Here is a 57,671-nt window from a genome sequence, read left to right as displayed (position 1 = left end):
TGATGAATAAAAGATAATCACTACCAGCAGGCTTGTCGCCTGCTGGTTTTTTGTTTCTATTTTATTCCTGAGTTCTCTATTTAGGATTTCCAACTAGACTTTGCTACACTAGTATAGGAAATTAATTTTATATAAAGAGGAGCTATCCATATGCAAAACTTAACAGGAAAAAATGCGTTAATTACAGGAGCAGGACGAGGGATCGGCCGTTCTACAGCTATTGCTTTTGCAGCAGAAGGTATAAACGTTGGACTTGTAGGTCGCACTGCTGAAAACTTGGAGAAAGTTGTTGCGGAACTCGAGCAATACGGTGTGAAAACTGTTTTTGCAGTAGCTGATGTTGCCGATCAAGATTCGGTCAATGCAGCAGTTGAACACGTTTTGGCTGAACTTGGCTCGATTGATATTTTGATCAATAATGCAGGTATTGGGAAATTCGGTAACTTCCTTGATCTATCACCTGAAGAATTTAAAGCCATTATCGACACCAACTTGATGGGTGTGTATTATGTAACACGTGCTGTCTTGCCGCAAATGATCGAGCGTCAATCAGGTGACATTATTAATATTTCATCAACAGCTGGACAAAAAGGTGCTCCGGTAACAAGTGCTTACAGCGCGTCGAAGTTTGGTGTCATGGGATTAACAGAATCGTTAATGCTCGAAGTAAGAAAACACAATATCCGTGTCAGTGCACTAACACCGAGTACAGTTGCAACTGACCTAGCGATTGGTGAAAACTTAACCGATGGCAATCCTGATAAAGTGATGCAGCCAGAAGATTTGGCTGAAATGATGGTTGCTCAGTTAAAACTACACCCACGCGTATTATTAAAATCGGCTGGACTTTGGTCGACTAATCCTTAAACTCAACCTAGTATAAAGAGCTCCGTTCACAAAATTGTGAACGGAGCTCTTTTAAATGACAGCTAAAATTATCCCTTTACTAACGTTAAGTGTGAAAATAGTATACCGTTCATGCGGATTGATCAACAGAGCCTTTTGACTACGTAACTTAGCGAAGCCAAAAAGAAAATAACCTCCTGCTATTTTACATGAGCACTGAAAAACAACCTTTCTCAGAGCTGTTCAATTATCCACTTTTACTGTCTTCATCGACCAAAAAACAACTGGAATCATTGCCAGTGCAAGAAATCCTCCTCCTAAAGACATGACGGCATAACTTGACTGCGCCATGACCAGTCCCGAAAGCCCGCCGCCTGTTGCTCCTGCTAGCGCAACTAATACATCTACAGTACCTTGTGTTTTTGCGCGTGTCGATGGATGGGTTGAGTCAACAATGAGTGTAGTGCCACTGATCAACCCAAAGTTCCAGCCGAGACCCAGCAAAGCCAGTGCGACAATCAGCACCCATAAAGAATCACTTGGCGCTAAGGCCGCAACGATTCCCGCAGCCATGAACGTCACTCCTGAAGCTACTGTCATGATAATTCGACCCAATTTATCGACAAGGACACCGGTGACAAGCGATGGCAAATACATGGCAGCTATATGAATGCTAATGACTAACCCGATGTCTCCAAGATTATGTCCATAATGACCCATATGAATGGGCGTCATTGTCATGATTGCAAACATAATCAACTGTGTCAGCACCATGACAGTCGCTCCTAGTACGACTCCTTTTTTATTAATGGCAGAACCTACCGACTCCGTGTCTACTATACTCGCTTTAAAATTTAGCTGGTGCTCCGTTATCGCTTTTGATACTAGCAAAGGATCCGGTCTTAAGAAAATGACTAATACGATACCAGCTAAACTAAATGCCACAGCAGCTAAAATAAAAGGACCTGCTAAAGCTGGAACGTTAATGGATTCAGCAAATCTGCCCATTACACCAATTAGATTGGGCCCGGCAAATGCACCGAAAGTCGTTGAAACCAAAGCAATACTAATTGCAGTTCCTCGTTGCTTCACAGTTGCCAAATCTGTGCCTGCATAACGTGATTGCAAATTTGTAGCCGTTCCTGCTCCATAAATTAACAACGACGCAAACAGCAGAAAGACATTATCCGATAAAGCAGCCATAACAACACCAATTGCACCGATTGCACCCGCAAGGAAGCCTGTTGCCAAACCGGTCCGTCGACTAAAACGCTGCGAAAGCCTTCCAATAATAAGAGCTGCTGCCGCTGACCCCAGTGTAAACAGGGCTACTGGAAGACCTGCAAATCGGTCTGTACCGAGCATGTCCTGTGCTAGAAGCGCACCAACTGTCACACCAGCCGCTAGTCCAGCTCCTCCAAAAACCTGCGCCATTACAACAACCCACAGTGTTCGTCGATACAACCCTCTAACCTTTTCTGGTGAATTGATATAGTCTTGAAGCATTGCCTGGTGATTTTCGTATTGCTTCATACTATTCCCTCGTTTCAAAACAAGTATATTCTTTTGACTTTTTAAAGAATGATAGAACTGCACGCAAGAAATAATTCGAATCTTTTTTCAGTATAACGCTTTTTTATCTACCAGCCATGGTCTTTTGAAATAAAGAGCTTTTCCGCAATTTAATGTTCCTGTTATTTTCAAAGTCCTTTAAATTAGGGGACTTTTGGCTATAAATCTACACGTAGTTTTTTCTAAAAAAACTAGTTTTCCTTTATACTAAAAGCATGACTGACCTAAGGGGGCCAAGACAATGACTAAAATACATAAACAAAAGTTTTGGCGATTTGCTGCTTTACCTTGGCTGTTATTAACAATAGCTGCTCTCCTCGCTACCGGTGGATGGCTACTAAAAGCGGACTCTCAAGACGCAACAAACGTAAAAAACGCATTGCAGGAAATCAGTATTGACCAAACGGGAGCAACTAGTAATATGAATAAGAAACGCATTTCTAATCTATCAGTTTCCCACAGTTCAACAGGCTGGAATGTCGAGATTTCCATAAATGCTGATAAAGAACTTACCGTCATTTCAACCAAACAGAAAATGTTAACACAAACCATCGCGATACTTGACTCTCTACCCGAAATCGACCAACTCGAAGATATGTCCTTTTCATGGTTGTATCCTATTGTAAACGAACAAAACGAGGTAGATTATCAAAGTGTCTTGTCTTTCCGACTAGATAAAAAAACACGTGAACAACTGATTTGGGACAACGTCACACCTTCTATTCTTCCTGATCTTGTTATCGATTATGAGGAACGACTCCTACTTGAATAGATGATTGCCGATAGATGAAAGGAGTCAGCTAGTCGCCGACTCCTTTTGTTCATCTTTACATTAGTAAAGGTGCTTTTTCGATTGATGTACGCTAAGCTTAGCAACGATTTCTAGTGTCACGAGTCTGTTCACTGTATTTATTGGCAAGCGATAAATCCTGCCAATAAATCGTCTAGCTCAGAAAAGTTGATAGTCCGGAAATCAATACATACCCGGTCTTCTTGAATTCGCGACACGATGGCTGGTTTTACTTTTCTCAGACAAAGCGACAATTGCGCTGCACTTAACCGTTTATGTGTTATAGCCGCAATATACGTCGGAATTTCTACTCCTGGCATAGTGCCTCCGCCTATTTGAGATGTACTTTCTTGAAGTTCACTGTGATAGTTACTAGACTTTGACTGTAAATTACGGATAAATAATTGCGCTTGAACTTTAATGTCTTCTGCTGGGCGAATGATATCACGGATGGTGGGAAGTTCAGCAATTTTCTCTGACCTCGCTAAATAGCTTTTTAAGGTTTCTTCCATTGCGGCAAGAGTCATTTTATCGACTCTTAAGACACGCGCCAATTGGTGCTTTTTCAATCGCTCGACCAACTCTTTTTTACCGGCAATCAATCCTGCTTGTGGTCCACCTAATAATTTATCGCCACTAAAAGACACAAGATCTACGCCACTTTCAATTACTTCCCGAACAAGCGGTTCATCTCCAATACCATGTTGTTTAAAATCATAAAGCGCACCGCTCCCCAAATCTTCATAAAAGATAACATGTTGATGTTTGCCAGTAAGTTCAACGAGCTTAGCAGTCTCTACTGTTTCTGTAAATCCAATCATTTTGAAATTACTCGTGTGGACTTTCATCATCATAGCGGTTTCTTCTGTTATGGCCTGTTCATAATCAACTAAATGGGTTTTATTGGTAGTTCCCACTTCAACTAGTCGAGCCCCGCTTTCTTCCATAATGGAAGACACACGGAACGAACCTCCGATCTCGACCAATTGTCCCCGGGAAACAATCACTTCCTGTTTTTTTGCTAGCGCACTTAAAATGAGAAATACCGCTGCAGCATTATTGTTCACCACCATCGCAGCTTCCGCGCCTGTAGCTTGGACTACCAAATCTTCGATAATCTGATGGCGCGATCCTCGCTTTCCTGCTACTAATTGATATTCCAAATTCGAGTAATTCTCTGCTGTTCTTACTACGTGAGCAATGGCCGCATCGCTCAGTCGTGACCGTCCTAAATTCGTATGCAGCACGGTCCCGGTTCCGTTAATTACTCTTTCTAATCGGTCTTCTTGCCATATTTGTATGTGAAGTTCCGCAGACTTGAAAATCTGTCCAGTGAAATCTGGAGTTGCTTTTTCGATTAGAGTCTCTTCTGCTAATAAGCTTTTTCGCAAACTGCCCACTTCTTGTTGTAGAAATTCAGTCAACTGCGTTTCGTGGAGATCAAATTTCTTTTTTAGCGTTTCAAATCGTGGATCTTTCTGTAATTCATGAACCGCTGGAAGTAGTCGCAAATACTGTTTCATCGTTTATCCTCCGTCCAATAACGCTGATCTTCTGATCGTTTCGTATAATGAAGTTCATCAAGTAATTCGAGAAACGGGATCATGTACTTTCTCGATAAATCTAGCACTTCTTTGGCCTGCTTTAAATCAAAACAAGTATCTGTTTGATGCCGCAGTTGATTTAATGCGTCATCGAAAGCAGTATGGTGAATCAACGTATCTTCTCTCAAACGATAAACTTGATTACTTCCAATCAAATGGGCAGTGAGTTCAGCAATTTCCATCTTCGGTAAGGGTGTACCTAAAAAATAGTCTTGCCATTTCTTCGCTTGAAAAGCGTCTTGCTCTAGCGAACTAATAACCTGCTCCATTCGGACGCGCCATTTTTGTGGCAGATGTGGGTTAAAAAGAGGTAGAGCTACAAACTGTTCGAATCGCTTTAGTTCATTTTGTTCAACCAATAAATTTAAACTAAATTCCAGTAATGGTTTAGGATAGCTTATGCTCACTGACTGAAGTAGTTCGGCCTTGCTCATACCCATACGCATTGAAAAATCTTCGTGATACTGCTGCAACCTGTCGAACAATTCATCTTTTATCTTGATAAACGTTTTGGTCAAACTATAGCCTTGGCGAGGAATTTCTAACCAACTATCAGATTCTACTCCTTGTTCTAAGATTTCCGCCAATGTGTTTTCGTTTAATGAAGTGTGTTGCATGAGGCTTTTCTCGTCGAGCAATAAGTATTTACTTAAGGCATCTACGACTAAATCTTTCGGTGTTCCTTGCTGGTGGTGACGAAGCATCTCGATTGTCTCCTCACCAAAGCGGTATTTCCCACCATTTGGTTGTATGACCCAGCCGCCACCAATGGTCTCAACGGGACTCGGGCGCCGCAATACAAAACGATCTCCTCGACGCACGACTATTTTTTCTTCTAACCGAATTTGGCATAATACTTCGTTTGGTGTTTGCGTCAGTTCGTTACGGTCAAAAAAGACGATTTTGCCCATCACTTCAGAGGTTCCGACGTGAAGCCTGACAGCCGTCCGCTGTTTAAGTGGTGCGAACTTTCGACCAATCACTTGCAATGCAATATCGATCGTATCTGTTACAAGAAAATGTTCTGAATCGACAAGTACATCTCCACGTTTTACAGCTGTCTGATCCATGCCGCCTAAATTAATAGCCGTTCGCTGCCCTGCACGCGCCTGCTGACGTTCTTCGTGATGCACTTGAATTTGTCTCGCTTTCACAGAAATCCCTTCTGGTAAAAGACGAAGCTGCGAGGATTTCTGGACAACCCCCTCGTATACGGTTCCTCTAACAACAGTGCCTTGACCTTGGACTGAAAACACTTGATCAATTGGTAAACGGAATGAACCATAAGCGTCACGAAAATCGATTGCTTTTAGTTTCGTTAAAATCGTTTGCTTTAATTCGTCTATTCCGGTTCCCGATAAACTATCGAGCGCAACATACGGTGCGTCACGAAAAATGGTTTCTGACAGCCGTTCTTTAACATCATCCATGACCAATTCGAGCATAATTTCATCGACACGATCGATTTTCGAAATCGCCACGATGCAATGTTCCACGCCTAAAAACTGCAGAATTTCCAAATGCTCTTCGGTTTGCGGCATGATGCCCTCATCTGCCGCTACAACCAAAACAACTAAATCAATTCCCGCAACCCCGGCAATCATCTGCCGAACAAACCGTTCATGTCCTGGTACATCGACAATCGAAATAGCAACACCCATTTCTAAATTTAAAGGTGCGTAGCCCAGTTCGATAGAGATCCCACGTTCTTTTTCTTCTTTTAATCGATCTGTTTCTACGTTAGTCAATGCTTTTGTCAAAGTGGTTTTGCCGTGATCAATATGTCCTGCCATGCCGATTGTATAATAACGTTCTTCCATTTTTTTCACACGCCTTCTCTTATCGCTGTTCTCTTTACTTTAGTCTTCAAGAAGGGCTGTTTCAAGCCTGAGCACCGCTTTCACCGATTCTCACTAAGCGCCTTTCTTGCGAAGATCTTTTTTTCGGTATAAACTTGTACAGGTTCACCATTACGAACTTTGGGGTTGGATGGGTGACTGGTGTCCTCCTGGGTCTTCAAAACCCTGAGGGGCCTGCGTGTCAGGCTCGGTGGGTTCGATTCCCATACAATCCCGCCAAATACATAGAAAAGCGACAGCGCCTATGTAGATTCGACGGGCGTAAGGCAGCACAGCAGTGTGGCGCTCTTTGCCACGCAGCTGGGGTGACTTACGACCCTAGAATCTAGGCGCTTGAGCTAGACATAGAAAAGCGACAGCGCCTATGTAGCTCCGACAGGCTTAAGACAGACCGACGAAGTGGCGCTCTTTGCCACACAGTCGGGTTGGCTTAAGACCCGAGGAGCTAGGCGCTTGAGCTAGACATAGAAAAGCGACAGCGCCCTAGACCTAGTATCTACTGCTATTCACCAAAAAGATTGCCTTATAGGCAATCTTTTTTTTACAAACAGAAAGGTAAGTTAGGTGACAAACTTACTAGGCTTTAGGATAATTCAATTTAATAGAAGTGAACAAACCTTCAATTTGTGGAGTAAAGGAGGATAAAAATGAAAATTGTTTTAGCTTCACCAAACTATCCGCAACTTCGCGGAAATACCATAACGGTCCAACGCATCTCAGACAATCTAACAAAATTAGGAATCGACACAGAAATCATTTCAACGACAGACGAAGACGTCATTCGCTGTTTTCCACCTGCCGATATCGTTCACGGTTTCCATGCTTATAATTTTTATCAGTTCTTGCAACAACTAGACACAAAACCTGCGCATTACATTGTGACCATGACTGGTACTGATTTGAATCAAGATTTGTTTAATCCAGATAGACGAACGGACGTCTTAACCTGTTTGCATGAATCAGACGCAATTCATGTGTTCGATAAAAAAGCAGAGGACTTGCTCATAAAGGAAGTTCCTTGGTTGACTGATAAAATTTTTATTATGCCACAAGGCAATCAGCCTTCTTTTGCAGGTACATCTTCTTTTACAAAAGAGCCAGGTAGCTTTTTGTTTTTTTTGCCTGCCGGTATTCGGAAAGTCAAAAATATTCCTGAAGCAATTCTGATGCTCCATGATTTATATCTGCGAAACCCGCAACTTCGATTGTGGCTCATTGGCCCCGTTCTTGAAGAAATGGAAAGCGAACGCGTGATGGCTCTCGTCAAGCAGCACGAAGACTGGATTCGCTATCTCGGGCAAGTACCACACGAAGACATGGGTTCTATTTACCAACAGGCCGATGTTGTCTTAAATACTTCTTTATCAGAAGGACAGCCTGCTACGATTTTAGAAGCCATGGGATATGCCTTACCTGTCCTCGCTTCAGACATTCCAGGCAACAGCAGCATCATTTCCGATGGGGAAACAGGGTTTTTATATAAAACTCGGATCGAATTTCTTGATTATGCTGAAAAGCTCATGAATAATAACAAAATAAGAGAAACTATTGGCCATGCCGCTAAAGCTTATGTGAAACAACATCACTCAAGTGAACGCGAAGCTGAAACGTTCTTGAAAGTTTATCAAAACATCTTAAAGTAATTTTGGTTTTGGTCAGTATTAAACAATAGTAAGTTGAATTGAAGCAATGGTCATTGAGAGTTGGAGTAACCCAGCGGAATATCCACAGGCTAAAATGATTCATTTAACTTATAAATCTGATGAGAAAAAGGAGAGATTAATATGGTTGAAAAAGAAAACGTACGCTTAACTTCTTTATCTACAAAAGGCGGTTGAGGCTGCAAAATTGGTCCTGAGGACCTGGCGCAGGTTCTGCGCCACTTACCGAAAAATGTAGACGATCCAAACTTGCTGGTCGGCTTGGAAACAGCTGATGATGCGGGAGTTTATAAAATTAATGACGAAACTGCATTGGTTCAAACTTTAGATTTCTTTACTCCGATTGTCGATGACGCTTATATGTTTGGTCAGATTGGTGCAGCTAATGCCTTAAGCGACGTTTACGCTATGGGTGGCAAACCCTTAACAGTTATGAATATTGTAGCTTTCCCAATCAATACTTTAGACAAAAGTATTTTAGCTGATATTTTGGCTGGTGCTTCTGACAAAGTGAAGGAATCTGGCGCTGTTTTAGTTGGTGGTCATTCAATTGATGATCAAGAACCTAAATTTGGACTTTCCGTTACAGGAACAATCCACCCCGATCGGATCCGCTCTAACGCTGGTGCGAAACCGGGTGATCGTCTAATTTTGACCAAACCTATTGGCGTCGGTATTTTGACTACTGCCATCAAGCAAGGAACTTTGGATCAAAAATCTTTGGATGAAGTTATGAATGTAATGGCTACGTTAAACAAAACTGCAGCAGAAGTGATGGAAAATTTCACCGTTAATGCCTGCACCGATGTCACTGGATTTGGCCTGCTTGGTCACACAATGGAAATCGCTAAAGGCGGCAATGTTGGCGTGACCGTAACTAACCGAGATGTTCCTGTTCTGGCTCGCGCTAGAGAACTTGCCGAACAAGACGTCATTCCAGGCGGAACTCGTAAAAATCGTAAATGGCTTGCTGATGACATCGATTATGCTGAAAACATTAGTGAAATCGATCAATTGATTCTGTGCGACGCGGTCACTTCAGGAGGCTTGCTGATTTCAGTTCCTGAAGCAGATGCGGATGCATTACAAAATGAGTTAGTAAAAAATAAAGTTCAATCCGCTATCATTGGTCATGTAACAAGTGAACATGCTGGACGTATTCGTGTTATTTAAAGGTCAGGCACAACTTATTTAAGCTTTTTACAAGGACTCTGCTTGAGTCCTTGTTTTACTGTTAACTCAATGCCCAAATTCAAAAAGAGGTGATTTTATTGAAAAAATGGATTGGTACGATTTCTGCACTTTTTCTTGTGTTATTCCTGTCTGCCTGTAGCAATGAGTCAGCTGAAAATGACAGCTCCTCAGATGAACAAGAACCCTTTACAATAGGCGTCATTCCTGCTCAAACAGAAGGTGAAATGGAAGTCGCGATGGAAAAATTACAAGCCCTTCTAAGTAAAGAACTGGATCGCAAAGTTGAGATTGAAGTTTATCCCGATTATAACGGCGTAGTAGAATCGATGAACTACGACCAGATTGATATGGCTTATCTTGGACCATTGACTTATGTAATCGCTGAAGCGAACAGCAATGCAGAAGCCATCATTACCCAACTGGTCGAAGGCGAACCTTTCTATCATTCCTATGTCATCACTCATAAAGACAATCCAGCAACGTCTCTAGATGAACTATTAAAAACTCCTGGTGAAGTTCAATTTGCTTTTGGTGATCCCAATTCTACTTCCGGGTCATTAATTCCTTCTATTGAATTACAAGATCGAGGCGTCTATGAGTCCGAACAAGAAAACCAATTTAAAAATGTTCGTTTTACTGGATCACACGACGCTACTGCCTTAGCCGTTCAAAACAAACAAGTTGATGCAGGTGCTATTGATAGCGCTATTTACAATCAATTAATAGAATCGGGCAAAATCGATGCGGACCAATTAAAAATCGTTTGGGAATCTGAGCCGTTGTTCCAATACCCATGGGCTGTTCTTGAAAGTACAGATGATGGAACGATCGCAAAATTACGGAAAGCATTTTTGGCGATTGAAGATCCTGAGATCCTGGACGCGTTTGGCGCAACCGGTTTTACAGAAGCTACGAATGCCGATTATGAAAGCATTAAACAAGCCGCTATAAAGCAAGGAATCATTGAAGAATAGAGTTGATTAGCTTGTGGTTTAAAAAAAGAAATTTCATTACACTCATAATTGTTCTCGTACTCGTTTATTTCAGCATGCGCATTACAGAATTCGATCTGTCCAAGTTTAAAGATTTTCGCAATATGATCGATTTTCTGTCTCAATGGTGGCCAATGGACTTTTCTAAGCTTCCAGGTATGGTAGAAGATACGTTTGAAACATTGGCAATGGCCTTTCTTGGCAGTGTTTTTGGTTTATTGATTGCTTTGCCAATCAGCTTTATGGCGGCACGCAATACAGCGCCTTCTAAGTCGCTCTTCCATATCACACGTGTGGCACTTAGTTTTGTGCGATCGATTCCGGAAATTGTTTTCGGTCTTATCTTATTAACAACACTTGGCCTCGGACCTTTTCCAGCCGTTATTGCCATCATGTTCCATAACGTGGGGGTTTTCGGGAAACTGGTTTCTGAATTAATTGAAGCAGCAGATCCTGGTCCCCAAGAAGCCATGCGAGCGGTTGGTGCAAAAAGATGGCTGGCGAATCTGTTCAGCATTCTGCCACAAATTTGGCCAAACGTATTGTCGCAGTTTTTTTATCGTTTTGAAGTAGCTATACGGACATCGCTTATCTTGGGCTTTATCGGTGGTGGTGGAATCGGACAACGGTTATTCAATGATTTTAAAACCTTTCAATACGCTTCTGTTTCACTAGACGTATTGATTATCATGATTATGGTCATCGCTATCGATTTTTTGGCCAGTACGGTTCGAAATCGTGTAATTTAAAGGAGTGGCGATATGATTCAAGTGAAAAATCTATCTGTACAGTATCCAGATATGAAAGCAAAAGCATTGACTGATATCAGCTTGTCTCTTAAAAAAGGCGATTTCGTCTGTGTACTAGGGAAAAGTGGTGCTGGAAAATCGACTTTTATTCGTTGTCTGAATGGATTACAAAAACCAACTAGTGGAGAAATTTACTTTGATGATCAAGATATCTCTATCCATAGTGAAGAAAAATTGCGCAAAGTACGACGAGAAACGGGGATGATTTTCCAGCATTTCAGCCTCGTTCCTCGTCTGAGTGTCATTCAAAATGTATTGACCGGCATGTTTGGTTATCGTTCTTCTTTCAAAAATCTGATTGGCTGGTTTTCTGCTGATGAGTTAGCTTTCGCCAAACAAGTTATTGCAGATGTTGGCTTGTCCGATATGACTTATCGAAAAGTTGAACAACTGAGCGGTGGTCAAAAACAACGGGTAGGTATCGCGCGTGCCCTCGCCCAACAGCCAAAAGTTTTGCTTGGAGACGAACCTGTTGCTAGTCTAGATCCTGGCACCTCTAATCACATCTTCACGTTACTGACAGAAATGCATGAACGTTTAGACTTACTGACGATTATCAATGTTCATGACATCGAATTGGCAAAGCGCTACGCTAGTCGCATTCTTGCTTTAAAAGATGGTAAGCTTATTTTTGATGGGCTGCCGGCAGACTTCACGGATTCCCAATATCATGAAACCTATACGTCTAATCCACAAACCGCATTTTTCGATGCAGGAATTTAAATTCAAGGAGATGATTCGGATGATTAAGAGCCCTTGAGCAGTCGATCAATCCAGGGTCGTGTACGACTCTACTCACCCCGAAATTGTTACGAGCACTCGTTTGCAAAGCAAAAAATCTGTGATCTTAACATTTGATGACGGTCCAAGCAAACGACTGCCACAACTACTAGATATTTTAAAACAGCACGATGTGCAAGCGATGTTCTTCTGGCAATCGCATCTGCTTTATCCTGCAAGACCATGGCAACGCTTGTTGGACGATGGGCATGTTCTTGGTACGCATTCAATGAAACACCGGAACTTGATACAACTGTCTTATGAAAAACAGTATCAAGATATCCACAATAGTATATTGCATATCGAAAAAACAACTGGAACACCCGTTGTTTTTTTCCGGCCTCCATACGGTAACTACAATGCCGATACGTTACGAGCAGCAAAAGCACTGGGCTTAACGACGGTCATGTGGCGAATCGCTTCGATGGACTGGGAATTAAAAGAAGATCCCCAACAAATTATTCGATATATCACTGAAAATCTTGAAGATGGTGCTATCATCCTGTTACATGAATTAGAGCAAACTATCACTATTTTACCTCAGTTAATTCATGCGATTAAACAGCAAGGATATAGCTTTTCTTTGGTAGATACTAACGACTAAAAAGCAGCACCGAAAAATCGGTGCTGCTTTTTTAGTCAGTAGTTTCGTGCAAGGTAACGCTTTCGATAAAATGAATATAGCGTCTTAGTTCTTTTGCCTGCTCTCTTGTAATATCTCCAGATGCATACATTTTATAAATTTCCGCTCGTCCCATATCCATGACAATGACGCGCAGTTCTTCTTTTTGCAATTCATATTTTTCATCGTACAACGCTTCAGGTTTTTTTAATCTACTGACCATTTGTCTATAATCTGAAACGACCGCTTCCATAATTTCTTTCGGTTCGTATTTTTTTGCATATGCTTCAATCCCAGAGAGAGCCGCTTGCAAAGCCTGCAGTTGAACTTCTCGTCCTTCCTGAAATTCGACCAGCCGTATTTCCTCTTCTCTCGCATTTTGCCCCCTGAAACGCCTCCATGCCCGAATCAGCTTCCCCTGTAAATAGAGCATCGTCGAACGCGTATTGTTGGCAATGACTTCTTCGCGACGATCTAGTGACTTTTCAAAAGCATCATGTAATTCTGAATCCAACTCCTTTTTACGATAAAGTGATTGGATGTATTTACGTTCAAGTCGCAGCGCCTTTAATCGGAGTTCTCGCATTTTTCGCTGGTACTTTTTATTGGCTTGCGTTGCAGCATCTTCTTCCGTTTGAATCTGACGGAAACGTAATTTATATTCTTCCATCAATTCATAAGCACCTGCTTCGTTTTCTTCCGTAATTTCAGATTTTATTTTTTTAATCGAAGTTAGTAAAATTCGTCTCTGTGCTTCTTCTAAATCTATCTTTAAGGATTGCTCACCATCTGCCAATTGTCCTTTACTGAGCATCGGTAAAACAATCGTTGCAACAATCAACGTAAAAAGAATGGTTCCTGCTGCTAAGAAAAGAATAAGCGACCGGTTTGGAAAAGCCTCTCCATTCTCCATCAGAAAAGGCAGTGACAGAACTCCGACCATAGTTACGGTTCCACGAACTCCTGTTAAACTAACATACAAAGTTAACTTCAAGCTGGGCTTGGCCGCTTCTTTCATTTTGCCAAAATGATATTCATAAATGGAAAACAGGTATGCCCAGACAAAACGAATGCCGAGAATCATCGTACCAATTGCGAACACATAGGAAAATATGAGCAACAAACTGGCGTTAGGATTTTCCAAAACACCGCGCATCGAAATCGGGATATTCAACCCAAGCAGTAAAAAAACTATGCCATTTAATATAAAAAGAATGATTTTCCAAATGTTTTCTGTTGATACTTGTTCTTCTGCAATAAACGTTTCGGTCTGTTCTCTAACGAGAGAATGTACGATTCCTGCGACCACAACCGCTATAACTCCCGATGCGTGGAGAATATCTTCTGTAACGATGAATATTAAAAACGGTGTCATAATTTGTAATAAGGTGTGGAATGTGACGTCGTTAATGCCTTGCTTTCGCAATATTAATCGGATTCCGATAACTGATAACCCTAATAGCAAACCCAACAATCCACCTGCCAGAAATTTATACGAAAAATCCAAAACTGCTTCTGATAGTGAAAAATAGCCGGTAACCACAGCCGCTACGGCATAATTAAATGCGACTAAACCCGATGCGTCATTTATCAATGATTCGCCTCTCACCAGACTCAATACTTTTTGTGGAATCCGAATACGCTGCGCGATGCCATTAACTGCGACTGGATCTGTCGGAGATAGGATTGCAGCTAATGCGAATGCAGCAGCCAGCGGAATCTCATCTATTAGCCAGTGGATAAAATAGCCACCTAACACCGTTGTTAATAGTACGAGAATGATTGCATTTCCTAGAATGGGTCCTTTCATTCGCCATAATTCTTCACGTGGAAAGTGGCTGCCGTCATTAAACAATAAGGGAGCGATAAATAACAGTAAAAACCATTCTGTTTCAATATCGAAAGAGATATCTTGGTAAACAAGCACCAAAATAATTCCTAGAGCCACTTGGATTAGCGCGGTCGGGATAAACGGAATGTAATGGCTCACTACATTCGAAATCAATAGACAAATCAACAAAAGAAAAATAGTAAGCAACAAGTCCATAGCTTTTCTCCATTCTATTCCGGGTATGAGTCATCTATGTATACCCAAAACAGTCTACACTCTACGCTTTTTATTTAAGATGTCTTTTTGAATTCTACTATTATTTAACGCGAGTTTTTTGTAAAGATTCGGGTATACTGCTTTTAACCCAGATTAGGAGGTACTGCGATGTTTTACTTGAGCTTAGCCATCACCATCGCATTTATGATTGTTCATATCTCTACAAATTACATTAAATTTCTTGATCGAAAGCCAAAAGACAGACTTATGTCGTTTGTATCCGGTGGTTCAATTGCTTATGTCTTTCTCCACCTCGTTCCTGAATTGACCCATTACCAAGAAGTCGCTGAAGATGCTCAATTACCGCTGTGGCTTGAGTCACTTGACTACTCCACTTATTTGTTAACGCTCCTGGGTATTGCGTTTTTCTACGGCATCAATCAACTCAATGAGAAATCCAAAGCAAAAAATGAAAGAGAAGAAAACCTCTCTCAACCAAGCAGGTTCGTCTTCGCTCTTGAAATTTTCGGATTTGCATTATATAACGTGCTAATTGGCTATTTGCTTACTGATTTAAGTGGCGAACGAATTTCGGATTATCTTATTTACTTTGTCGTCTTTTCTTTTCATTTTATCGCCAACAATCGTGTACTCCATTTAACACACGAAGACTTGTATACGAATATTGGTCGTTGGGTATTGGCCATTTCCGTATTACTTGGTTGGTTGCTTTATCATGTTACAGAAACTAACGAATTGACTATTGCCTTCTTTTCAGCGTTTCTGACAGGGGGAATCATCTTAAATATTTTAGATGACGAATTGCCGGCAGAGAAAAATAGTAGCTATCCTTCTTTTATCGCAGGGCTTATCTTTATCACTGTGCTGCTCCAAATCATTCTTTGAGTAAGGTGGTGTCAATGTGCGGATTTCCTGTATGGATAGCCTGCTTACTTCACTCATTCTTTCGATTATCTTGACTATTTTGGTGAATTTACTGTTTTTTTAGCTCATCTTCAGTCTATATAAGTTGCTATTCAACTACTATCACCTAAAGAGCCTTTGCTGAACCTGTTTAGTCTTCAAACCTAAAAAGCCATGCCATGCAAAAAAAGCCAGTCAGAATTCATAGATTCTGACTGGCTTTTTTAGTTTAAAATCATTGTTATGCAAACCCTAAAAGTTTCATAATACTTAAAATCAAGATACCTACTACTCCAAAGTCAGAGTCACCAAATGTCGTTCCAGAAAATCCGATATCTCCCAGTAATACTAGTAGGATAGCGGGAATGAAACTGATGATTAAGCCGTTAGCAAATGCACCGAGCATCGCACCGCGTCTACCACCTGTAATATTTCCGAAGACACCAGCTGCTGCTCCAGTGAAGAAGTGAGGAACTAGTCCTGGAACAATGACACTCAACCCAAGAACCGGAAGAACGAACATCGCTAATAATCCTGCAAAAAAGCTGAATAAAAACCCAATAATTACAGCATTTGGAGCAAACGGAAAAATAATTGGCACATCAAGTGCTGGCTTTGTGTTCGGTACTAGCTTGTCGGCAATTCCTTGGAAAGCAGGAACGATTTCAGCAATTAGCATTCTTACTCCTGCAAGGATAATGTAAACACCCGCTGCAAAGGTAATTGCTTGAATGAATGAAAATACTAAGAAATTTGAACCGTTCGAGAGTGTTGTTTCAATAAACTCTTGACCTGCAAATAAAGCAACCACAATAAAGAACAATGTCATTGTCAAAGAAACTGCTACAGAAGTATCTCTTAGAAACCCTAACGATTGAGGAACTTTAATGTCCTCAGTGGTTTTTTCTTTATTACCAAACCATTTCCCAACATTGGCAGAAACGAAATAACCAATTGATCCAAAATGACCTACAGCAAAATCGTCACTTCCTGTAATTTGACGCACATATGGTTGCAAAAGTGCTGGGAAAAGCACCATACATAGACCAAGAATAATTGAACCAACCAAAATTAATGGAGCTCCTGCAAGTCCGCCGACTGATAAAGTCACTGCTAGTAGACATGCCATGAACAAGGTATGATGACCCGTAAGGAATATATATTTAAACGGTGTGATACGTGCCAAGAGAATATTGAAAAGCATTCCGAAAACCATGATCAATGCTGTTGAAGTTCCATACTCACTTTGTGCAGCAGCAACAATCGCTTCATTATTTGGAATGACGCCCTGGACATTAAACGCATAATCAAACATTTTCCCGAATATATCCAGAGAGCCAATCAGCACTGCAGCTCCAGCACCAATAATTACAAAGCCCATTACTGTTTTTAACGTTCCAGAAACTACATCGGCGCTATTTTTCTTCTGAAGTAATAACCCGATAAGTGCAAATAACCCAATCAAAATAGCTGGCGTTCCCAGTATATCGTTCATAATTATTTGTAACACAGCATTTCCTCCTTTGGCGTCAGTTTTATCCTAAATGCGGCTCTAGTTTCGATTTAATTTCTGGAATGCTCATCATGTTTTCCAAATTGACGATAGTTCGACTGCCATTATCTAACTGACTCATAATATCTGCTGCCCCAATAAAGATGTCCGCTTGTTCTGATTTAGCAGAAGTTAGATCTGTGTGACCTACTTCTGCTGTTTTGCCTAATTCTTTTAATGCCTTCTTAACATTCAATTCCATAATAAAACTGCTTCCTAATCCGTTTCCGCACACTACCATGATTTTCATTCTGTTTCCTCCTTGGAATAGTTATGGATGATCTCCAAAAGTTGATTTTTATTTGTTGCTCCCAACATTTGTTGGATATTTTCAGGTTCATTCAATAAATTTGTCAACTGAATTAATGCCCGAAGATGCGAATCGCTGTCAGCTGCTGCTAAAATGATAATTAATCGAACAGGTTTGTCCGGTGAAAAATCCACCGCTTGGTCAAGTTTTAATAGGCTCATTGATAAAGAACGAACCCCCTCTTCCGGTCGAGCATGTGGGATTGCAACTAACGGCGTAATAACGACATAAGGTCCATTTTCCTCGATAGACTCTATCATGGCTGTTACATAGCGATCTTCGATTGTCCCTAATTCTACAAGTGGCCTAGCAGCCACTTCGATTGCCTCTTGCCACGTGGCAATCACTGGTTCTAATTGAAGCGTTTGCTCATTTAATAGTTCGGCTAACACAGGCTTTTCCGCCTCCTTTACTGTATATGTGTGAGTTGCACTTTTTTGTGTCTGTAGCGATACTTGGAGTTCTTTCTCTAGTTGTTTTGCATCATGAATCGTGGCGTATTTAGAAATGATTTTCATCATACCTGCAACATCGGCTTCTGGAACCGCATAGCCGTAAAGTTCTTGCATGACTTGCTTACTCAACCTTTGTTTGTCGCGATCTTCTAAAATAGGCGGCACTATAAACAATGTCTCATTCGTCCTCATATAGACCGATGAAAAAACCAAATCGTAAGGGAGCGGATAGTCAGCTGTATCTCGAACAGATAATACATCCAAGAATAAGATAGTTGGAAACAATTCTCGCAACGTGTAGTTAAGGATGTTGCTGACACCTGTACCGTGTGGACAAACGACAATTGCTTTTTTTCGATCATCTAAACGCGTGCCTTGTCTTTGAAGCCAGCCCCCAAAATAAATTGTAAAATAGGCTACTTCAGCTTCTGGAATGCAAAGACCTAATTTTTCCTCGAGTACTTTCAAGGATTTGATTGTCAAATGATGAAGTTCCGGATAGATTTTGCGTATCCGTTCGCTCATCGGATTGACATGAGGAATCCCATACTTGATTCGGTAAAAAGCTGGTTTAAAATGCACATACAATTGTTCACATAGCTGATCTTTTTCGTGAAGGTGAACAAACGTTAGTCGTTCGAATTCTTCAATGACTTGCTGCAAGATCTCGTAAAAAACTTGATCTTCTTCTAAAGGAGAGCCGTCTTTTATACGGTTCATGCTGATGACATGCAAAGTTGCATATAATTTTTCCGTGTGGCTCCATTCCGAATAAAATGCAGCCGCTCCAACCATCTGTTCGATTAATGCGTATTCCTGTGTATCAATAAATGGCAACCAACTGGAATCTTCTTCTAGCTCTTCACCTTTTCCAATCAATTGATTTGTGGAAAAGAATAGATAAGCCAGTTCGTTTAGGCGATTATCTGTAAAAGTAGTGCCCAGTTGTTGTTCTATTCTTTCCAATTCTGAATGAATGGCATCGATGTGCTCTTCAAATCCTGTCCAAATGCATTCGATAATCAGCTGACTATTTGAACCACTTAATACTTCATGAATCAATTGTTCAATGACAAAGCGCTTGATTCGACTATTGCCAGTAATGATGTACCCCGCTTGTTTAGAATACTGAATTGTCAAATCCATTTGCTTAGCCATCTTTTTAAGACGTTGAAGATCTGTCAAAACCGTATTTCGTGAAACGCCGGCGACCGATTGAAAATGATAAAGAGATAAAGGCTCTAAACTGAGCAAAATTAACAAGTAAAAAATTTGTTGGCGATCTTTCTCTGAAAATACATAACTTCGTTTTGTCAGTTGGATATTGATTTCTTCTTTAATTGCATCTGGTAAAAAATAGCCGGTATCTCGCTTATACTGAACGGGTTTATAATGATTAGATTGAAGCCAATCGTTGACCTTGTTTAAACTATACTGAATTTGTCTGCGTGTCAGTCCCGTTTGGTCTTCAATCGCACTCATCGAAGGAATTGATGAATGTTGTAGGAGCTTTAGTAAAGTTGCACTTCTTTCATCTAAAAACATCCTTTAATCCTCCCTTACTTTAACAATAGTCTATGTATTCACTAAAAAACATCTTTTCTCAGTCCCATTATTGTTCTTACCGTTGCACAGCACTGTGCTGTACTACAGAAAAATTATAACGTAAAAAACCGTCTATGAAATCACAATTGATTTCATAGACGGTTTTTAAATTTCTGCTAGCCCTTTTTTTTCAATACGGCTTCTAAAACCTCTGGATAATTGGTGAATATCCCTGTTACCCCCCAGTCAATCAAGCGTTCCATGTCGGCACGTTCATTGACTGTATAAGGATGAATCAGTAGCCCGTGATGTCGTACTTGCTCTACATAAGAGCGGTCAATTTTCGTATGGCTCATGCCTACTCCAATCGCATATTCTTTAATATGTTCAAGCTCAAGATCCGAAATAACTGCAGGTTTTGAATAAGAAATCAATTGAACTAGTGGAATTTCTGGCTTCAAGTCATGCATAGTTAACAAGCTTTCCTGACTAAAGGATTGCACCAGAACTTTACTTGACTGTGCATTTTGTCCAGTCAACTTATGCTTTTCTAATATCCGCACAAGTTCCTGCTCCATTCCTGGATAAACGCTGGGTGCCTTCGTTTCGATATAATACCGGGAGCCTTTGCCGAACGTTTCTATCACTTCTTCAAGAGTCGATACTTGCAATCCTTCAAACTCAGGTTGAGCTTTTTCAGGGTAAGCTCTGTTAAACCAGGAACCTGCATCTAATTTTTTGATTTCTGCAAGCGTCATGTCTTTAACATAACCAGAACCATCCGTTGTCCGATTTACTTTTTCGTCATGCATCGCAATCAGAACGCCATCTTTTGTCATCTGTAAATCCACTTCTATGTAATCAGCCTGCATCCCTTCACCTAATTTATAGGCAGCCAACGTATGTTCAGGTGCATGTCCAGAGGCTCCGCGGTGTGCAATAGACAAAAATCGATTGGAATTAAATTCAGCTTCTTTCGACTTTCCCTTTGCTCCTATTGAGTTGACTGACACCACTGTACTCATTAGTAATAAGACCAATAAGCTAAACGAAATTTTCTTCAATTGCTTCATCTCCTACTTTTTATTTGGTTTGGCAGTAAGACACTGACATATTTTTTCTGACGCTTCTTAAATACCATTCTCCCTTAACTATACTTAAAAAGCTTCCGAATTGGGCACAATCACATTAACTTAATAGAATTTTCACAACTAGTTTACAGTGGTCGAATTCTTCCTCGATTGATTTGTTCAGCTTTCGTACCTTCATAGCAACAGAACATTACTTGCTTCTCTTTGTATAATTTATTCAACTTGTTTAATTTTTTGAAATTCCTTTTTAATCGCGATTCATTTATACTGGAAAGACATTCGTTTTTTTCAATTTCAGATTTTTAAAATTTTGAACTGATTATTACTTGGAGGAGCGTACCGTATGTCCCGTCAGTCCTACCGAAAGGACAAAAATCAATTGGTTTATACACAACAACACCTAGCTAATGAACGTACCTACCTAGCCTGGATTCGTACGGTTATTTCAATTGTCGGCGTTGGTTTTCTGGCGACGAGTTTGCATTTTACTATGGGTGTCATACGTAATACATTTGTTGATACGTTTACTATTGCACTCGGTATTTTCGCCTGTATTTTTGGCCTCATCGTTATTTTTTCAGCAACACAAAATTATAAGAAAAAACGCCAACAACTCATTGATGAAACCTTTACTCCCTCAAACATGCACATCACTTTAATTTCTTCTATGCTAGCGATCATGATCATCATGGTCATTGTTTACTTTTTTATGATCATGTAACATTCTGCTTCCCGAAATACTTGCAGCAAAGGAGCACACCCGATGGATCCATTTGACATTCTTGAAAATTTACATAAGGTAAAACCTGCTTTCCAGCCTATCATTAGCGCCGTTAAACATACTGTCATCGGCTATGAAGTTTTGGGTCGCTTCCAAGTTGAAGATACTTGGATGAGTTTAGGCAGTTTCTTTCACGACGATGATGTACCTGACGAGTACAAAGTAGAAGTCGATCAGCACCTATTGGCATTAGCAATCACTCAAATGCTTGAAGCTAGAAATGATGGCCTGTTATTTATAAACCGTAATGCCAGACAACTGCTGATTAATAGCGGGGAAGATTTTCTAGAAACTCTTCAAAACTTTGCGGAAAAAGGATTTTCCATGGAGCGAATTGTCCTGGAAATTACGGAATATGATTTTGAAGAAGATTTTGATACGCTCCAGCATTTATTGTTTTACTACAAAACCTATGGCATTCAGATAGCGGTTGACCATGTGGGAGCAAAAAGCTCTAATATTGATCGAATTCGTCAATTGCGTCCTCATATTTTAAAAATCGATACCGGCTTTGTTCGAAATGCCAATCCAGAAGTATTCCAAGATGTTATCCAAACCCTCTCTGTACTTGCACGTCGAATTGGTGCCAAGCTTTCTTATGAAAACATTGAAGACAATTACCAATTGTATTTCGCCTGGAAACATGGTGGTCATTATTACCAAGGATTTTATTTGGCCAATCCTGAAGTTGAACTTCCGATGAACAATAGCATTCAGATGAACGTAGGAGAAAAAATTACTGAGTTTGTTCAACGAGAAAAATCGCTAATAGAAAAACGCTATACCTTTACGCTAGGTTTTGAAGAGAAGGTGAAAAAATCGCTATCCAAATGGCATGGTCCAGCAACAGCAGATCTTTTTATCAAAGCTGTTGCTGAAGCCTTTAAAGAAGAAAGCTTTCGCTTGTACATTTGCAATAGCGATGGCCGACAAGTATCTTCCAACTTCAGAAAATATGGTGACGAATGGGTGCTAGAAAAAGATCAACTTGGTTCACATTGGGCTTTTCGTCCTTATTTCCTTGAAAATACGATGCAAATGAAAAGTTGGCATAAAGGAATTTTGTCGGACGTTTATTCGGATATTGAAACTGGTAAAATGATTCGTACATTTAGTTTTCCTTTATCGCACGAATGCTATTTGTTTATCGACATTAGCAACGACTTTATCTCCGAAATTGATTATCTCTTGTTTCGATAATTCCTGTTAACAAAAACGAATTAGCTTTTAAATTAGCTTAGAGACGCAAAAAAGACTCTCCAGTGACCGGAGAGTCTTTTTTAAATTGGGTTTTTCATGAAGTTATCGTCTTTTCTGAAATTCCCCATGACTTCCATCGTTTCGCTAATGCTCACGAATGCCTGTGGATCAATTTTCTTTATCAATGGTCTAACAAATGCTAATTCGTGACGGCTAATCACACTATAAAGAACTTTTACTTTAGTTGCTGAATATGCACCTTCACCGTCCACTACCGTAATCCCTCGATATAAATTATCGAGCAGCTCTTTTTTTACTGCATCTCCTTGATTGGTCACGACCATTAAGCTCAGTTTAATATGACGCGTGTGAACACGATCAAGTACTAGACCCGAGATATAGATAGAAGCCATTGTGTACATCGCCAATTCCCATGAAAAAATAAAGCCCGATACAAAAACGACGACACTATTAAGTCCAAAAACGAGTGCACCTAATGGAATATCGCGTTTTCTCGACAACAACAAGCCAATCACGTCAAATCCGCCAGTCGAACTATAAAAGCGAATAATGATTCCAATGGCTGCTCCTGCAATTACCCCCCCGAAAACAGTAGAAAGTAGTGCATCCTCTGTCAATTTAACAACAGGAATATACAACATCGAAACCGAAGTCACGACAACAGAAAACAGACTGTTTGCGATAAACGTCTTGCCGAGCTTCATCCAGCCCATAACAAGAATCGGGATGTTCAAAATGATCATCCAAAGCCCCGCGTTCAAAGGGGTTACCAATCCTAGCATCATCGCAATACCCGTTACTCCGCCTGCTAATACTTCATGCGGCAGTAAGAACATATTAAACGCAAATCCAAGAACAATCGAAGAAACAAAAATCAGTAATAATCTCGTCCATTTATTCATAACTAAACTCCAATCCTAAGGTGACCCTTAGTCATTCTATTTTGTTCACTCCACAAAAAAAGGGCGTGCATCTGCACGTCACCTTAAGACTATTTATCGGAATGTATTTTTTTACTTTTCAATAAAAACTACGACAATGCGAATAAATTGTTCTTTTTTATAGTGAACCAATGTTTCATATTATAGTAGCTTTCGGTACAAGAATGCAAGCCTTTGTTCTTTTGTTCACGGACTGTCCGCAAATAGAAAAAAAGAGCCAGAATAAATTCATCCTGACTCCTTATATGGCTATTCCTCTTTTTCCAATTGTCGAATTGCTTTTTTCAGTTTTTCTTTTTCTTCTCCCGTAATTTTCGGGTACTGCGGGTCTATCCGCTGCAATGCTTCGACCATCACTTCCGAAACGATGTAACGCGAATACCACTCATCATCAGCAGGAAGAGCATACCAAGGCGCATATTCTGTTGATGTATTAGTTAGTAAATTTTCAAAAATTCCTTGATAGCCATCCCAATGCTCACGTTCTTTTACGTCATTAAATGAAAACTCCCAGTTTTTTTCTGGATTTTTCATACGTTCAAGCAATCGACGACGCTGTTCATCATAAGACATATTAAAAAAGAATTTTACTACTGGAAAGCCGTTTTCCACCATATAGCGCTCAAAGTCATTGATTTGACGATAGCGGGCATTCCAAATATTTTCGTCAATCAATTCGTCTGGAAGTGGTGTCTCTTCAAGCAAGTTATGAACTCTTGGGGCAATCACTTCTTCATAATAAGAACGATTTAAAATGCCAATCTGTCCTCTTGCTGGCATTCCTTCACGAAAACGCCACAAATAATCATGAGCAAGCTCTGTTTCAGTTGGCTTTTTAAACGAAGTTGTCTTTAGCCCTTGAGCTGTTAAATTCGAAAAAATATAGGTGATCGCTTCATCTTTTCCCGCGGCATCCATCGCTTGAAGGACAACAACAATCCCTTTCTCTTCCTGAGCATGGAGTTTCATATGCAGCTCTTTAAGCTTTTTGATACTTTTAGGAATCAACTCGTCTTTCAGCTGTGTTTCACTGAATTTGTTTTCATCAGTCGTTGGGTAATCGGAAAGCTTTATTTTCTCATCTTTTTTAACTGTGTATTTATCGGTATTCATAGTCATCCTCCCACATGCTTGTTCAGTACTGTAGTAAATCTACTGATCTCTGTTTCTATACCCTTCATCTGAATAAATCTAACAGCAAAAAAAAATCGCAATCCTTTATAGGGATTACGATTTTTAAACTTAGTTAACTTGTTTCACCTTCAACCGAAATTTGCCAATCGATTCCAAATTTATCCGTTAAAGTTCCAAACAGGGGACTCCAGAATGTTTTGTGTAACTCCATAGAAATGGTACCTTCTTCAGCTAGTTTATGGAAAACGGTTCGTGCTTCTTCCATGTCATTAAAAAATAACGTAAGTGCCATATTTGTGCCATGTCGAAATGCTGTCCCCATCTCCGGCACCACATCTGAGATCATTAATAGATCTCCATTTTCCAAATCGACTTGTGCGTTCATTATCATATCTCTTGCCGCTTCGGGCACACCTTCCATGTCTCCTTCATTTGCCTCACCGTATGTCAGGATTCCTGCTATTTTCCCGCCCAATGCATCTGTGTAAAAATGTGTCGCTTCCTGACCTTTACCTTCAAAATATAAATAGGGAAATAGTTTGGTAATCACACTGATTCTACTTCTAAAAGATGTACTTACATATCGATTGAATTTAATTCTTTTGCTCTAAAACTTGATAATAATTCGTGAAGAGTCGCCTTTTGCTAACAGATCAAAACCTTTATTGATGTCATCTAGTGTAATAAAATCGGTAATCAGTTTATCGACAGGTAACCGGTCTTTCTGAAACAAATCCATGTAACGTGGAATATCGCGGCTCGGTACACAGCTGCCCACATAGGACCCTTTGAGTGTTCGTTCTTCCGCAGTTAACGAGACGTACGGAAAAGAAAATTGATTTTCCGGATGAGGTAACCCGGTCGTGACCGTAGTTCCCCCACGCTTCGTGATGCCATAAGCGACATCCATAGCAGGTACCACTCCCGCAGTTTCAAAAGCATAGTCCAAACCGCCACCTGTCACTTTACGAATTTGTTCAACAACGTCCGCATCCTTTGAATTGAAGACATCTGTTGCGCCCAACTCTTTTGCTTGCTTTAGTTTGGTTTCATTGATGTCCACTGCTACTATGCGACTCGCTCCTGCAGCTATTGCTCCGAGTAATGCACTGAGTCCAACACCCCCAAGTCCAACTACGGCAACGGTACTGCCCAGTTTGATACTTGCCGTATTAACGACGGCTCCAACACCGGTAATGACCGCACAGCCAAACAAGGCTGCTTTTTCAAACGGAATTTCTTTATTTACTTTGACGACTGAGTTCCTAGATACTACGGCATATTCCGAAAAAGCGGATACTCCTAAGTGATGATTGATGATTTCCGTTTCTGTGTGAAGTCGATTTCCGCCACCTAATAAGGTTCCTGCCTTATTTGCTGCAGCACCTGGTTCACACAAGGCAGGACGTCCTTCTCGGCATGGACCACAATGTCCACAGCTTGGTACAAACACACAAGCAACGTGATCGCCAAGCTCTAAGTCGATTACATCTTCGCCTATTTCTACAACGACACCCGCTGCTTCGTGACCAAGAGCCATTGGCACAGGACGTGGCCGACTGCCGTTCATTACTGACAAATCAGAATGACATAAACTGGCTGCCTTTATTTGAATCAGTACTTCTCCCTTTTGCGGCGGATCTAATTCTAAGGTTTCAATTTTAATCGGTTGGCTTTTTTCGTAAGGGGTTTCAGCTCCAATTTCTCTTAATACTGCTGACTTTATTTTCATATACTCACCCGTTTCTCTTGTATTTTCAACACTCACAATTCAGTACGAATTAATTTCACTTCGGTCATTTCTTTAATTGCCAAGATAACTTCATCTTTAAGCACAGCCTTAGCATCAACGCTCTTGTCCGAACCATTGATAGGATGATCGCCTGCACCTTCGTTGATATAGACCTTTTTTGATGTCAAGACATTACCTAGGTGTATAACTCGTTTCATATCGCTTGTGAATACGACTGCTCGTGAGCAGCAGTTGGATTCATTAATAGGATTAATTATTTCTTTTTCAGCACTAAACGGAATAATCGTAATGACTGGAGCAAATCGATCGGTACTACGTTGCTTTATATTAATCGATACATCACTAATAATAGTAGGTTCCATGAAAGCCTCTTTACGGTATCCACCTGCTGATAAAGTTGCGCCTTGTTCAAGCATTTCTCTTACCCATGTTGCTACTCTTTCAGCTGCTTGTTCAGTAATCATCGGTCCGACATCAATTGTCTCGTCTAGAGGATTTACTATTTTAAGTGATTTTACTTTTTGAGTAAGCTTTTCAAGAAAAACTAAATAAATTTCTCTTTCTACATAAATTTGCTGAACTGATGTATAGCTTGCGTCTGCGTGTGTAATGCCCCCAATTACTGCAGCGTAAACTGCTGTGTCCAAATTAGCATCTCTAAAAACAATATGCAGTGTCTTGTAATCATGTGAGAGAATGACTTTTTTCCGTATGGTCGTTCCGTCTGTTTTCAAGTTGTAATTGTCAGTAAAGATCGCATATTTAGTTTTAGGGTGGGTTGTTATTATTCTCGCTAGGTTCTCGTCAGTCCCCATAACAATATTCATTACCCCTTTGGGCAATCCGGATTTTTCAAATAGACGGTAGAGCAAAGAAAAAGAAAGTACGGCTTTTTCTGATGGTTGCAAGATGACTGTATTGCCCGCTGCAATCGCTGAAGCAAGTTGTTCGATCAATAAATTAAATGGCAAGTTAATCGACGTAAAGACGCCTACTACCCCAAGAGAAATACGCTTTGTCATACCCATCTGAGTCAATTTTTCACTTGTACGAGTTAGTGGCATTCTTTCCTCGTAGATTGTTTTTGCACCTTCTGAAGCGTAACGTAACACAGCTATAGCGTGTGCCACTTCTAAACGGGTGGTCTTTAACGGCTTGACTGTTTCTAAAGACAAGAAATACGCAAGTTGATCGATTTCGCTTTCTATTCGATTAGCTGTTTTCCTTAGTATTTCTGATCGTTTCTGAGCCGGCATTTTCTTCATGATTTTTGTGTATACACGATGCGAACAAATAACTGCCTGAGTTGCATCTTCTGTTGTCGCACATGAAAAATTTCCGATTACTTTATGAGTATAAGGATCGTTCACGCTAATTTCTCTAAGACCTGCTTTAATGACTTTGTTCCCTTCAATAATCGAACCGAAACGGCACGTCCCAATTTCAAGCATGTTGGATTCTCCTCCTTTCAATTGGACAATCCTCTTTTACTGTAAATGCAACTGTTTGTTTACATGTTGTTACTTAATATAGTATTCTCTTTTCTATTATTGTCAATATTCCGTCAATAAAGATTGAAGTAATAACACACTTACTCTTTTTTTCTTTAGTTAGTCAAAAAAAGAATTTCTTCACGAAATATCCGTGAAAAAATCCTTTTGAGTGGGTATAACTTAATTAGACTGCCTTGAGATTGGCGAAACGTTGTTGTCGGTCATCAAATAGTCATGGCAATTCATTAGAACGTCTTTAAGCGAATCTGAGAGTCGAGGAGCATCGTAAGCACAAACAGAAATGGCTTTAAGCTGTGGTACAAGTTGCTCAATTGCTTGTTCATATTCTTTAATATCGCTAATGATTTCTGTTTCATCACGCCACTCGATATGTCCCCAAGTACGAAAGCTCAAATCTTTTTCGAGAAAAGGATTGATGATTCGAGAAAAATAATCTAAAATCGTTGGCGGATGAAAATTTCCATTCTTCCAATAAAACGTAAAGCTATTAATATAATGTACATTTTCTAATTGTTCTTTAGATAGAAGTTTCTCTAGATGTGTCAATATCTTTGGGTAAAGACGTTCATTTTCAACAAGTAGAATTTGGTCTCCTTGCTCAATACCGTCCATAACAAAGGAAACAGCATTATCAATGTAACGCTCCAGTTCTTCCACATAATAAAAAACGTGATCGCCTTTAGATAATTGAAATTTGTCCTGAACACTTACGATTTCTTTTCCCAAATGTTTTTTCCCCTTTAACGAGCAAGTTAATGAATATTCAAACCGTCTTTTTCACTATATCTAGTATATATAAAAATAGGAGTAAAAGATACTGCACAGCCTTTCCATTCTAAGTCTTTCGTAGGGATAGATGGGCGATAAGAGCTTAGCACTAGCCAAGTTAGCGTTAGTATTGGATATAATAAAGCTAGGTGTTCTCAACTAGAGCAGGGAGGTCAAGTATGTGAAAAAGATCATTCGGCAATTAGGATTGGACGATTTGCATTATTTAAAAGAAATGGAGACCGGTATAGAAGATGATTATATTCTTCGTGTCTACAGCAGAATTTCTAGCGGTTCTAGTCGTTTGTATGGTTTGTTTGTAGACGACCGTCTTGCAAGTATCGGTGGCTATACGATTTTTGCCAAGCAATACATTATGCTTGGCAGAATGCGCAGTGATTTACGCTTCCGCGGAAAAAATTTGTCCACACAATTAATGTCTTATATTATGGAGCAAGCCTTCTCGCTTCCTGCTATCCAATGGATCGGTGCAAATACGCAGCAAGAAAACACATCCGCCAGACGTGTTATGGATAAGCTCGGTCTTGCCGAAGTATCCACACTTTACAGCGCTATTTCCATTGACGCATCTTCACTTGAGACTGGTGGTGCTATTTGGAAAAGCCTAACAACGCTTTCCCAAAAACAGGCGTGGGTCGATCAATTGTATATTCAGACAGGTGCTGTTTTTCCTTATGAATGCTACTATACGTTTCCAGCTTCTGAAGAGTTGTTTGCCGATGCTAAATTAGCACAATGGTCTTTTTTTGAAAACCCTCAGAAAGACCGTGTGCTCATAGCGAAAAAGGATTACAAACGAGATTATTATCTTCACATCGTCTACCCATGGGATGATTTAATGGAACAAGCCGGATTATGGGAAACTGTTTCACTGGCTCAGCGCGAGTTAAGTGAAACAGTAAAAGCAAAAGCTTTGCTGTGGATCGACTTGTCGCCTTCTCAAGTCAGTGCATTACCAACCCATCACATGTTTAACTTGCCTTCTCCATGGCTATTGTATGGTGTTAATCGCTAATTCGTAATTTACCTAAAAAAGTAAGCTCTCTTTTGAATGTTCAAAAGAGAGCTTACTTTTTTAGTTATCAAACACGAGATCTTAAACATTTTCTGTCAATTCGTTTTCATTATCCATTCGCTGCTGTCTTAACTTTAAATTTTTCACTTCTTCTTTTGTCAAAAATTGAACTTTATACCCAACTAGACCCATAATAATGCCGATAACTGGAACTGTATAATTGAGCACCGCATAAGGAGCATAGGCAAATGGATGAACGGCCAAAGTTGCTAGAATAAATACCCCACATGTATTCCATGGAACAAAAGGGGACGTTAAAGTTCCTCCATCTTCGAGCGCACGTGAAAGGTTCTTTGAATGCAATCCTTTATCTTGATAAGCTGTCGCATACATTCTTCCAGGAATTAGAATCGAAATATACTGCTCTGATGCCGTTGCGTTCGTGAAAAAAGCAGAAACGATTGTCGCTGCGATTAAACTACCAGCTGATTTTGCGACCTTCAAAATTTGTGTAACGATTGCTTTTAGCATACCTGTTTGTTCAAGTATCCCGCCAAGAACCATCGCGAAAATGGTTAAGGAGACAGTGAACATCATTGAAGCGATCCCACCGCGGTTAAACAATTCATCAACCATTTCGTTACCAGAAGCAATGGCAAAGCCGTCATGCAGCGTGTTAACTGCATCCCCAACATTGCCTCCTTGTACAAAAATCTGGCACATAAAACCAAGGAATACACCCACGACTAAAGCTGGCAATGCTGGTACTTTTAGTGCGACTAATCCGATAATCGTTGCAGGTACTAATAACAACCAAGGTGAAATCAAAAAGTTACTGTCTAGCGCGGTTAAAATTCCTTGAATATTTTCTTGGTCAATCGCCGATCCAGCAAATTGGCGACCGAGGAAAAAGTAAACGATTAAAGCAATGACTAGTCCAGGAACTGTCGTATACAGCATATGCTTGATATGTTCAAATAAATTTGTATTCGTAATACCAGCTGCAAGATTCGTAGTGTCTGACAGTGGCGACATCTTGTCACCAAAATAAGAACCTGAAATAACAGCTCCGGCTACCATTGCCGCTGGAATTCCCATGCTAAGACCAATTCCCATACCGGCTACACCAATTGTTCCCATTGTCGACCACGAACTACCAATAGCGAGTGCAACAATTCCACAGATCATACAAATGGTCATCAAAAACAATGAAGGCGTAATAATTTGTAAGCCGTAATAAATCATCGTTGCAATAATACCGCCACCAATCCACGAAGCGATTATCATCCCAACAACAATAATAATCAAAATAGCTGGAAGCGCTAAACGAATTCCTTTGTACGCTCCTTCTTCGATTGTTTCCCATTTGTAACCGAGACGCCAAGCAATCAATGCCGCCACAATAGCGCCTATAGCTAGAGGTACATGTGGACTTCCTTCAAAAACAATAATAGTAATTGCCATTACCGAAATCATGACAATCAATGGAATAAGTGCTAATGCAAATGGTATTTTAATCTCTTGTTGCTGTGTTTTCATTGTATGTATCCCCTTACATTTAAAGTATGACTTCATATTACAGCAAAATTTCAAATAATCTATATTTTTTTTTGCGTAATTGGTCTATAAAATCATTTATTTTAACAAAAGATTTCGGTAATCCTATATAGACAGCACAAAAACAGTTATTTTTTTGAAAAATAACTGTTTGCTTATAGAAAACATAGTAGAAAATCGCGTTGGTGATTTATTTATATCTACTAATTGAGTGGGTCCCCCCACCGCTCAATCGATTCTACTGTTGTATTTACATCTCTTTTTTTAAAGCCAAGTAAATTTCCGCTTCAAAAAATTTGCGACGGTGATCAGCTGATTTTCGTTTAGACAATGTACCGTTATCAAAAACACGACCACAGAAATAAAATGGAGCTTCCTCATTGTCTATAATCTGCCATGTGCCATGGAGAGCCTGCTGACTGCCAAAATCCACGAAAAATTTTTGTCCGTTAGGCAACACAGGATACTTACATTCTGCTTTAGCTGATGTATTTCCATTAAATTTATCCACAGTCATCGCTCCTTTATACGAACTAACTTCTTGTTCCTTTATTTCCTAGATACCCACAGCTTATTTACTCAAACTTTTGCCATGTTTTCGCAGGACTTTAAAGTGGTATTTATAAAGAACTGTATCATTTTGCAAAAAAAAATTTTGATTTGCAAAATAGACTAATTTATTTGGAGGTCTGTCATGAAATTTCCCGAGTATTGGATTTACCTGTTACTGTCTATTTCGAAGCTGTTTTTGTTTAGCGTGTATGCAGGGACTAATTTCTCTTTCAGTTTCTTTGTTCTTAATCTTGCTTCGATAGTGGTGTTGTCTAGTTGGACTTTGTTACTAAGTAGCAAAAAAAGACGATGGATTTTATTGCTATTGCTGTTTTTACATAGCACTCTTCTCATTTCAGATCTTTGGTACTATCGTTATTTTGATGATTTGCTATCTGTCGTGCTAATCGCAGACCTTACACAGATGAGTGATGTTGGCGGTGGATTTCTGACTTTAATCGAAATGAAAGATTTCCTCTTTTTTGCTGACTTGCTAATTTTTTCTATTGTTCTCTTTGCTACTCGCAACACACAAGAAAAAGTAACACTGGAGAGAAAAAGGATAGTAGCAGGTGGTGGCTTTGCGCTTGGACTTGCGTTGTTTGTGATTCCTATCGTGATTAGCTACTCTAACGAAGAACAATGGCTTGTAGATGAACCGATTTCGAATATGCGTGAATATTACCAGCTTGGATTTTGGGGCTATCACGGGTTAGATTTTGCCCAAGGTATTGGCTCTTTTTTTAAAGACACGAATGTAACTGCTGAAGAAGAGTCACAGATTCGCCAATTGCATCCCAACCACTCTTCAACTAATCCCGATTTTGAAAAACCAAATGTGATCGTTGTTCAATTAGAGTCTTTTCAAACATCCGTCATTGAACAGCAAGTGAATGGCCAAGAACTAACCCCTCACTTAAATGCGTTAAAAGAAGAAGCATACTTTTTCTCATCGTTTTATCATCAAACGCATGAAGGTCGGACATCGGATGCTGAATTTATTACATTAACGTCTCTATACCCGTTAAAATCCGGTTCAGTTTATACGCAATACGCCGACCACGAATTTGATGGCTTACCCGAACTGCTTAGAAATGCAGGATATGACACAGCAGCTATGCATGCGTTTGAAAAAGATTTCTGGAATCGTGATGATTTTTACAAGAATATCGGTTTTAACCATTTCTTCAGCCAAACAGATTTCCCCGACAATCAGGATATCGGCATGGCTTTGAATGATGAAGACTTTTTCACTTCTTCTATCGATTTCGCTGAACAGTTAAAAGAGCCTTATTTTGCTTTTTTAGTCGCATTATCGAGTCATACACCCTATGAAATACCCGAAGAACTAGAGCAATTAGAGTTATCCGGTTACGAAGATCCCCTGTTAAAAGGCTATTACGAAACAATTCATTATGTTGATGGCGCTGTAGGCGTGATGATCGAAGAACTAAAGAAAAGGGACATGTGGGATGATTCACTCATCGTGTTCTATGGTGATCATGATAGTGGATTGACTCAGGCCACTAGTGAAATGGCACAAAAACTCGATGCCAAAACGAAGGTGGAATTATTTGAACTTGATCGACAAGTTCCACTGTTTATTAAAGCACCAAACATGACCCGTGGAGAAACGTTTACTAATAACGGTGGTCAAATTGATATTGCTCCGACTATCCTTGACTTAGTCGGAATTGAGTCGTCTTATATGCTGGGACAGTCGCTATTAAGCGATACTAGCAATTTGACGCTGTTCCGTGACGGTGCTTTTCGTTATGAAAAATTTTATTTTGAGCCTGATTTGACTGTAGCTGCTGGAAGCGGCACTTGTTATGAAACAGATTCGGGCGAAAAAGTTGAAGTTAAGCAGTGTAGCGAGCAGATTGACTCTGTCACTGAAAAGCTACGGTTATCTGATTTGATTATCCAAAAAAATGCGTTACAAAAAATAGAAGAGAGCAAAAGTGACAAAAAATAGACTGCGTATCAACTAACGGTGATTTCTCATAGAAAACGAAGAGACCAAAATTTCTTTTATTGAATTTTCACTATATGATGGAATTAGATAAACTCGAACTGCTCGTTTACAGAAAAGGATGATGGCTATGAGAATATTACGAAACACCCTATTACTGTTTGTTCTTTTAGTGGCACTAAGTGGATGCACAGGTACTTCACAACAAGATGGAGCAAATGCTGAACAACTGAACGATGGCAATCCAGCGCCTAGTTTTAACTTAGTGGATTTGGAAGGAAATCAGCAAAACCTTGCCGATTACGCCGGTCAAAAGGTATACGTAAAATTTTGGGCATCTTGGTGTTCTATTTGTCTTTCTGGTATGGAGGAATTGAATACATTAGCGGGTGAAGACACCGATTTTAAAGTGCTAACAATCGTATCGCCAGACTCTAATGCTGAGAAAAGCAGCGACTCATTTGCTAAATGGTTTAAAGGATTTCCTGATGCCAAGAATATTACTGTGCTATTAGATGAAGGTGGTACTTTCTTTGACGAATATGGCGTCATTGGTTATCCAACTTCTGTTTATATCGGATCAGATGGCACACTCGTTAAAAGTCAGACTGGTCATTTCAGCAATGAAGAAATTAAAGCAAGCTTTGAATCAATCCAATAAGCAGTAGGTACTGCAATCAAAAAATGAAACAAGCTGCCAACGATTTTTTCGTTGGCAGCTTGTTTTTACAACAAATAAAACCCGATTCCCATGATGAGATAAGCCGCGAGTAGCGTTAAGCCTTCAAACCAGTTCGATTCTCCATCATTCATAACGTTGATTGCCAGAAAGACTGCAGTAATCATTGCGACTAGTTCTGAAACGGTAAAAACCAATGGCATTTGTTGCGGCATGAAAAGAGAAATAAGCACTAAAACAGGTGCCACAAACATGGCAATCTGGAGCGTGGAGCCGATGGCAATTTCTACCGCCACGTCCATTTTGTTCTTCATGGCCATGATGAGCGCAGAAGCGTGCTCAGCCGCATTCCCAACAATTGCGACGATGATCACACCAATAAACAATTCAGACCAGCCAAACTGCTCTCCTACTTCTTCAAATGTATGAACCAAGTTTTCTGAAACGTAAGCAACGATTAACGTGGCAACGAGCAGAATAATCAGTGCCTTCTTTTTCGACCACTCTGGTTCTTCGTGTTCGGAATCTTGTGCTGCGTCTGCATGGTTATAAACACCACGATGTGTAACGAGCTTGAAGAATAATCCTGCCAAGTACAAAACAATCATGATAACGGAAATACCGACACTCAATTGAATGGTCTCGGTTTCGTTCATTGTCATCGAAAAAATTTCTGGAATGACAAACGCTACAACAACTGCAAAAATTAGTAAACCTGAGTTGTGTGTAGCGTCATGAACGTTGAACATTTGTCGCTTAAATTTGATGCCTCCTAGGAAAAAGGACAATCCGCCGACTAACAGTAAATTTCCGAGCACCGAGCCGGTTAAGGAAGCTAATACGACGCCGATCAAACCTGCCTGCAAGGCGAAAATAGAAATGATCAATTCTACGGCGTTTCCAAATGTTGCATTCAGCAAACCACCGATGCGTGGACCGCTGACGATTGCTAGACTTTCTGTTGCTCTTCCCATAAAACTTGATAATGCCACAACACTTATTGAGCAGATAAAAAACATGGCGATGCTTGGCCAGTTCTGGAAAGATCCAAGTACCGTTAAGGGTACTCCTACCGCCACCAAAACTCCGAATATCCGATTCATAACGTCCCTTCTCTCCTTTTTAATAATATTGGATACCCATTCTCCTAAATTTCCTAACACAAAAACGACATCCTTCTGTTATAAATAGGAGGTCGTTTCTGATTACTTTTTCTACTTTATTTATTAAAGAAAGGCAATTTTGTTCGCACGGTTCTATATAGCGGCCCTAATAGTTTGCGAAGTGCATAAACTGGCGGTACCGGACTTCTGCTATGCCATTGAATCCATTCAAGTGCAACCAAACTCAATATCAACCAAATCAATCCAGCAATGTAGCCACCCAGAACATCACTTGGGAAATGTGCACCGAGATAGATTCGACTGCTGCCAATCATAATAATGAGCATACCCAAAATGGCGACAAACAACCACCGAATCCAAGACCGTTGTCGTGTTCGGATGACCAAATATATGACAAAGCCGTAAAAAATCAGCGACCCCATCGAATGACCACTTGGAAAACTATAGCCGATCGCATCAATACCCGGATTAATACTCGGACGTTCCCGGACATATAGATTTTTTAATACGGTCGTTAATAGTGAGCCTCCCCCCACTGCAATAACAAAAAACAACATGCCCCACTTGTCTTTCATTTTAACTCCAAGTACGACCAGTACGACGAGTGACAACACCGTTAAAAACCATACTGAACCCATTTCGGTAAAGATGAACATTACCTGATCCCACGTTTTGCTTGCTCCTGCTTCCATTCCATTAATAATAAAGTTATCAAATTGGGCAACTTCTTTTTCCACGACTTCTTCAGCTAATTCTGCAAATAATACAATAAACAGCACAGCTAGACCCAGTCCACCGATTAACAGCAAAAAAGCCAAGCCTGCTAGTTTTTCATTTTTCTCCATCTTATCGCTCCCGCCTATCGCTAATAGTGTACTTCTACCCTTTTTGAGTAGAATATATGTAACAGCAAAAAGTTCTTTAATCCTATCATTTGTTCCGTGAGCTATGGCGTGGTATTTTTATCGTACGACAAATAACATGACTCAGGAGCTGATTGTTTGAAACAGTTAACCGGAAAGACAGCCATTGTTACAGGAGCCAACAGCGGTATCGGATTAGAAGCTTCAAAAGTCTTTTCCGGTCTTGGCGCACAAATTATTATGGCCGTGCGGGACCTTGAAAAAGGCAAGGCGGCTCGTGAATTGATTCTTGATGTAGATAAAGACGCGCTCGTTACCGTCATGAAACTTGATCTAGCAGATCTTGCAAGCGTTCATGCATTCGTAGAAAGCTTCAAAAACAAGCACGATTCACTTGATTTGTTAATCAACAACGCTGGCGTTATGACACCCCCCTATTCAAAAACCAAAGACGGTTTTGAATTGCAGTTCGGCAGCAATCATCTCGGACATTTTGCATTAACCGGCCTTTTGATGCCGTTACTGAAAAATACGCCGGATTCACGTGTCGTGTCTCTCAGCAGTTTGGCTCATAAAGGGGCGAAAATCGATTTTGATAACCTTGATGGTGCCAAAGGTTATAAAGCGATGAAATTTTATGGCCAAAGCAAACTAGCGAATTTGCTGTTTGCTCAAGAATTAGACAAGCGCTTTAAAGCGTACGATTTGCAAACCGTCAGTATTGCTTGTCATCCAGGAATTTCCGCCACCAATCTTTTTAAATTTGGCAAGCGGGATGCACCGAAACTGATGAAGTCGCTCATGCATAACTTCTTGCAGCCACCTGCTATGGGTGCTTTACCGACCATTTATGCAGCTACCGATTCACGACTGACAGGCGGCGAATATATTGGTCCAGATGGCAAAGGTCAACGTAAAGGCTACCCAACGCTAGACACGCCTCACGCGTCAGCTGGTGACCAGGCAGTTGCTCAAAAACTCTGGGACGTATCAGAAAAGCTGACCGGCGTCCAATTTGATTTCAGCAAAGTCTGATGACACTAGAAGCCACTTTCATTATTAAAATGAAAGTGGCTTTATTCATTACTTCCCGGCTGTTATCCCGGCTGGTTGGTTAGGTGGTTAAGATAGTCCTCGATTACTACGCGGTGACTACCGACCATCCTGTCCGGCAAATCGGCTGGAGCAAAAAACTTAAAGCTTAGTGATTCTTTTTGATCAACAATCAATTCGCCGTGAAATTTATTTGAATAATAACCCGTCGTGACCACATAAAATTCATCGCCATTTTTGGCCACTACAAAATGTTTCGGTCCGGAGTAGACATTGATCAATTTCAACTCGGCAATCGTCAAACCAGTCTCCTCCATAACTTCTCGTTTTGCTGTATCTTCTGTGGATTCGCCGAGTTCCATCAGTCCACCCGGAAGACCCCACAAACCTTCTGGGAATTTCCTTTCTTCTAGCAGCAAACGCCCTTCTTCATCAACAATTACGACGACCGAACCAACAAGAATTAACGGTCTATGCCCCACAACCGCTCGCAATTCTTCTACATACCCCATCTACCTAACCTCATTTCTTCAGTATACGAATCGAAACTTCCATAGATCTCTCTCTATTCTACCGCTCAGCTCAAGGAATAAATAACAAAAACCACATACTTTTTTATTAGCAAAGATTCCAAATCGTTCATAAAACGGCTAAAATAATAAACAGCAACTCCAGTCTTAGAAACAAAGGAAGTGTTACTTTGCTCACAGGGAAAACAGCTATCATCACAGGTGGCAATAGCGGTATCGGCTTTGAAACGGCAAAAGCTCTGCTAGCACTAGAGGCACAGGTTATTCTGGCTGTCCGCAATACGAAAAAAGGAGCTCAAGCGCGCGCTACTTTATTGGCGCTTTATCCTTCTGCTCAAATCGATGTCATGAAGTTGGATTTGGCTAACCTTGAAACGATTCGGAAGTTTGCTGAACAATTCAGCAAAGCCTTCGATAAACTTGATCTGTTAATTAACAATGCGGGTATTATGACACCCCCTCTTTCAAAAACAACAGACGGCTTTGAACTGCAGTTTGGCAGCAATCATCTTGGCCACTTTGCTTTAACGGGTCTGCTTTTGCCTTTACTAACAAACACTTCTGGTTCACGTGTCGTGACTGTTAGCAGCCGAGCACATAGCCGTGGCACAATCGACTTTGATAATCTCGAAGGAACCAAGGGTTATCAGGCAAAAAAATTCTATAACCAAAGCAAGTTAGCTAATTTATATTTTGCGTTAGAGTTAGATAAGCGCTTTAAAGAACATGGCTGTCAGACAATTAGCGTAGCTTGTCATCCAGGTGTTTCTGCCACCAACATTTTAAAGCTTGGCAGTCAAGAAATTCCAACTGCTGTTAAACGTGTTGCTAACCTTTTTCTTCAACCACCTAGTATGGGAGCATTGTCGGCAATTTATGCTGCGACCGAACCCAGTCTTATGGGTGGGGAATACATTGGTCCAGTTGCCCAGTTTCAACGAAGAGGCTATCCTGCGCTAGGAACCCCTCACACCAATGCAACTGATCCTGAAATTTCTTGCAAGCTTTGGGACGTGTCGGAAAAACTGACGACTGTTGTGTATCCCTTTAAATGACTAGATTAAAAGCTGACAGTATGTATGGCCGATTTTTTGTATTTTTTTTGGTGAGACATATTGTTTGTTATCCAAGGAATACTTAAAGAGAGTTTGTGATTTTTATTCTCTATCCCCACTTTTATCATAATGGAGGAATTTATAGCATGAGCAAAAAAAATATAGTTGTCGGCGGTATTGAATTGCAATGGGATTTGGAAACAGGAGAAACATTTTTTGAAGGTGGAGATGTTGTTTTCTTTTGGATTTCTGCCATGGAAACTTTTTTTGACACGATCAAAGACATTTCAGGTATTGAAGCAACACAACTCGTATTAGAAACGACTGGATTTCGTCAAGGCGTTATTGTCGGTGAAGGATTTAAAAACTTAAAGCAAATCGATACGTCCAACATTGTCGAGTGGATTTCCAATACTTATGCCCCTGCTGGTTGGGGAAGAGTGGAAATCGTCAAAATGGACACTGAACACAATACCTTTACATTACATATCCAAAATGATTGGGAATATAAAATGAACTTACTAAAAAACAAAGGCACAGAAGGTATATTTGTCCCTTCTCATTATGCAGGTGTATTGACAGGTCTGTTTGGTATTAACTTCTGGTATAAAACCATTCAGTATCAAAACGATAGCACCCCTTATAGCATCGTCGAATATTTCCCTTCTGAAGTAACCGTTCAGCAAAATATTCGTGAGCTGTCTCGGAAACAAGAAGCCGATCAAATTCAAAAACTTGAAGCACTCGTAGATGAGCATACAAAATCGCTGCAAAATTTAGTCCGAGAGCTTTCTTCTCCGATTATTCCTGTACTTGAAGGCATTATTGTCGTACCGATGATTGGCAGTTACGATGAACAACGGACAGAAGATTTAATCGTTAAAACTTTAAGTGAACTTCCAAAACACAAAGCCCAATACCTATTAGTTGATTTGACTGGTTTAAATCAACATATTACAGAACATACAGCTTCCTTAATCGATAAACTTGGGGCTTCTGCAAGACTTTTAGGAACGGAAGTCATTTTAGTCGGCATTTCACCTGAACTGGCAATCATTATTGCTCAGTCACAAAATAGCTTGAAAACCTTCGAATCCCTACAAAGCCTTCAGCACGGCATTTATTATGCGTTAGGCCGCAGCGGTCGAAAAATCGTTTGACATGTTTAGTTACAAAAAAAACAGCGCGACCCGGATAAATTCCAGGGCGTGCTGTTTTTTTGCGAAGCGCACACCAAATTTCCCGCTTACATTTGGGTTACTCCTCGACTCGGAACCAGCCAGGTGCATTCGTTACCATATTCCACAGATTTTCAGGAATATCTAGCTGCTGTTTTCTAGTCAAATGGATTGCTTGATAAATTTCCTCATCTCTACTTTCTTGAACTTTCGCGAGCCAGTCCGGATCCATAATTAATGCATGACCGAGAGACACGAGCGGAGTAACTTGTAATGCCTCTTTTACATGATCTAAGGTCTGCAAGCCACCTACTCCAATAACCGGTACACGACTCCCAATATGCTGTTGAATGAGTTCCACACGCGAGCGGCTATCCTCTTCGCGAATCGAACCACCAAAAAATCGTCCGACTGATACATGAATATAGTCGATGCCCTGATCAGCAATAGCGGTTAAGAAAGTCAATGTATCGTCCATTGTAATACCAGGCTCCTCTTTTTCTTCTGGGCTAACACGATAACCGACCACAAATGGTTGACTGGCATGCTTGTTAACTGCTTGCTGGATCGATTTGATTACTGCCAGCGGAAAGTTCATACGTGAATCGACGTCGCCTCCCCATTTATCCGTACGTCTATTAGAATGCGGCGAGAAAAATTGCTGAATCAAATACGTATTAGCCCCGTGAATCTCCACACCATCAAATCCTGCTTCAATTGCACGTCTTGTCGCTTCGCCGAATGCCTCGATTGTTTTCTCAATTTCTTCAGAACTCATTTCTCGCGGTATAACGGCATTTGAACGTAGTGCTGCTACGGCACTTGCTGAAACTGGCTGATTGCCTTTTAATAAGTCTTCATTTGACATACGTCCTGCGTGATAAATCTGTAAAATGGCTTTGGCTCCGCCTTCTCGAATAGCTGTAGCCAGTCGTCTGAGGCTCTCGATACGGTCATCGCTGTCTGCCCCGAATGGACCTGGAAAGCCTACACCGAGTGGTTCGACATGTGCGCAGGCAGTAATAACTGCACCTAGTCCACTTTCAGCACGGCGTTTATAATAAGTCAGTTCTTCTTCTGTAACGTCACCACTGGGATCCGAAGATGAGGTAGTCATCGGTGCCATCAAGATTCGATTCTTAACGGTTAGTCCAGATGTAAAAGTAAATGGTTCGAATAGATATTGAGTTGTTATCGTCATCTAAATCCCTCCTTATCTAGTTCTTTACCCATCTGAAGACGCTTGCAAGCCTAGTTTCTCTTACTCCATCTACTAAATAAAGAAGCGGTGATTTGCTTCACACCTGTATAAATTTATCTTTTTATTGAAATGCTAAAACCGGCTAGTAGACTGCAAGTCTACTAGCCGGTTGATTGCGTTCTCACTCTATTTAACAATGCTGTAATAAACTTGAGAAGTTAAGCGATAAATAATCCAGTAGCTAGCTGCAAAAGCAAACACTACTCCAATAAATGAGAGCAGCCATGTAATCTCGTTTGTCACACCGAAAATTAGTAAAAGCTTTCGGACAATTGGATAGGCAAAACTAACATGGATTGTGGCAATAACAATTAGAGTTTTTCAGACACTTACTTGAAGTAGATAATTAAGCCCGTACATGACAGCTGGTTTATTCAACTCGATCTATTGGTTCGTGTTCATGTTTTCGTAATAACCTTGTTTGAAAAAACGATACCATTCGTCAATTTCAGCTTGCGGTGCCGCATTCAGCGCCTCAAGCACTTGTTTTCCAAACTCCAGAAATGCCGAACCGTTGGCAGTTATGATTTGTCCACTCCGAACGGCCTGCTGATGGAGATAGCCTGCCTCATTGCTGTAGTTCTCTCCAGCTGTCTCCTTCAGATCTTCTAGGTGATTGCTAGTATGTCGAATGTTGTTCAGGATTCCATTGTTCCCCAAAAATACAGTTGCGTCACAAATCGCACCAAGAACGACTCGTTTTTCGAGAGCTTTATCGACTAACTTCATGACCTGTTTGCTGTCTTTCTTTCTCCAAGAGTTTCCACCGATTAACATCAGTCCCACAAAATCCTTTGGTGCATCAGTCAATCCGTAATCCGGCAACACCGTAAAGCCCCCAATTGATTGAATCGGATCTGTCGTCAACGACACCGTCTTGACATTAAACCGTTGTCCTTTACCTTCTGGCTCTTCATTCAGCGCAGCTGCTAATGAACCCGCTTCCCAATCCGCATAGTCATCTAACAACACAAATAAAACGGTGTTATTGCTCATATAATCTTCTCCCTTTCGTTCGAATATTCACTTTCTCATTTACCGAATTATAGCATACGTAAATCACTCGAACAGCGGAGACATGTTCCTCTGTTCGAGAGGGTATAATGAAAGTAAATCCTACTTAAAGAAGGAGAATCGATAATGAATAAAAAAGAACTTACACATACCGGATGGCAACTGGATAATAGCTATTCACGTTTGCCTGAAATTTTTTTTAGCAGGTTTTCTGTTAATCCAGTGCCGACACCTAAACTCGTGATGTTCAATGAACAATTAGCGGCAACACTGGGATTAGATTCTGAGGAATTAACAAGTGAAGACGGCATTGCCATTCTTGCAGGAAATGCCGTTCCAAAAGGCACGATCCCCCTTGCTCAAGCTTATGCTGGACATCAATTTGGTCATTTTACGATGCTTGGCGATGGCCGTGCTTTATTAATTGGCGAACAACTAACGCCTACTGGCAAACGCTTAGACATTCAGTTAAAAGGTTCTGGTAGAACGCCTTATTCAAGAGGTGGAGATGGTCGTGCTGCACTTAAACCTATGCTACGCGAATACCTCATCAGTGAAGCGATGCACGGGCTCGGCATTCCAACAACACGTAGCCTAGCTGTCGTCGAAACTGGCGAAACCGTTCGTCGTGAAACTATACTTCCCGGTGCAATTATGACGCGCATCGCCGATAGCCATCTGCGCGTTGGCACGTTTCAATACGCAGCCAGGTTCGGAACGACAGAAGATGTGAAGGCGTTAGCTGACTATGCATTAGAACGCCATTTCCCTCATATACAAGATGTTCCAAATCGGTATTTGGCATTGTTTCAAGAAGTGATCAAACGCCAGGCCGCGTTACTTGCCAAATGGCAAGTAGCCGGTTTTATTCACGGCGTAATGAACACCGACAACATGGCAATTAGTGGTGAAACAATCGACTACGGTCCTTGTGCATTTATGAATAGCTATGATCCGAAAACTGTTTTCAGTTCGATTGACGCTCAAGGTCGCTATGCTTACGGCAACCAACCGATGATTGCTGGCTGGAATTTGGCTCGCTTTGGTGAAAGTTTACTGCCTTTGTTGCACGACATACCGGGAGAGGCCGTCGAAATGGCACAGAGACAACTCTCTAACTACATCGAACTGTTCGAAAGTCACTGGCTTAACGGCATGCGCCGAAAACTGGGGCTCTTCAATGAAGAAGCAACTGATAAGATCTTAGTCGAAGAATTGCTCAATCTAATGCATGCCAACGTTGCAGATTATACCAATACCTTTCGCGCATTAACTTTCGATAAACTGCAAGGCAACAATTTTTTCACAACACCCGAATTCTCGGAATGGCATCGCTCATGGCAGACACGTCTCCACCGGCAAGAGGAATCCATAGAAGCCATTCAGCAATTGATGCGCGACAGTAATCCGGCTGTCATCGCGCGCAATCACCGAGTGGAGGAAGCTTTGGAAGCAGCTGAAGAACGAGGAGATTACCGTGTTCTCCACCAACTTCTGGCAGTACTGGCTAATCCGTATGCTCACTCACCCGAACAAGAAATCTATGCGCAGCCGCCGGGTCCTACGAGTGGACTTTACCAGACTTTTTGTGGAACTTGATAGCTAAGGGAAGTTTGCAACCATTTATACAGGGAAACCCTTATGTATAGATCGATTAGTAAAAAATTTCTTTTTGTAGTTTCTTGTATATATTGTTACAATATTCAGTGAAAGAGTTTCTTTATAGTAAATTTTTTACGCACACTGATCGACTTTCTAAAAACTTATCTAAGGAGCTGGGATGATGAATCAGGAACAAATGGAATTCGTGAAAAACGGCAAAGGCTTTATTGCAGCACTTGATCAAAGTGGCGGCAGCACACCGAAAGCTTTAGCGCTGTACGGCGTTTCGGAAGACCAATACTCGACAGAAGAAGAAATGTATGACTTGATCCATAAAATGCGGACACGCGTCATGACAGCACCTTCTTTCAGTTCTGATTCGATTATCGGGGCAATCCTTTTTGAACAAACGATGGACCGCAAAGTGGAAGGTCATTATACCCCTGATTATTTATGGCAGAAAAAAGGCGTCGTGCCTTTCCTAAAAGTCGACAAAGGATTAGCCGATGAAGAAAACGGCGTTCAGGTCATGAAGCTTATTTCAGACTTAGAAGATGTCTTAAAACGTGCCAACGAACGAAATGTTTTTGGTACGAAAATGCGTTCCGTTATTAAAGAAGCCAATTCTGAAGGCATCAAAAAAGTAGTCGAACAGCAGTTTGACGTTGGCAAACAAATTCTTGCAGCTGGTTTAGTGCCCATTCTTGAACCTGAAGTAGATATCAATAGCAAAGACAAAGAACAATCCGAAACAATACTTAAAGAAGAAATGTTAAAGCAGTTAGACCAGTTAAAGGAAGACCAAAATGTCATGATCAAAATCACTATTCCTAACGTAGATAATTTCTTTAAGGAAATGATTGATCACCCACGTGTACTTCGAGTGGTCGCATTGTCAGGCGGCTATAAGCGAGACGATGCTAATAAGAAATTAGCTGCGAACGAAGGACTGATTGCTAGCTTCTCGCGTGCTTTATCTGAAGGTGTCAGCGCCAGTCAGTCAGATGAGGAATTTAACACCCTGTTGGAAAACTCCATTAAGAGCATTTACGAAGCTTCTATTACTTAAACAAACAACACAAAGGTGCCTCGCAGCTTAACTTGCTGCGAGGCATCTTTGTGTTGCCAAAACCTAATAACGACTCTCTGGAATTTTACGGAACCATTCAAATTCGCTAATATGCAATTCACGCAATTTATACTTCACAATTTTCCCAGCTCCACTGCGTGGCAGTGAATCCGCGATTCTGTATTTGCGTGGAATTTTGTATCCCGGAAGATGCTCTAAAAAATAATCCATTAATTGCTCTTCATCAATAGTTTCTCCTTGTTTAGGTACGATAACCACGCCTACGATCTCGCCCCACTCTTCTTCCGGCAAACCAACCGTTGCAGCTTCAGCCACTTGCGGATGGCTGTTAATAACCTGCTCTACTTCAATCGAATAGATATTTTCTCCGGCTGAAATGATTCGATCTGCTTTACGATCGACAAGTGAGATAAATCCGTCTTCATCAATTGTTGCTAAATCTCCTGTTAATAACCAACCATTTTGAAAAGCTTCTTCTGTTTCCTGCGGTTTTTTGAAATATTCTTTCATGACCGTCGCACCTTTTATGACAAACTCTCCAATAGTTCCAGGCTGAACATCCCGAAACTCCTCGTCAACTACTCGTACTTCTGTGAAGTACATCGGCTTTCCACCAGAGCCTACTTTATATTCATGCTGAGCTGGCAATAAAAAGACGCCTCCAGGACCACCTTCCGTTAATAGGCATAGATTGTAAAATTGTTGGTGTCCAAAAAAGGTCATTGCTTGCTTGACTAGATCCGCTTCGATTGGATCTGCACCATACATGCATTTGGTGACAGAAGATACATCAACTGTATCTGCATCTGGCATTTGCAGCAATGCACTGTACATATCCGGTAAACCAAAGAAAACAGAAACTTGGAATTCATTGATTGCTTGAATGGCTTTGACTGGCTCGAAGTCGCGAACAATAACATTAGAGGTCCCTAGTAAAATGCCGGTCACTAAATATAGATTTAATTGAACCGAATGGAAAAGCGGCACAGCATGAAGAATCCGATCTTCAGCTTTTAACTCCACTCCAAAAACAAAAGAAGCACTGACGTTAGCGAGACGCTGATGATCAAACAACGCGCCTTTTGGTTTTCCGGTAGTACCAGACGTGTACAAAATTTCGGCGTCATCGGTACTGAATACTTCAACGGAAGGTTCTAATGCATTTTCGCTTACCACGCTTTCCCAGCTAAGATAATCGTTATTGTCAGGTGCAGGATGAACGATAATTTGCTGAAGTGAGCTTGCTTGTGCTTTTTCTTCAGCTACAACAAGTTCAAATTCCGCATCACAAAAGATAAATCTACTATCAGACTGACCGAAAATATAGCCACTTTCATCTGAACTTAGCTGGTAGTTCACAGGTACAGCAACACCGCCGGCTTTTAGCACAGCAAAAAAAGCCAGGACGTAATAATCGGAGTTTTTCATAAACAACGATACTTTATCGCCTTTTTGCAAACCGGTTTCCAACAGTCCATTGGCTAATCTATTTACTTCTTCATTAAGCTCTTGGTACGTATAGGATCTTCCTTCGCACGTAATGGCCATCTTATCTGAAAAGCGTTTCGCATTTTGTCTGAGTGATGTTGTAATATTCATTTGAATTCCTCCTCGTGTAATCAACTTATTGCTCTTATAGTTGTTCCTCCTATACTGAAGTTCCCCAGCATCTTCATGCTCGTTAGAACTTTCCACACTGCCTTAAATAGTATATTCAACTTTACCGTATTCTGAAAACATAGTCAATTCGTTTTATATAGAGCTTAGTCTCAAAAGACAACAACCAATAAAACCGTGCTCCATCTTTGTATAGATGTGCACGGTTTGGCGTATTTTCACACGATATATGGCGTAATTAATCGAGTTAATAGATGAATATACTTAATTTATTGTGGAATATTACGCTGTTGAGAGGTACTAGTCGTTTTCAGCTACGGCTATATTTTTGCCAATTACTTGTCCTAGTAATTCCACGCCTTTGCCAATTTCTTCTTCAGTAGCATAGCTAAATGATAAGCGCATATACTGAAGACCTTCTTGCTGCTCTAAGAAAAAGTATTTACCCGGCACAAAAGAAACTCCCGCGTCAAATGCTTCCGACAAAATTTTTGACGTATCAACACCTGGAACTTTAACCCAAACGAAATAGCCGCCTTTCGGCACGAACCACGAGACTTCAGGTGGCAAAAACTTTTCTAGCGCTAACAACATGGTCTGACATTTAGATGCATAGACGTTTGTTAAAGCGTGGAGGTGCTGATCAAAATCAGTAACTTCTAAGAAAGAAGCCATTGTTGCTTGATCGAATGGATGATCAAGATCTTTCTTAAACCAGCTTAATGGTTCGATTAGTAGCTTATCGGCAACTACCCAACCAATTCGCATACCCGGTGCTACCACTTTCGATAATGAACCTACGTAAAGTACACGGTTAGTGGGATCCATCGCTTTTAGTAAATGCGGCACGTCTTGAAAGCCAAGCTCCCCATAAGCATCATCTTCTAAAATGACAAAATCGTATTGTTCCGCAAGTTCGAGCAAGTGTTGACGACGCTCAAGCGACAAAGTCGTACCGGTCGGATTTTGATAAGTCGGGATGGTATACAGCAAGCGCGGCAACGGTTGTCCTTTTTCTTTTCGGTCTTTCAACATGTCCGCAAACAGCTCTGTCTGCAATCCGTTCTCATCAATTGGAATGGTCATATAATGCGGTGTATAATTCTGGAATATTTCCAAAGCTTCCATATAACTTGGTGATTCAATAGCCACGACAGCTTCATTATCTAGTAGCACGCGAGCAATCAAATCAATGGCCTGACAAGCACCCGAAGTGATGAGCAGCTCATCTAATGCTAATTCAACTCCGCGCTGTGCCATTCGTTTTTGAAGAAATTTCTTTAACTGCGGTATTCGTGGACTGCCCATATAATGGAGTGGCAAATCCCCTTCCTCTTCTAACAAGCGCGTTACCGCTAATTTTATTTCTTTTGATGGAACCAATGCAGGGTCCGGATAACCCGAACTCAGACGCAAGCAGCCTGGAGGTAAAGTAGAAAGCCACTGGCCAGGCGGATCATTTTTAAAAGCCATTTCAATATCTTTTGAAAAATGGAAAGCTGTTTTCACGTAGATTTTTCTCCTTTCGTGTAGCTAATGGCATAATATAAAATCTCTTAATGCTTATTCTACAGTGTGCAACACCTAATGTGTAGAACGTCGTGGAAATCCTCTTTGTATTCGATGCATTTCTACCGGAAAGTTGTAACTTTTCCAGCACTTTAACGTTCTTATGCTAAAGCGATTTACTTGTCTTTAAACCCATTAGGAGGAATCCACCATGAAAAAAATGATTTGGTTGGGCGCCTTTCTGATTCTGTTTGCTGTTTTCGTGTTAACAGCTTGCGGAACGAGAGAGAGTGACGATACAGAAAAAGATCCGGCAACTGAAGAAATCGATACTAACGGTGAAGCAGCAGAAAAGTTAGAACTTACTATCGAGCAAGTTAACGACAATACCTATCGTTACACTTTGATCAATCAAACAGAAAAAGCACAGCTTTTTGAATTCACCAGTAGCCAGCGCTTTGATTTTTCGTTAACAACTGACAGTGGAGAAGTAGCTTTCCTCTTTTCATCAGTCAGTTTGTACCTACAAGCTTTAGGCGAAGAAACGATAAATCAAGGTGATGAGCTAAGTTATGATTTTGAAATTCCCGCACTTGAGCTTGAACCCGGAACATATAAACTGGCTGCTTGGTTAACCCCGAAACAAGGAAAAATGTATGAAGTGACCATGGACTACGTTGTAAAATAAGAATCGGTTATAGAAAAAGCATTCACACCGTATTGAGTTGGTGGGAATGCTTTTTCTATTTTATGCTATTTTTCTAACGCAGCAATATACTCTTGCACAACTTTGTAAACATATTCTTGGTTCGCTGCAGCTGTTTCCGGGTTGTATGCACCCTCATTTGTTTTGTTATTCGACAAAATACGGATTGCCAAAAACGGTACATCGTACGCCTTTGAAATCATAGCGGACGATGCGGATTCCATTTCTTCGACTGACGTGCCATAGTTTTCATGAAACCAGTGAATGCGATCAACTTCGTTATTCCATACGTCAGCTGAACCAATTGTTCCTTCAACCACTTTGCCTTGTGTGTAGCTATCTTTCACTCGGTTAGCTGCGGCCAATAGTTCTGTGTCCCCTTCGTAATAACGTGCTTTTTCAGCATTTGGATCTTCCCCAGCACTTCCTTCAGAAGCCATAACGTCCATCGGTTTCCATTCAGTTGCCTCGATGCCTTCACCTTCAGCACGGTCTCCAGTTTTCATAGAACCGATATTCACTGTTCGCTCGCCCAAAACAATGTCGAAAACATTAAGTGCAGGATCATGTCCCCCTGATGTTCCTTGGTTAATGATAGCTACTGGATTGTATTTTTCAATCGCAATTGCGGTTGCAGCCGCCGTGTTTTCCATGCCTTTACCGGTTTTTGAAACAATGACTGGATAGCCATCTACAGTACCGATATGAAATTCAAAGGTCGAACCTGATTGCTCTATTTCAACATTCTCTAAACGCTCAGCGAAGTTTTCAGCTTCGATCGGCATTGGTCCTTGGATCAGGATTGGACGTTTTGTTCTTTCTTTTTCAGCTTCACTAGACTGAGCTGCTGAACTACATCCTGTGAGTATTGCTAATAATATTATTGCCATTATAGCAATTACCATTTGCTTGCTGATAGCTATTTTCATTTTTTTCATCTGAATTTCCTCCTTGGTGTATGCTCCACTCGGTAATTTGACCAAAGTTAAAGTCTCCAGAATGTCATGGAATTTCTACCATTTGAACCTTTGGAGCCGAAGTATAAATTGAATGAAGAGAGCGGATGCACACACCAAGCAATAACCAAGTTTCCGGTTGAAAACCGAATAACCAAATACTCCAGCTCGTAGTCCAGTTCTTTACGGGGAACCTGGTAGAAACACTCGGACCGTATTACCGAGTATATACGAGTGATATAATATTTTTCACTTGGCAACTATAGCAAACACAACGCGATGGGTCAATAAAAATACGAACATTAAACATTAAGTAACTGTTTAATGTTCGTATAAATAAGGAATTAGCAATGTTTTTTTATGAATTTCATTTTTTTAAAGCGGATTAGCTTTTATCTAAATAGACTCTCTTTAAAAACTCATCAAGTAATATAGGACAATACACCAGAATTTGTCGCAAATACATTGATTCAATGATAGCTTTTCCACAAAAAGTCACTTAGGTTCTTCGGAATCAAAAATATTTTACGCCACACATCCGGAGAGCGATAGCCAAATATTGTGTAAGAAAGCACATTTTCATCGTTTTCATTCTTTACACAAATTCCGCTCGTTAGAAACACACTTATTTCCAATAATTCATTTGCTTTAATACCGTTTGCATAAATTCATCAAAAGAAGAGGCGTAGCGATTCCAGTGATGATACCATTTCCTAATCGTATCCAACAGCCAGAACGGCATTGGTCTGCCGTCAATAATCGCGTAATACTCTTCATATGCTTTTTTCAAGTGCTCCCATCTGAAATCATTGCCCGGCTTTATATACTCAGAAACGTCAAGCAGCTTCGCTCGACCGTTTTGTAATAAAATATTTTTCAAGTGAATATCTCGTGGATTTAACCCGATTTGACGGATGTATTCCCTTGCCGCTTCAACATCTTGTATAACTTGATCTGGGACATGAATTCCTTGCAAAAGACAATCAAATAAAGTTACTCCTTCTTCATATTTAATCACTAACAATCGATTGGTCACCCCGTAGCAACTGGAGAAATAAGGAGACAAACCGATTTGTGCATAAACCTTTGCTTCAGCTTCAAGTTTATCCTTTTTGTCTTTTGCGTATATTTTGAAGGCATATTCTGGTGCCTCTAAAAATTGAAACACTGCCGCATCCGTTCCTACTCCGATGCAGCGAAATCCATCCACATTTCCGTCAATACTGACGGGTTCGTTATTCGGATGGGCTACGACTTTAACTGCAGTCAGTAATTCTGCTAACTCTTGCCAAGATTGCTTCATGTCAACTCTCCTTCATATAAAAATATTCTTACTATAATAATAATCCGGACTTGACACATGATTCAAATGCCAAGGTCTTGTTTTGTAAATATGCATAAACACGAAGAAAACAAGTACTATTTCCCGCTAAAATATTGACAGTTTGTAGATTATCGACTAGTATTAACTACGCGATGAGCTCGTTTGCATAAGACGGACAAGCATTCCTTTTAGGAACACGTTGTGGAACGTGGCTTGAAACGCCGCAAACTATCAAAACCATCTTGCCCTCGGGCAAGGTGGTTTTTTTCTGTTTAAGTGGAGGATTTGTATAAGTCTCCTTGACTTTAAAGGGATTTATTTGAATAAACCTTGATTACTTGAGGATATGGTTTTTTGTGAAGCTTGTTTGCGTAAATAGGCTCGTTGTTTGCGTAATCCAACTGGTTGTTTGCAAAATGACCGATTGGATCAAATAAAAAAGCCATGCCCTCAAGTAAATCACTTGAGGGCATGGCTTTAGCTTCACAATTCGTAAACGCGTGCTTCAAAAGGTAATAATTGTTTTGGGTCGCATTGCTGATAATTATGCAACAAGCAATGTGCTGTTTGCGGTTCGTCCCAGTAACAAGAATACTCGGTCAAATTAGTGATAACCAATATTGTCTTGTTTTCATTTGTACGTGTATAAGCGTAAATTGATTCATGACCGACGTCCTGCAACTCGTAATTTCCGTAAACGAGCACATCTTGCTGCTTACGTAACCAAATCATCTTCCGGTAAAACCACAGAACCGAATGTGGATCGCGAAGCTGTGCTGCTACATTAATTTTCTCATAATTCGGATTGACACGCAGCCAGGGTTCTCCGCTTGAGAACCCCGCGTTCGGACTGGCATCCCATTGCATCGGCGTTCGTGAATGATCACGACTTTGTGCTTTGATGATGGTCATCACCGCGTCGTGCTCCATGCCTTCCGAACGATTATTATGATACAAATTATGTGTTTGTATATCGTTGTAATGTGCAAGTTCTTCAAAGGGCGCGTTGGTCATGCCAATTTCCTGACCTTGATAGATAAACGGAGTGCCTTGCATGAAAAAATACATGCAGGCAATAGCCGTGGCACTTTCCCGCCAGTACTGTTGGTCATTGCCCCAAGAAGAGACAATTCGCGGCTTGTCGTGATTTTCAACGAAAAGTGCATTCCAACCTTGGCCTTCCACCGCTTTTTGCCATTTGGTCAATACTTCTTTTAACTTAGGCACGTCGATACCGGTTGTTGAATCCGTATCCCATAGCCCCATGCTTTCAAATTGAAATACCATATTGAATTTCCCATCGTCCTCTGAAATCCACTCGTTAATATCGCTTGCCTGGACCCCGTTCGCTTCGCCAACTGTCATAATGTCACGTTTCGCAAACGTCTCATCACGCAGTTCCGCAAGCAGCGGTTGAATGCCTTTGACATTCATCATTTTCTCCCAAGCCGGTACATACAAATTTTGTTGGGGGTCTTCAACGTCGCTCATGTCTTTTTTGATGTGGCTAATTGCATCTACACGGAAACCATCAATGCCTTTGTCTAACCACCAATTGACCATATCGTACAAAGCTTGCCGCACTTCTGGGTTTTCCCAGTTCAAGTCTGGCTGTTTTTTAGAGAACAAATGCAAATAATACTGCTTAGTTGCTTGATCGTATTCCCAAGCACTACCACCGAAAATACTTTCCCAGTTGGTTGGCTCATCGCTCCAAATATACCAATCACGTTTGTCATTATCTGTTGATGTACGTGATTCCATAAACCACGGATGCTCATCGCTTGTATGATTGATCACCAAATCAATAATAAGTTTCATGCCTCGTGCGTGTACTTCTTCAAGCAAGCGATCAAAATCCGCCATCGTTCCAAACTCATCCATAATTTCCTGATAGTCGCTTATGTCATAGCCATTGTCATCGTTGGGTGATTTATACATCGGACAAATCCAAATCACATCAATCCCAAGGTCTTTCAAATAATCTAGCTTGCTGGTTACGCCGTTGATATCACCTACGCCGTCTCCAGTTGAATCCTGAAAACTTCTCGGATACACTTGATACGCAACTGCTTCTTTCCACCATTTTCTGTTCATAACTGATCCCTCACAAAGACCTTGGTCATTCTCCCCATCAATCGGCCTTGACCTAATCTGAAGATGTCCAAACGCCTATCTCAACTTTTTTCTATTCCATCGTCCAGCAACATTTTTCTAGAAAAATTAATTATAAGTTGATAGTGTAGCAGAATTCGCAAAAAATTACCAAGGCAGTAAACCGAACATTTCATAGATATTGTCTTGTGCGCTCACCTTCTTTCCTTTAAATATCTTCTCAATATAACCGCTGTGATCATATCAAAACTTAGATCTTGCTATTTTTTCTCTATTAATTGGATGAACCCGTTATCATTTAACGATATAGCTGATTTGTGACCAGACTTTCGCTCTTTTAAGTTAATGGTTGATCAGAATCCATAGTTGAATGTTATTTCTTTCTCACTGTATTTGATTAGAACAAAAATTCCTTTAGCTAAAATAAGGACATTATTACTGACATCGCTTTTAACTTCTCATAATTCGGGAATAGTAAAGTATCTGGAAAGGATGATTACGAATGAAAAACAAATTAGCGGCCGCATTACTCGCTATTTTCCTTGGCGACTTTGGGGCACATAAATTTTATCTTGGGAAGCCGGGCATGGGAATCCTTTATCTGTTATTCTTTTGGACAGGTATTCCTGCAGTAATCGGGATTATTGAAGGCATTCTATATCTTCTGCAATCTGAAGAAAACTTTCAAGAGAAACATGGTAGATCTTAAAGGAGGATATCTCGTTTGCACTTAGAACCGATTCCTGACCATATAAAAAAAGAGTTGAAGATTTTGTTCGTCGGGTTTAATCCGAGCATTCGATCTTCTGAAACCGGCTTTCACTACGCTAGTCCGAATAACCGATTTTGGAAGATTCTTTTCGAAGCTGGCTTGACACCTCGGAAATACCTACCTGAAGAAAACAGTAAGCTGCTGGCTCTCGGCTATGGTTTAACAAATATTGTGGCACGACCGACCAAAGAAGCGGCAGAGATTTCAAAAGAAGAATATGCACAAGGGGCTAGCTTACTAGCAGCAAAAATTAAACAGCTGCAACCAAAAGCTGTCTGCTTTGTCGGCAAAGGTGTCTATCAGCAGTTTAGCCAAAGAAAAGCCGTTTCGTGGGGTGCTCAAAAAGAACCGGTCATTCCGGGCATTGTCGAATATGTAGCACCATCTTCGAGCGGACTCGTCCGTTTAAAGATGAAAGACATTGTCGAAATATACAGTGGCTTGAATACCTACAAATAAAAACGACCTTTCTCTTATGACAAGAGGAGGGTCGTTTTATTCGTGCTCCATTTTCTATAACAGCATTAAAATTTTTCGGACCGTGTTGACGTTGCGAACAGTGACATGGCGATAAAGGGTAGTTCCTGCAACCTTGACCATTCCACTAGTTGAAACTTTGTCTTTATTAACCGACCAAAGAATGGCCCCCGGAACGTAAAAGACGCGGTCAACTTCCTTGTGGATGGTCAGTCTGTCTAGCACTGCTTCATGATCAACATCCTGCCATAGAAACAAGACATCACTTTTCATCTGTGAATCGTTTGTCCACTGTTCCGGAATGGCTTGCGCAATTTTCCGGAACGCTTCTGCACTGTAAATCAATAGATGGATTCGCAAATTGAAATGGCTATAGATTGTTTCCTCTAATCGTTCTGCCAGTTGTTCTTCAGAATGATTAGGATTGGCAAAAATGATATTGCCTGAATTGATATAGGTCATAACCGATGACATGCCTAGTTCTTCAAAGGCTTGCTTTAACAGCTTCATATCTATTTTGTTCTTGCCACCCACATTGATTCCTCGTAGTAATGCCACATATAACACCGCATTCCTCTCCTCACATGCTACTCATGAAAACCGGTATCTTTCATAATTTTTGTAAATGCGTGCTCTTGAATCGATTTTTCAAGCGTCTCAATCAATCGATTTAATTCTGTAGAAAACTGGCCGTAATCAGCTTGTGAGAGTACTAGTTTTAATAGACGACTCACAGAAAAAACAGTCGCTCCACTCAAACTGCCTTTTGACATTGCCAGTCTTTCTTCGAGAGCACCTAGTTCTACAGGATGCGGAAGGCGGAAGCGGTAGAGTACTTCTTCATGTGCAGATTTATTGCGATACGGAAAAACAATACGCAAAATAGCATCTAATTCGTTTGCCTCTAAATGGATTGCTCGGTATTCTTCACTGTATTCATTGGCAAAATCAGCTGCAATTTGGTCACGTAGTTTTTCATCAATTACTGTGTAAAAATGTGTGGTTTGTCCAAGTGACAAGAAATTGACGAGCACCCATAGCGGTACATTTTTGTGCTTGTCATAAAATTCACGGATGGCTGGATACCTTACTTTGTCTCGCTTTTTATGACTTTTGATTAGATTGGCAAGTGTTGAAATAATGCGGTCACGCTCATGATGATGCTGGCTGTCGTGACTATAATTGACAGGGTTAAGAAAACTTTCTTTCTCTCTAAACTTCTCTGAAAAACGATATGCCACTTTTGATTTTATATTTTTTTCAAACTTCAACAGTTCGTTTAGCAATAGCAATCGTAAATTCCGGTCAAAACTGTGCAGTGCTTGAAGATGACTAAATTTTGTACCTTCTTTGTAACGTTCAAGACCGTGTGGATTGAGTCGCTCATCATGCTCCAAAAACGGTTCTTTATAGCCATCAACCAATGCGTAATAATTTTCACGAGACAAAATTCGTTTCGCAGCTGCTTGATCAGATACGTCCAAGCCTCGTTCCTCAAGAATTTTCAACTGCTCGCCGTGTGTAGCAAAATCTTTCACATGTCTCATCCTTTGCGTATTGTTCTTATGCCTAACTATAAGTGACGCGGCCAAATCTATAAATACCTTCCAAATAAAAAAACAGCTATTCCCCAATTTTCTACGTTAGGAATAGCCGTTTGTTGTTCGTTCTGCTTACTCATGTTTAATTTAATCCGTGGCTAACCATAGCATCTGCTACTTTTTTAAAGCCCGCGATGTTAGCTCCGACAATCAAGTTGCCTGGCGAACCGTATTGCGCTGCTGTCTCTGTGCACGTTTGATAAATACTTTTCATTACCTGTAACAGTTTTTCATCAACTTCTTCAGCCGACCAGGAATAACGCATGCTGTTTTGAGACATTTCCATAGCAGACACCGCAACTCCACCTGCATTAGCGGCCTTAGCCGGTGCAAATAACACTTTGTTATGCGTCAGCACACGAACTGCTTCTTCTGTACACGGCATGTTAGCACCTTCTCCCACTGCCTTTACTGAGTTTTCGACCATCGCCTGGGCACTTTCTCTATCAATTTCATTTTGCGTGGCACATGGTAAAGCAATATCACATGGGATTTTCCAAATTTCTGACTTGTCTTTGCCATATTGAGCATTTGAATGATGCTCCAAGTAATGGTAAATTCTTTTTCTCTCCACTTCTTTTAACTGCTTAACCGTTTCAACATTAATGCCCTCAGGATCGTAAATATAACCTTCTGAGTCACTGCAGGCAATAACGGTCGCACCAAATTCGATTGCTTTTTCCATCGCGTAAATTGAAACATTTCCAGAACCGGAGACGACGACTTTACTGCCCTTAAATGAATGTCCCTGATCTTTTAACATTTCTTCAACAAAATACACCGTTCCATAACCCGTTGCTTCTTTGCGGATTAAGCTACCGCCATTTCCTGGATTTTTTCCAGTAAAGACACCCGCTTCTGAGGCATTCCGAAGGCGCTTGTATTGTCCAAACATATACCCGATTTCTCTTTTTCCGACGCCAATATCTCCAGCTGGAACATCAATATCAGGTCCGATGTGGCGCGTAAGTTCTGTCATAAAGCTTTGACAAAAACGCATAATTTCACGATCTGTTTTTCCTTTTGGATCAAAGTCAGAGCCCCCTTTACCGCCGCCGATTGGTAACCCAGTCAATGCATTTTTGAAAATTTGTTCAAACCCAAGAAACTTCACAACGCTTGCGGTTAAAGAAGGATGAAAACGCAAACCGCCTTTGAAAGGTCCGAGAGTACTATTGAACTGGACACGGTATCCCCGATTAACATGGACATTTCCAGCATCATCTTCCCATGTCACACGAAATGCGATAAATCGTTCTG

Annotated in this window: 52 protein-coding genes, 1 tRNA gene and 1 riboswitch (2 of these 54 cut by a window edge); of the genes, 24 read left to right on the top strand and 29 right to left on the bottom strand. The window is 40.6% G+C overall.

What is annotated here, in order from left to right; all coding sequences use genetic code 11:
- Positions 1 to 10: the 3' portion of a cysteine synthase A gene (gene cysK / locus AJGP001_RS04355; protein WP_071153712.1), read on the top strand. 911 nt of this gene lie to the left of the window's left edge; only the last 10 of its 921 coding nucleotides appear in the window; its start codon lies beyond the left edge, outside the window; the stop codon is at positions 8 to 10.
- Positions 11 to 150: 140 nt separating this feature from the next.
- Positions 151 to 867, top strand: a complete 717-nt coding sequence (locus tag AJGP001_RS04350; protein WP_058386099.1) for a 3-ketoacyl-ACP reductase — start codon at positions 151 to 153, stop codon at positions 865 to 867.
- A gap of 222 nt (positions 868 to 1,089) precedes the next feature.
- Here the strand turns inward: AJGP001_RS04350 and AJGP001_RS04345 are convergent, their stop codons facing one another.
- Complete coding sequence (locus AJGP001_RS04345; RefSeq protein WP_071153713.1) at positions 1,090 to 2,379, bottom strand: MFS transporter; 1,290 nt, start codon at positions 2,377 to 2,379, stop codon at positions 1,090 to 1,092.
- Positions 2,380 to 2,659: 280 nt separating this feature from the next.
- Here AJGP001_RS04345 and AJGP001_RS04340 point away from each other — a divergent pair, with 280 nt between their 5' ends.
- Positions 2,660 to 3,190, top strand: a complete 531-nt coding sequence (locus AJGP001_RS04340) for a hypothetical protein (protein ID WP_071153714.1) — start codon at positions 2,660 to 2,662, stop codon at positions 3,188 to 3,190.
- Positions 3,191 to 3,327: 137 nt separating this feature from the next.
- Here AJGP001_RS04340 and selA read toward each other — a convergent pair whose 3' ends face one another.
- Positions 3,328 to 4,731, bottom strand: a complete 1,404-nt coding sequence (gene selA / locus AJGP001_RS04335; RefSeq protein ID WP_071153715.1) for an L-seryl-tRNA(Sec) selenium transferase — start codon at positions 4,729 to 4,731, stop codon at positions 3,328 to 3,330.
- Positions 4,728 to 6,632 (bottom strand): selenocysteine-specific translation elongation factor, encoded by a 1,905-nt coding sequence (gene selB, locus AJGP001_RS04330; RefSeq protein ID WP_071153732.1) that lies wholly within the window; start codon positions 6,630 to 6,632, stop codon positions 4,728 to 4,730. Before selB ends, selA begins: the two co-directional genes overlap by 4 nt.
- 161 nt (positions 6,633 to 6,793) lie before the next feature.
- Here selB and AJGP001_RS17330 point away from each other — a divergent pair.
- The 7 genes from AJGP001_RS17330 (at position 6,794) to AJGP001_RS04300 (ending at position 12,711) form a co-directional block, all read left to right on the top strand.
- A tRNA-Sec gene (locus tag AJGP001_RS17330) sits at positions 6,794 to 6,890 on the top strand.
- 428 nt (positions 6,891 to 7,318) lie between these two features.
- Positions 7,319 to 8,314, top strand: a complete 996-nt coding sequence (locus AJGP001_RS04325) for a glycosyltransferase (RefSeq protein ID WP_071153716.1) — start codon at positions 7,319 to 7,321, stop codon at positions 8,312 to 8,314.
- A 141-nt stretch (positions 8,315 to 8,455) separates the two neighbouring features.
- Positions 8,456 to 9,505, top strand: a complete 1,050-nt coding sequence (gene selD, locus AJGP001_RS04320) for a selenide, water dikinase SelD (protein WP_078080199.1) — start codon at positions 8,456 to 8,458, stop codon at positions 9,503 to 9,505.
- A 98-nt stretch (positions 9,506 to 9,603) separates the two neighbouring features.
- Positions 9,604 to 10,500 (top strand): phosphate/phosphite/phosphonate ABC transporter substrate-binding protein, encoded by an 897-nt coding sequence (phnD, locus tag AJGP001_RS04315; RefSeq protein WP_078080198.1) that lies wholly within the window; start codon positions 9,604 to 9,606, stop codon positions 10,498 to 10,500.
- An 11-nt stretch (positions 10,501 to 10,511) separates the two neighbouring features.
- Positions 10,512 to 11,267: a phosphonate ABC transporter, permease protein PhnE gene (gene phnE / locus AJGP001_RS04310; RefSeq protein ID WP_058386951.1), complete on the top strand. Its 756-nt coding sequence runs from the start codon at positions 10,512 to 10,514 to the stop codon at positions 11,265 to 11,267.
- 12 nt (positions 11,268 to 11,279) lie between these two features.
- Positions 11,280 to 12,050 (top strand): phosphonate ABC transporter ATP-binding protein, encoded by a 771-nt coding sequence (gene phnC / locus AJGP001_RS04305; protein ID WP_078080197.1) that lies wholly within the window; start codon positions 11,280 to 11,282, stop codon positions 12,048 to 12,050.
- 100 nt (positions 12,051 to 12,150) lie between these two features.
- Positions 12,151 to 12,711 (top strand): polysaccharide deacetylase family protein, encoded by a 561-nt coding sequence (locus AJGP001_RS04300; protein ID WP_245830233.1) that lies wholly within the window; start codon positions 12,151 to 12,153, stop codon positions 12,709 to 12,711.
- A gap of 31 nt (positions 12,712 to 12,742) precedes the next feature.
- Here AJGP001_RS04300 and AJGP001_RS04295 read toward each other — a convergent pair whose 3' ends face one another.
- Entirely contained in the window at positions 12,743 to 14,776 is a 2,034-nt protein-coding gene (locus AJGP001_RS04295; RefSeq protein ID WP_071153719.1) for a Na+/H+ antiporter, read from the bottom strand.
- 168 nt (positions 14,777 to 14,944) lie between these two features.
- Between AJGP001_RS04295 and AJGP001_RS04290 the strand changes: the two genes are divergently transcribed.
- On the top strand, positions 14,945 to 15,682 hold the full coding sequence (locus tag AJGP001_RS04290) for a hypothetical protein (protein ID WP_058386108.1): 738 nt from the start codon (positions 14,945 to 14,947) through the stop codon (positions 15,680 to 15,682).
- Between the two features lie 259 nt (positions 15,683 to 15,941).
- Here AJGP001_RS04290 and AJGP001_RS04285 read toward each other — a convergent pair whose 3' ends face one another.
- The 4 genes from AJGP001_RS04285 to AJGP001_RS04270 all read right to left on the bottom strand — a co-directional run bounded on the left by AJGP001_RS04285 (position 15,942) and on the right by AJGP001_RS04270 (position 20,635).
- Positions 15,942 to 17,210, bottom strand: a complete 1,269-nt coding sequence (locus AJGP001_RS04285; protein WP_078080196.1) for a PTS ascorbate transporter subunit IIC — start codon at positions 17,208 to 17,210, stop codon at positions 15,942 to 15,944.
- Positions 17,211 to 17,235: 25 nt separating this feature from the next.
- Positions 17,236 to 17,502 (bottom strand): PTS sugar transporter subunit IIB, encoded by a 267-nt coding sequence (locus AJGP001_RS04280; protein WP_071153720.1) that lies wholly within the window; start codon positions 17,500 to 17,502, stop codon positions 17,236 to 17,238.
- Positions 17,499 to 19,562, bottom strand: coding sequence for a BglG family transcription antiterminator (locus tag AJGP001_RS04275; RefSeq protein WP_071153721.1), 2,064 nt, complete (start codon positions 19,560 to 19,562; stop codon positions 17,499 to 17,501). Before AJGP001_RS04275 ends, AJGP001_RS04280 begins: the two co-directional genes overlap by 4 nt.
- A gap of 176 nt (positions 19,563 to 19,738) precedes the next feature.
- Positions 19,739 to 20,635, bottom strand: coding sequence for a glycerophosphodiester phosphodiesterase (locus AJGP001_RS04270; RefSeq protein ID WP_071153722.1), 897 nt, complete (start codon positions 20,633 to 20,635; stop codon positions 19,739 to 19,741).
- Positions 20,636 to 20,996: 361 nt separating this feature from the next.
- Here AJGP001_RS04270 and AJGP001_RS04265 point away from each other — a divergent pair, with 361 nt between their 5' ends.
- Both AJGP001_RS04265 and AJGP001_RS04260 read left to right on the top strand, forming a co-directional pair.
- Positions 20,997 to 21,374: a YidH family protein gene (locus AJGP001_RS04265; RefSeq protein ID WP_071153723.1), complete on the top strand. Its 378-nt coding sequence runs from the start codon at positions 20,997 to 20,999 to the stop codon at positions 21,372 to 21,374.
- 42 nt (positions 21,375 to 21,416) lie between these two features.
- Positions 21,417 to 22,634, top strand: coding sequence for an EAL domain-containing protein (locus tag AJGP001_RS04260; protein WP_071153724.1), 1,218 nt, complete (start codon positions 21,417 to 21,419; stop codon positions 22,632 to 22,634).
- A gap of 80 nt (positions 22,635 to 22,714) precedes the next feature.
- On the opposite strand, the gene AJGP001_RS04255 is transcribed toward AJGP001_RS04260, so the two are convergent.
- The 6 genes from AJGP001_RS04255 to AJGP001_RS04230 form a co-directional block, all read right to left on the bottom strand.
- On the bottom strand, positions 22,715 to 23,557 hold the full coding sequence (locus tag AJGP001_RS04255; RefSeq protein ID WP_078080195.1) for a YitT family protein: 843 nt from the start codon (positions 23,555 to 23,557) through the stop codon (positions 22,715 to 22,717).
- Between the two features lie 288 nt (positions 23,558 to 23,845).
- Positions 23,846 to 24,709, bottom strand: a complete 864-nt coding sequence (locus AJGP001_RS04250) for a PPK2 family polyphosphate kinase (protein WP_071153725.1) — start codon at positions 24,707 to 24,709, stop codon at positions 23,846 to 23,848.
- Positions 24,710 to 24,842: 133 nt separating this feature from the next.
- On the bottom strand, positions 24,843 to 25,280 hold the full coding sequence (locus AJGP001_RS04245; RefSeq protein ID WP_058386116.1) for a VOC family protein: 438 nt from the start codon (positions 25,278 to 25,280) through the stop codon (positions 24,843 to 24,845).
- A gap of 57 nt (positions 25,281 to 25,337) precedes the next feature.
- Positions 25,338 to 26,462 (bottom strand): zinc-dependent alcohol dehydrogenase family protein, encoded by a 1,125-nt coding sequence (locus AJGP001_RS04240; protein ID WP_078080194.1) that lies wholly within the window; start codon positions 26,460 to 26,462, stop codon positions 25,338 to 25,340.
- A 32-nt stretch (positions 26,463 to 26,494) separates the two neighbouring features.
- Positions 26,495 to 27,934, bottom strand: a complete 1,440-nt coding sequence (locus AJGP001_RS04235; RefSeq protein ID WP_071153726.1) for an aldehyde dehydrogenase family protein — start codon at positions 27,932 to 27,934, stop codon at positions 26,495 to 26,497.
- Between the two features lie 222 nt (positions 27,935 to 28,156).
- Positions 28,157 to 28,723 carry an MEDS domain-containing protein gene (locus AJGP001_RS04230; RefSeq protein ID WP_071153727.1) on the bottom strand — a complete coding sequence of 189 codons (567 nt, stop codon included), beginning with the start codon at positions 28,721 to 28,723 and terminating at the stop codon, positions 28,157 to 28,159.
- A 223-nt stretch (positions 28,724 to 28,946) separates the two neighbouring features.
- On the opposite strand from AJGP001_RS04230, the gene AJGP001_RS04225 reads away from it, so the two are divergent.
- Positions 28,947 to 29,801: a GNAT family N-acetyltransferase gene (locus AJGP001_RS04225; protein ID WP_058386120.1), complete on the top strand. Its 855-nt coding sequence runs from the start codon at positions 28,947 to 28,949 to the stop codon at positions 29,799 to 29,801.
- An 81-nt stretch (positions 29,802 to 29,882) separates the two neighbouring features.
- Here the strand turns inward: AJGP001_RS04225 and nhaC are convergent, their stop codons facing one another.
- Entirely contained in the window at positions 29,883 to 31,340 is a 1,458-nt protein-coding gene (nhaC, locus tag AJGP001_RS04220; protein WP_078080193.1) for a Na+/H+ antiporter NhaC, read from the bottom strand.
- Between the two features lie 268 nt (positions 31,341 to 31,608).
- Positions 31,609 to 31,875, bottom strand: coding sequence for a hypothetical protein (locus AJGP001_RS04215; protein WP_058386122.1), 267 nt, complete (start codon positions 31,873 to 31,875; stop codon positions 31,609 to 31,611).
- Positions 31,876 to 32,052: 177 nt separating this feature from the next.
- Here AJGP001_RS04215 and AJGP001_RS04210 point away from each other — a divergent pair, with 177 nt between their 5' ends.
- Positions 32,053 to 33,888, top strand: coding sequence for an LTA synthase family protein (locus AJGP001_RS04210; protein ID WP_071153728.1), 1,836 nt, complete (start codon positions 32,053 to 32,055; stop codon positions 33,886 to 33,888).
- 127 nt (positions 33,889 to 34,015) lie between these two features.
- On the top strand, positions 34,016 to 34,546 hold the full coding sequence (locus tag AJGP001_RS04205; protein WP_071153729.1) for a TlpA family protein disulfide reductase: 531 nt from the start codon (positions 34,016 to 34,018) through the stop codon (positions 34,544 to 34,546).
- A gap of 65 nt (positions 34,547 to 34,611) precedes the next feature.
- Here AJGP001_RS04205 and cax read toward each other — a convergent pair whose 3' ends face one another.
- Together cax and AJGP001_RS04195 are read right to left on the bottom strand one after the other, a co-directional pair.
- Complete coding sequence (gene cax / locus AJGP001_RS04200; protein WP_281251062.1) at positions 34,612 to 35,691, bottom strand: calcium/proton exchanger; 1,080 nt, start codon at positions 35,689 to 35,691, stop codon at positions 34,612 to 34,614.
- A 92-nt stretch (positions 35,692 to 35,783) separates the two neighbouring features.
- Positions 35,784 to 36,533, bottom strand: coding sequence for a phosphatase PAP2 family protein (locus tag AJGP001_RS04195; RefSeq protein ID WP_058386126.1), 750 nt, complete (start codon positions 36,531 to 36,533; stop codon positions 35,784 to 35,786).
- A gap of 156 nt (positions 36,534 to 36,689) precedes the next feature.
- Here AJGP001_RS04195 and AJGP001_RS04190 point away from each other — a divergent pair, with 156 nt between their 5' ends.
- Entirely contained in the window at positions 36,690 to 37,586 is an 897-nt protein-coding gene (locus AJGP001_RS04190; RefSeq protein ID WP_058386127.1) for an oxidoreductase, read from the top strand.
- 62 nt (positions 37,587 to 37,648) lie between these two features.
- Here the strand turns inward: AJGP001_RS04190 and AJGP001_RS04185 are convergent, their stop codons facing one another.
- Positions 37,649 to 38,116 carry an NUDIX hydrolase gene (locus AJGP001_RS04185; protein ID WP_058386128.1) on the bottom strand — a complete coding sequence of 156 codons (468 nt, stop codon included), beginning with the start codon at positions 38,114 to 38,116 and terminating at the stop codon, positions 37,649 to 37,651.
- A gap of 188 nt (positions 38,117 to 38,304) precedes the next feature.
- On the opposite strand from AJGP001_RS04185, the gene AJGP001_RS04180 reads away from it, so the two are divergent.
- Together AJGP001_RS04180 and AJGP001_RS04175 are read left to right on the top strand one after the other, a co-directional pair.
- Entirely contained in the window at positions 38,305 to 39,189 is an 885-nt protein-coding gene (locus AJGP001_RS04180; RefSeq protein ID WP_078080191.1) for an oxidoreductase, read from the top strand.
- Positions 39,190 to 39,335: 146 nt separating this feature from the next.
- On the top strand, positions 39,336 to 40,349 hold the full coding sequence (locus AJGP001_RS04175; RefSeq protein WP_078080190.1) for an STAS domain-containing protein: 1,014 nt from the start codon (positions 39,336 to 39,338) through the stop codon (positions 40,347 to 40,349).
- Between the two features lie 97 nt (positions 40,350 to 40,446).
- Here AJGP001_RS04175 and AJGP001_RS04170 read toward each other — a convergent pair whose 3' ends face one another.
- Positions 40,447 to 41,568, bottom strand: a complete 1,122-nt coding sequence (locus AJGP001_RS04170; protein ID WP_078080189.1) for an NADH-dependent flavin oxidoreductase — start codon at positions 41,566 to 41,568, stop codon at positions 40,447 to 40,449.
- Positions 41,569 to 42,012: 444 nt separating this feature from the next.
- A complete protein-coding gene (locus tag AJGP001_RS04165; protein ID WP_078080188.1) occupies positions 42,013 to 42,624 on the bottom strand; it encodes a type 1 glutamine amidotransferase family protein in 612 nt (203 codons plus the stop codon).
- A gap of 144 nt (positions 42,625 to 42,768) precedes the next feature.
- Here AJGP001_RS04165 and AJGP001_RS04160 point away from each other — a divergent pair, with 144 nt between their 5' ends.
- A complete protein-coding gene (locus tag AJGP001_RS04160; RefSeq protein WP_078080187.1) occupies positions 42,769 to 44,241 on the top strand; it encodes a protein adenylyltransferase SelO in 1,473 nt (490 codons plus the stop codon).
- A gap of 184 nt (positions 44,242 to 44,425) precedes the next feature.
- On the top strand, positions 44,426 to 45,313 hold the full coding sequence (locus tag AJGP001_RS04155; protein ID WP_078080186.1) for a fructose bisphosphate aldolase: 888 nt from the start codon (positions 44,426 to 44,428) through the stop codon (positions 45,311 to 45,313).
- Between the two features lie 63 nt (positions 45,314 to 45,376).
- Here AJGP001_RS04155 and AJGP001_RS04150 read toward each other — a convergent pair whose 3' ends face one another.
- Together AJGP001_RS04150 and AJGP001_RS04145 are read right to left on the bottom strand one after the other, a co-directional pair.
- Positions 45,377 to 46,933, bottom strand: a complete 1,557-nt coding sequence (locus AJGP001_RS04150) for a class I adenylate-forming enzyme family protein (protein ID WP_078080185.1) — start codon at positions 46,931 to 46,933, stop codon at positions 45,377 to 45,379.
- Positions 46,934 to 47,251: 318 nt separating this feature from the next.
- The gene (locus AJGP001_RS04145) at positions 47,252 to 48,460 is read right to left on the bottom strand and encodes an aminotransferase-like domain-containing protein (RefSeq protein ID WP_078080184.1); all 1,209 of its coding nucleotides are present in this window, start codon (positions 48,458 to 48,460) and stop codon (positions 47,252 to 47,254) included.
- A gap of 211 nt (positions 48,461 to 48,671) precedes the next feature.
- Here AJGP001_RS04145 and AJGP001_RS04140 point away from each other — a divergent pair, with 211 nt between their 5' ends.
- On the top strand, positions 48,672 to 49,148 hold the full coding sequence (locus AJGP001_RS04140) for a BsuPI-related putative proteinase inhibitor (protein ID WP_071154514.1): 477 nt from the start codon (positions 48,672 to 48,674) through the stop codon (positions 49,146 to 49,148).
- 65 nt (positions 49,149 to 49,213) lie between these two features.
- Here the strand turns inward: AJGP001_RS04140 and AJGP001_RS04135 are convergent, their stop codons facing one another.
- The 3 genes from AJGP001_RS04135 to AJGP001_RS04125 form a co-directional block, all read right to left on the bottom strand.
- A complete protein-coding gene (locus AJGP001_RS04135) occupies positions 49,214 to 50,095 on the bottom strand; it encodes a 5'-methylthioadenosine/S-adenosylhomocysteine nucleosidase (protein ID WP_245830274.1) in 882 nt (293 codons plus the stop codon).
- A gap of 178 nt (positions 50,096 to 50,273) precedes the next feature.
- Positions 50,274 to 50,376, bottom strand: a riboswitch (purine riboswitch).
- Between the two features lie 371 nt (positions 50,377 to 50,747).
- Positions 50,748 to 51,425 (bottom strand): protein kinase family protein, encoded by a 678-nt coding sequence (locus AJGP001_RS04130; RefSeq protein WP_058386140.1) that lies wholly within the window; start codon positions 51,423 to 51,425, stop codon positions 50,748 to 50,750.
- A gap of 504 nt (positions 51,426 to 51,929) precedes the next feature.
- Complete coding sequence (locus tag AJGP001_RS04125) at positions 51,930 to 53,543, bottom strand: glycoside hydrolase family 13 protein (RefSeq protein WP_071154515.1); 1,614 nt, start codon at positions 53,541 to 53,543, stop codon at positions 51,930 to 51,932.
- 520 nt (positions 53,544 to 54,063) lie between these two features.
- Here AJGP001_RS04125 and AJGP001_RS04120 point away from each other — a divergent pair.
- Complete coding sequence (locus AJGP001_RS04120) at positions 54,064 to 54,270, top strand: TM2 domain-containing protein (RefSeq protein WP_071154516.1); 207 nt, start codon at positions 54,064 to 54,066, stop codon at positions 54,268 to 54,270.
- 15 nt (positions 54,271 to 54,285) lie between these two features.
- Positions 54,286 to 54,792 (top strand): G/U mismatch-specific DNA glycosylase, encoded by a 507-nt coding sequence (gene mug / locus AJGP001_RS04115; RefSeq protein ID WP_071154517.1) that lies wholly within the window; start codon positions 54,286 to 54,288, stop codon positions 54,790 to 54,792.
- 54 nt (positions 54,793 to 54,846) lie between these two features.
- On the opposite strand, the gene AJGP001_RS04110 is transcribed toward mug, so the two are convergent.
- From AJGP001_RS04110 to gdhA, 3 genes are all read right to left on the bottom strand, one after another.
- Positions 54,847 to 55,377, bottom strand: a complete 531-nt coding sequence (locus AJGP001_RS04110) for a DUF1697 domain-containing protein (RefSeq protein ID WP_071154518.1) — start codon at positions 55,375 to 55,377, stop codon at positions 54,847 to 54,849.
- Between the two features lie 20 nt (positions 55,378 to 55,397).
- Positions 55,398 to 56,357 (bottom strand): Abi family protein, encoded by a 960-nt coding sequence (locus AJGP001_RS04105; protein WP_071154519.1) that lies wholly within the window; start codon positions 56,355 to 56,357, stop codon positions 55,398 to 55,400.
- Between the two features lie 136 nt (positions 56,358 to 56,493).
- Positions 56,494 to 57,671, bottom strand: the 3' portion of a protein-coding gene (gene gdhA / locus AJGP001_RS04100) for an NADP-specific glutamate dehydrogenase (protein ID WP_071154520.1). It continues 211 nt past the right edge of the window; 1,178 of the gene's 1,389 nt are visible here — the last part of the coding sequence; its start codon lies off the right edge, out of view; the stop codon is at positions 56,494 to 56,496.

It is taken from the genome of Planococcus faecalis (assembly GCF_002009235.1).
GTDB classification, from domain to species: Bacteria; Bacillota; Bacilli; order Bacillales_A; family Planococcaceae; genus Planococcus; species Planococcus kocurii.
This window is presented reverse-complemented; position numbering and strand designations above follow the sequence as displayed.

Coding starts and splice junctions, on each gene's coding strand:
- AJGP001_RS04120 (WP_071154516.1), top strand. CDS start 54,064: ATGAAAAACAAATTAGCGGCCGCATTACTCGCTATTTTCCTTGGCGAC.
- AJGP001_RS04125 (WP_071154515.1), bottom strand. CDS start 53,543: ATGAACAGAAAATGGTGGAAAGAAGCAGTTGCGTATCAAGTGTATCCG.
- AJGP001_RS04250 (WP_071153725.1), bottom strand. CDS start 24,709: ATGAATACCGATAAATACACAGTTAAAAAAGATGAGAAAATAAAGCTT.
- AJGP001_RS04260 (WP_071153724.1), top strand. CDS start 21,417: ATGGATCCATTTGACATTCTTGAAAATTTACATAAGGTAAAACCTGCT.
- AJGP001_RS04295 (WP_071153719.1), bottom strand. CDS start 14,776: ATGGACTTGTTGCTTACTATTTTTCTTTTGTTGATTTGTCTATTGATT.
- AJGP001_RS04135 (WP_245830274.1), bottom strand. CDS start 50,095: ATGAAAATAGCTATCAGCAAGCAAATGGTAATTGCTATAATGGCAATA.
- AJGP001_RS04265 (WP_071153723.1), top strand. CDS start 20,997: ATGTCCCGTCAGTCCTACCGAAAGGACAAAAATCAATTGGTTTATACA.
- AJGP001_RS04130 (WP_058386140.1), bottom strand. CDS start 51,425: ATGAAGCAATCTTGGCAAGAGTTAGCAGAATTACTGACTGCAGTTAAA.
- AJGP001_RS04170 (WP_078080189.1), bottom strand. CDS start 41,568: ATGACGATAACAACTCAATATCTATTCGAACCATTTACTTTTACATCT.
- AJGP001_RS04105 (WP_071154519.1), bottom strand. CDS start 56,357: ATGAGACATGTGAAAGATTTTGCTACACACGGCGAGCAGTTGAAAATT.
- AJGP001_RS04235 (WP_071153726.1), bottom strand. CDS start 27,934: ATGCTTGAAATTGGGACGTGCCGTTTCGGTTCGATTATTGAAGGGAAC.
- AJGP001_RS04195 (WP_058386126.1), bottom strand. CDS start 36,533: ATGGAGAAAAATGAAAAACTAGCAGGCTTGGCTTTTTTGCTGTTAATC.
- selA (WP_071153715.1), bottom strand. CDS start 4,731: ATGAAACAGTATTTGCGACTACTTCCAGCGGTTCATGAATTACAGAAA.
- AJGP001_RS04350 (WP_058386099.1), top strand. CDS start 151: ATGCAAAACTTAACAGGAAAAAATGCGTTAATTACAGGAGCAGGACGA.
- AJGP001_RS04325 (WP_071153716.1), top strand. CDS start 7,319: ATGAAAATTGTTTTAGCTTCACCAAACTATCCGCAACTTCGCGGAAAT.
- AJGP001_RS04160 (WP_078080187.1), top strand. CDS start 42,769: ATGAATAAAAAAGAACTTACACATACCGGATGGCAACTGGATAATAGC.
- AJGP001_RS04165 (WP_078080188.1), bottom strand. CDS start 42,624: ATGAGCAATAACACCGTTTTATTTGTGTTGTTAGATGACTATGCGGAT.
- AJGP001_RS04175 (WP_078080190.1), top strand. CDS start 39,336: ATGAGCAAAAAAAATATAGTTGTCGGCGGTATTGAATTGCAATGGGAT.
- AJGP001_RS04140 (WP_071154514.1), top strand. CDS start 48,672: ATGAAAAAAATGATTTGGTTGGGCGCCTTTCTGATTCTGTTTGCTGTT.
- AJGP001_RS04270 (WP_071153722.1), bottom strand. CDS start 20,635: ATGAAGCAATTGAAGAAAATTTCGTTTAGCTTATTGGTCTTATTACTA.
- selB (WP_071153732.1), bottom strand. CDS start 6,632: ATGGAAGAACGTTATTATACAATCGGCATGGCAGGACATATTGATCAC.
- AJGP001_RS04345 (WP_071153713.1), bottom strand. CDS start 2,379: ATGAAGCAATACGAAAATCACCAGGCAATGCTTCAAGACTATATCAAT.
- AJGP001_RS04185 (WP_058386128.1), bottom strand. CDS start 38,116: ATGGGGTATGTAGAAGAATTGCGAGCGGTTGTGGGGCATAGACCGTTA.
- AJGP001_RS04340 (WP_071153714.1), top strand. CDS start 2,660: ATGACTAAAATACATAAACAAAAGTTTTGGCGATTTGCTGCTTTACCT.
- AJGP001_RS04215 (WP_058386122.1), bottom strand. CDS start 31,875: ATGACTGTGGATAAATTTAATGGAAATACATCAGCTAAAGCAGAATGT.
- AJGP001_RS04290 (WP_058386108.1), top strand. CDS start 14,945: ATGTTTTACTTGAGCTTAGCCATCACCATCGCATTTATGATTGTTCAT.
- AJGP001_RS04150 (WP_078080185.1), bottom strand. CDS start 46,933: ATGAATATTACAACATCACTCAGACAAAATGCGAAACGCTTTTCAGAT.
- AJGP001_RS04155 (WP_078080186.1), top strand. CDS start 44,426: ATGAATCAGGAACAAATGGAATTCGTGAAAAACGGCAAAGGCTTTATT.
- nhaC (WP_078080193.1), bottom strand. CDS start 31,340: ATGAAAACACAGCAACAAGAGATTAAAATACCATTTGCATTAGCACTT.
- AJGP001_RS04275 (WP_071153721.1), bottom strand. CDS start 19,562: ATGTTTTTAGATGAAAGAAGTGCAACTTTACTAAAGCTCCTACAACAT.
- phnC (WP_078080197.1), top strand. CDS start 11,280: ATGATTCAAGTGAAAAATCTATCTGTACAGTATCCAGATATGAAAGCA.
- AJGP001_RS04255 (WP_078080195.1), bottom strand. CDS start 23,557: ATGAATAAATGGACGAGATTATTACTGATTTTTGTTTCTTCGATTGTT.
- AJGP001_RS04240 (WP_078080194.1), bottom strand. CDS start 26,462: ATGAAAATAAAGTCAGCAGTATTAAGAGAAATTGGAGCTGAAACCCCT.
- AJGP001_RS04210 (WP_071153728.1), top strand. CDS start 32,053: ATGAAATTTCCCGAGTATTGGATTTACCTGTTACTGTCTATTTCGAAG.
- AJGP001_RS04280 (WP_071153720.1), bottom strand. CDS start 17,502: ATGAAAATCATGGTAGTGTGCGGAAACGGATTAGGAAGCAGTTTTATT.
- AJGP001_RS04205 (WP_071153729.1), top strand. CDS start 34,016: ATGAGAATATTACGAAACACCCTATTACTGTTTGTTCTTTTAGTGGCA.